The organism is Marinobacter sp., from assembly GCF_048266785.1.
In the GTDB taxonomy this organism is placed as follows: Bacteria; Pseudomonadota; Gammaproteobacteria; order Pseudomonadales; family Oleiphilaceae; genus Marinobacter.
On the sequence record NZ_JBLWYX010000021.1, the window covers coordinates 1 to 50,584 of the forward strand.

42 protein-coding genes, 1 tRNA gene and 2 pseudogenes are annotated in these 50,584 nt (G+C 55.5%); 28 read left to right on the top strand and 17 right to left on the bottom strand.

Features of this window, described 5'->3' with window-relative positions; genetic code table 11:
* Window positions 1-50 precede the first annotated feature (50 nt).
* The 4 genes and pseudogenes from ihfA (at window position 51) to ACN0V1_RS19145 (ending at window position 1,967) form a co-directional block, all read left to right on the top strand.
* Window positions 51-353: an integration host factor subunit alpha gene (ihfA, locus tag ACN0V1_RS19130; protein ID WP_014852595.1), complete on the top strand. Its 303-nt coding sequence runs from the start codon at window positions 51-53 to the stop codon at window positions 351-353.
* On the top strand, window positions 334-690 hold the full coding sequence (locus ACN0V1_RS19135) for a MerR family transcriptional regulator (protein WP_313089617.1): 357 nt from the start codon (window positions 334-336) through the stop codon (window positions 688-690). Before ihfA ends, ACN0V1_RS19135 begins: the two co-directional genes overlap by 20 nt.
* Window positions 691-773: 83 nt before the next feature.
* Window positions 774-850: transfer RNA gene (locus tag ACN0V1_RS19140), tRNA-Pro, on the top strand.
* A 322-nt stretch (window positions 851-1,172) separates the two neighbouring features.
* A pseudogene (locus ACN0V1_RS19145) lies at window positions 1,173-1,967 on the top strand (IS5 family transposase).
* On the opposite strand, the gene ACN0V1_RS19150 reads toward ACN0V1_RS19145, so the two are convergent.
* On the bottom strand, window positions 1,938-2,837 hold the full coding sequence (locus ACN0V1_RS19150) for a hypothetical protein (RefSeq protein WP_417546528.1): 900 nt from the start codon (window positions 2,835-2,837) through the stop codon (window positions 1,938-1,940). The pseudogene ACN0V1_RS19145 and the gene ACN0V1_RS19150 sit on opposite strands and share 30 nt — an antisense overlap.
* Before the next feature lie 332 nt (window positions 2,838-3,169).
* On the opposite strand from ACN0V1_RS19150, the gene ACN0V1_RS19155 reads away from it, so the two are divergent.
* From ACN0V1_RS19155 to ACN0V1_RS19170, 4 genes are all read left to right on the top strand, one after another.
* Window positions 3,170-3,364, top strand: a complete 195-nt coding sequence (locus tag ACN0V1_RS19155; RefSeq protein ID WP_125870415.1) for a helix-turn-helix transcriptional regulator — start codon at window positions 3,170-3,172, stop codon at window positions 3,362-3,364.
* Between the two features lie 313 nt (window positions 3,365-3,677).
* Window positions 3,678-4,334 carry an inovirus Gp2 family protein gene (locus ACN0V1_RS19160; protein WP_417546529.1) on the top strand — a complete coding sequence of 219 codons (657 nt, stop codon included), beginning with the start codon at window positions 3,678-3,680 and terminating at the stop codon, window positions 4,332-4,334.
* Window positions 4,335-4,439: 105 nt separating this feature from the next.
* Window positions 4,440-4,685: a type II toxin-antitoxin system prevent-host-death family antitoxin gene (locus tag ACN0V1_RS19165; protein WP_125870417.1), complete on the top strand. Its 246-nt coding sequence runs from the start codon at window positions 4,440-4,442 to the stop codon at window positions 4,683-4,685.
* A complete protein-coding gene (locus ACN0V1_RS19170) occupies window positions 4,675-4,938 on the top strand; it encodes a type II toxin-antitoxin system RelE family toxin (protein ID WP_417546530.1) in 264 nt (87 codons plus the stop codon). Before ACN0V1_RS19165 ends, ACN0V1_RS19170 begins: the two co-directional genes overlap by 11 nt.
* A gap of 336 nt (window positions 4,939-5,274) precedes the next feature.
* On the opposite strand, the gene radC is transcribed toward ACN0V1_RS19170, so the two are convergent.
* The 3 genes from radC to ACN0V1_RS19185 all read right to left on the bottom strand — a co-directional run bounded on the left by radC (window position 5,275) and on the right by ACN0V1_RS19185 (window position 7,800).
* Window positions 5,275-5,772 (bottom strand): RadC family protein, encoded by a 498-nt coding sequence (gene radC / locus ACN0V1_RS19175; protein WP_125870461.1) that lies wholly within the window; start codon window positions 5,770-5,772, stop codon window positions 5,275-5,277.
* A 29-nt stretch (window positions 5,773-5,801) separates the two neighbouring features.
* Entirely contained in the window at window positions 5,802-6,704 is a 903-nt protein-coding gene (locus ACN0V1_RS19180; RefSeq protein ID WP_417546531.1) for a hydrolase or metal-binding protein, read from the bottom strand.
* A gap of 91 nt (window positions 6,705-6,795) precedes the next feature.
* Complete coding sequence (locus ACN0V1_RS19185) at window positions 6,796-7,800, bottom strand: YqaJ viral recombinase family protein (RefSeq protein WP_417546554.1); 1,005 nt, start codon at window positions 7,798-7,800, stop codon at window positions 6,796-6,798.
* Between the two features lie 155 nt (window positions 7,801-7,955).
* On the opposite strand from ACN0V1_RS19185, the gene vapB reads away from it, so the two are divergent.
* Both vapB and vapC read left to right on the top strand, forming a co-directional pair.
* Complete coding sequence (gene vapB, locus ACN0V1_RS19190) at window positions 7,956-8,186, top strand: type II toxin-antitoxin system VapB family antitoxin (protein ID WP_046164331.1); 231 nt, start codon at window positions 7,956-7,958, stop codon at window positions 8,184-8,186.
* Window positions 8,186-8,590 carry a type II toxin-antitoxin system tRNA(fMet)-specific endonuclease VapC gene (gene vapC, locus ACN0V1_RS19195; protein WP_417546532.1) on the top strand — a complete coding sequence of 135 codons (405 nt, stop codon included), beginning with the start codon at window positions 8,186-8,188 and terminating at the stop codon, window positions 8,588-8,590. Before vapB ends, vapC begins: the two co-directional genes overlap by 1 nt.
* 86 nt (window positions 8,591-8,676) lie before the next feature.
* Here the strand turns inward: vapC and ACN0V1_RS19200 are convergent, their stop codons facing one another.
* On the bottom strand, window positions 8,677-9,645 hold the full coding sequence (locus ACN0V1_RS19200; protein ID WP_417546533.1) for a DUF932 domain-containing protein: 969 nt from the start codon (window positions 9,643-9,645) through the stop codon (window positions 8,677-8,679).
* A 59-nt stretch (window positions 9,646-9,704) separates the two neighbouring features.
* Window positions 9,705-10,040, bottom strand: a complete 336-nt coding sequence (locus tag ACN0V1_RS19205) for a hypothetical protein (protein ID WP_417546534.1) — start codon at window positions 10,038-10,040, stop codon at window positions 9,705-9,707.
* Window positions 10,041-10,265: 225 nt separating this feature from the next.
* Here ACN0V1_RS19205 and ACN0V1_RS19210 point away from each other — a divergent pair, with 225 nt between their 5' ends.
* The 13 genes from ACN0V1_RS19210 (at window position 10,266) to ACN0V1_RS19270 (ending at window position 34,332) form a co-directional block, all read left to right on the top strand.
* The gene (locus tag ACN0V1_RS19210) at window positions 10,266-12,401 is read left to right on the top strand and encodes a nuclease-related domain-containing protein (RefSeq protein ID WP_417546535.1); all 2,136 of its coding nucleotides are present in this window, start codon (window positions 10,266-10,268) and stop codon (window positions 12,399-12,401) included.
* 78 nt (window positions 12,402-12,479) lie between these two features.
* Window positions 12,480-13,490 carry a competence protein CoiA family protein gene (locus ACN0V1_RS19215; protein WP_417546536.1) on the top strand — a complete coding sequence of 337 codons (1,011 nt, stop codon included), beginning with the start codon at window positions 12,480-12,482 and terminating at the stop codon, window positions 13,488-13,490.
* Between the two features lie 401 nt (window positions 13,491-13,891).
* A complete protein-coding gene (locus ACN0V1_RS19220; protein WP_417546537.1) occupies window positions 13,892-14,749 on the top strand; it encodes a hypothetical protein in 858 nt (285 codons plus the stop codon).
* A complete protein-coding gene (locus ACN0V1_RS19225; RefSeq protein WP_417546538.1) occupies window positions 14,742-15,287 on the top strand; it encodes a DUF1788 domain-containing protein in 546 nt (181 codons plus the stop codon). Before ACN0V1_RS19220 ends, ACN0V1_RS19225 begins: the two co-directional genes overlap by 8 nt.
* Before the next feature lie 22 nt (window positions 15,288-15,309).
* Window positions 15,310-18,774, top strand: coding sequence for a BREX system P-loop protein BrxC (gene brxC / locus ACN0V1_RS19230; protein ID WP_417546539.1), 3,465 nt, complete (start codon window positions 15,310-15,312; stop codon window positions 18,772-18,774).
* A 160-nt stretch (window positions 18,775-18,934) separates the two neighbouring features.
* Complete coding sequence (locus ACN0V1_RS19235) at window positions 18,935-22,267, top strand: Eco57I restriction-modification methylase domain-containing protein (protein ID WP_417546540.1); 3,333 nt, start codon at window positions 18,935-18,937, stop codon at window positions 22,265-22,267.
* 57 nt (window positions 22,268-22,324) lie between these two features.
* A complete protein-coding gene (locus tag ACN0V1_RS19240; RefSeq protein WP_303877717.1) occupies window positions 22,325-22,837 on the top strand; it encodes an SMI1/KNR4 family protein in 513 nt (170 codons plus the stop codon).
* Between the two features lie 8 nt (window positions 22,838-22,845).
* The gene (locus tag ACN0V1_RS19245; RefSeq protein WP_303877715.1) at window positions 22,846-24,522 is read left to right on the top strand and encodes a hypothetical protein; all 1,677 of its coding nucleotides are present in this window, start codon (window positions 22,846-22,848) and stop codon (window positions 24,520-24,522) included.
* A complete protein-coding gene (locus tag ACN0V1_RS19250; RefSeq protein ID WP_303877713.1) occupies window positions 24,519-25,490 on the top strand; it encodes a hypothetical protein in 972 nt (323 codons plus the stop codon). The genes ACN0V1_RS19245 and ACN0V1_RS19250 overlap by 4 nt, the downstream gene beginning before the upstream one ends.
* Before the next feature lie 125 nt (window positions 25,491-25,615).
* Window positions 25,616-27,937: a BREX-1 system phosphatase PglZ type B gene (gene pglZ / locus ACN0V1_RS19255; RefSeq protein WP_417546541.1), complete on the top strand. Its 2,322-nt coding sequence runs from the start codon at window positions 25,616-25,618 to the stop codon at window positions 27,935-27,937.
* On the top strand, window positions 27,934-29,985 hold the full coding sequence (gene brxL, locus ACN0V1_RS19260) for a protease Lon-related BREX system protein BrxL (RefSeq protein ID WP_221740051.1): 2,052 nt from the start codon (window positions 27,934-27,936) through the stop codon (window positions 29,983-29,985). The genes pglZ and brxL overlap by 4 nt, the downstream gene beginning before the upstream one ends.
* A 304-nt stretch (window positions 29,986-30,289) precedes the next feature.
* Window positions 30,290-32,353: an ATP-dependent nuclease gene (locus ACN0V1_RS19265; RefSeq protein WP_417546542.1), complete on the top strand. Its 2,064-nt coding sequence runs from the start codon at window positions 30,290-30,292 to the stop codon at window positions 32,351-32,353.
* Entirely contained in the window at window positions 32,350-34,332 is a 1,983-nt protein-coding gene (locus tag ACN0V1_RS19270) for a UvrD-helicase domain-containing protein (protein WP_417546543.1), read from the top strand. Before ACN0V1_RS19265 ends, ACN0V1_RS19270 begins: the two co-directional genes overlap by 4 nt.
* Window positions 34,333-34,517: 185 nt before the next feature.
* On the opposite strand, the gene ACN0V1_RS19275 is transcribed toward ACN0V1_RS19270, so the two are convergent.
* The 4 genes from ACN0V1_RS19275 to ACN0V1_RS19290 all read right to left on the bottom strand — a co-directional run bounded on the left by ACN0V1_RS19275 (window position 34,518) and on the right by ACN0V1_RS19290 (window position 39,448).
* Window positions 34,518-35,018, bottom strand: a complete 501-nt coding sequence (locus ACN0V1_RS19275; protein ID WP_417546544.1) for a Mov34/MPN/PAD-1 family protein — start codon at window positions 35,016-35,018, stop codon at window positions 34,518-34,520.
* Entirely contained in the window at window positions 35,015-36,412 is a 1,398-nt protein-coding gene (locus tag ACN0V1_RS19280; protein WP_417546555.1) for a HesA/MoeB/ThiF family protein, read from the bottom strand. The genes ACN0V1_RS19275 and ACN0V1_RS19280 overlap by 4 nt, the downstream gene beginning before the upstream one ends.
* Before the next feature lie 392 nt (window positions 36,413-36,804).
* Entirely contained in the window at window positions 36,805-37,947 is a 1,143-nt protein-coding gene (locus ACN0V1_RS19285) for an SMODS domain-containing nucleotidyltransferase (protein WP_417546545.1), read from the bottom strand.
* Between the two features lies 1 nt (window position 37,948).
* Window positions 37,949-39,448, bottom strand: a complete 1,500-nt coding sequence (locus tag ACN0V1_RS19290) for an SAVED domain-containing protein (RefSeq protein WP_417546546.1) — start codon at window positions 39,446-39,448, stop codon at window positions 37,949-37,951.
* A 437-nt stretch (window positions 39,449-39,885) separates the two neighbouring features.
* On the opposite strand from ACN0V1_RS19290, the gene ACN0V1_RS19295 reads away from it, so the two are divergent.
* The 3 genes from ACN0V1_RS19295 (at window position 39,886) to ACN0V1_RS19305 (ending at window position 42,678) form a co-directional block, all read left to right on the top strand.
* Complete coding sequence (locus tag ACN0V1_RS19295; protein ID WP_417546547.1) at window positions 39,886-41,445, top strand: SEC-C metal-binding domain-containing protein; 1,560 nt, start codon at window positions 39,886-39,888, stop codon at window positions 41,443-41,445.
* A gap of 679 nt (window positions 41,446-42,124) precedes the next feature.
* Window positions 42,125-42,397, top strand: coding sequence for a CopG family ribbon-helix-helix protein (locus tag ACN0V1_RS19300; protein WP_023127699.1), 273 nt, complete (start codon window positions 42,125-42,127; stop codon window positions 42,395-42,397).
* Window positions 42,385-42,678 (top strand): type II toxin-antitoxin system RelE/ParE family toxin, encoded by a 294-nt coding sequence (locus ACN0V1_RS19305; RefSeq protein ID WP_125870438.1) that lies wholly within the window; start codon window positions 42,385-42,387, stop codon window positions 42,676-42,678. The genes ACN0V1_RS19300 and ACN0V1_RS19305 overlap by 13 nt, the downstream gene beginning before the upstream one ends.
* Here the strand turns inward: ACN0V1_RS19305 and ACN0V1_RS19310 are convergent.
* Together ACN0V1_RS19310 and ACN0V1_RS19315 are read right to left on the bottom strand one after the other, a co-directional pair.
* Window positions 42,657-44,075, bottom strand: coding sequence for a tyrosine-type recombinase/integrase (locus ACN0V1_RS19310; protein ID WP_417546548.1), 1,419 nt, complete (start codon window positions 44,073-44,075; stop codon window positions 42,657-42,659). The two genes, ACN0V1_RS19305 and ACN0V1_RS19310, sit on opposite strands and share 22 nt — an antisense overlap.
* A gap of 326 nt (window positions 44,076-44,401) precedes the next feature.
* Window positions 44,402-44,491, bottom strand: a pseudogene (locus ACN0V1_RS19315) (integrase); the annotation flags it as partial.
* Window positions 44,492-44,691: 200 nt separating this feature from the next.
* Here ACN0V1_RS19315 and ACN0V1_RS19320 point away from each other — a divergent pair.
* Both ACN0V1_RS19320 and ACN0V1_RS19325 read left to right on the top strand, forming a co-directional pair.
* Window positions 44,692-45,087, top strand: a complete 396-nt coding sequence (locus ACN0V1_RS19320) for a VOC family protein (protein WP_312243253.1) — start codon at window positions 44,692-44,694, stop codon at window positions 45,085-45,087.
* Between the two features lie 84 nt (window positions 45,088-45,171).
* On the top strand, window positions 45,172-45,306 hold the full coding sequence (locus tag ACN0V1_RS19325) for a hypothetical protein (RefSeq protein ID WP_417546549.1): 135 nt from the start codon (window positions 45,172-45,174) through the stop codon (window positions 45,304-45,306).
* A gap of 18 nt (window positions 45,307-45,324) precedes the next feature.
* On the opposite strand, the gene ACN0V1_RS19330 is transcribed toward ACN0V1_RS19325, so the two are convergent.
* The 5 genes from ACN0V1_RS19330 to ACN0V1_RS19350 all read right to left on the bottom strand — a co-directional run.
* On the bottom strand, window positions 45,325-46,017 hold the full coding sequence (locus ACN0V1_RS19330) for an RES family NAD+ phosphorylase (RefSeq protein ID WP_312256542.1): 693 nt from the start codon (window positions 46,015-46,017) through the stop codon (window positions 45,325-45,327).
* Complete coding sequence (locus ACN0V1_RS19335; RefSeq protein ID WP_417546550.1) at window positions 46,011-46,415, bottom strand: hypothetical protein; 405 nt, start codon at window positions 46,413-46,415, stop codon at window positions 46,011-46,013. The genes ACN0V1_RS19330 and ACN0V1_RS19335 overlap by 7 nt, the downstream gene beginning before the upstream one ends.
* A 286-nt stretch (window positions 46,416-46,701) precedes the next feature.
* Window positions 46,702-47,286 carry a cysteine dioxygenase gene (locus tag ACN0V1_RS19340; RefSeq protein ID WP_417546551.1) on the bottom strand — a complete coding sequence of 195 codons (585 nt, stop codon included), beginning with the start codon at window positions 47,284-47,286 and terminating at the stop codon, window positions 46,702-46,704.
* Window positions 47,283-49,667 carry an FdhF/YdeP family oxidoreductase gene (locus ACN0V1_RS19345; RefSeq protein WP_417546552.1) on the bottom strand — a complete coding sequence of 795 codons (2,385 nt, stop codon included), beginning with the start codon at window positions 49,665-49,667 and terminating at the stop codon, window positions 47,283-47,285. Before ACN0V1_RS19345 ends, ACN0V1_RS19340 begins: the two co-directional genes overlap by 4 nt.
* Before the next feature lie 116 nt (window positions 49,668-49,783).
* The coding region (locus ACN0V1_RS19350) for a fatty acid hydroxylase family protein (RefSeq protein ID WP_417546553.1) at window positions 49,784-50,584 on the bottom strand (801 nt) is incomplete at its 5' end.

The following is a 50,584-nucleotide window of genomic DNA, read 5'->3' on the forward strand; positions in this document are numbered from 1 at the left end:
TCCTCAGTATTCTGGAAGAAAGGTTCAACGCCACGTTAAGGAAATAGCGTATGGGGGCTCTGACGAAAGCTGAAATGGCCGAACGTCTTCATGAAGAGCTAGGCTTGAATAAGCGTGAAGCCAAGGAGCTGGTCGAGCTGTTTTTCGAGGAAATCCGGCAAGCGCTGGAGCATAACGAGCAGGTCAAGTTGTCCGGTTTCGGAAATTTCGACCTGCGCGACAAGCGCCAGCGCCCCGGGCGCAACCCGAAGACCGGCGAAGAAATCCCGATTACGGCACGGCGCGTCGTGACGTTCCGTCCCGGTCAGAAGCTCAAAGCCAGAGTCGAAGCCTATGCTGGAACCAAGCCATAACGACGAGCTTCCGACGATCCCGGGCAAGCGCTACTTCACTATTGGCGAAGTCAGCGAGCTCTGTGCCGTCAAGCCCCATGTGCTGCGTTATTGGGAACAGGAGTTTCCCCAGCTCAGCCCGATCAAACGCCGCGGCAACCGCCGCTATTATCAGCGCCAGGACGTCCTGATGATCCGGCAGATACGGGCCTTGCTGTACGAACAAGGCTTCACCATCGGCGGCGCGCGCCAGCGTCTCTCCGGCGACGAAGCCCGCGACGATATCACTCAGTACAAGCAACTCATCCGCCAGACCATCACCGAGCTCGAAGAGGTTCTGCTGGTCCTTCGAAAATAACTTCAACACCAGCAAAAATGTTTCACATTTCAGTCAGTTAATGTATAGTTCGATCCGCTTTCAGCAGTGCTGAAAGCAACAGTCGGGGCGTAGCGCAGCCTGGTAGCGCACTTGCATGGGGTGCAAGGGGTCGAGTGTTCGAATCACTCCGTCCCGACCAAAAAACCTCAAGAAATCCAGTCACTTAGCGGTGACTGGATTTTTTTATGTCTAATAGTTTTTGAGTGGCTGCTGTTTTTACCCCACTTTTTACCCCACCGGTAATTCTTCAACTTGTTGCGGGGATTAGCACTCGCAGAGCAGCTTTGCTGGACGTGCTGTCCGGGGTACAGGTCTCCCATCACAATTCACTGCCTACTGGTAGCGCGCTGACCTATGCTTGACAAAGCTCTTGGGTTCTGTACAAGGATCTAGAATCAGCGTCATGACGGCTGGAGGCCCGCATGGCGAAGCGTTACGAACTCTCTGATGCTGCTTGAGAACTGATCAGGATTTGGTTCCCCTGAACTGGAGATGGGGCCGCCTCGCAGTGATGACCGCCTGACGCTCAATAGCATCCTCTGGGTTGCGCTCAGATGCCGCCTGGCGCGATCTAGCGGAGCGCTTCGGCCCATGGTCGACCGTGTATCAGCGCTTTCTTGATTGGCGGGATGACGGCACATTCAAGCAAGTGCTTGAGCGTCTGCGCATTTGCCCGAATCAGAAGGGCTGACCGATCTGGCCTCCTTGATGATCGACTCCACGGCGGTACCAATCTGAGCCGCTTCTGGCGCGGGGGCCCGGAGAACCGTCAGAACATGCATTGGGGCGCGGCCGAGGTGGCCGGACCACCAAAATCCATGTGGTTTGCGATGCCAGCGGCGTGCCTCTGCGTGTTTTGCTGTCGCCGGGCCAGGCTAGCGACATCTCGAATGCTCAAGTGCTCCTGGATCAGATCCGCATCCTCGGCAAACAAGGCCGGCCTCGAAAGCGCTGCCGCTGGTTGCTGGCAGACAAGAGCTAAGATGCCGAACACTTGAGCCTACTGCGACCGTTACTGAATGCAGCCTGTTGATTCCGCTGTGAACCATGAAGCGCAACTCCAAGCCGGGGCTACCTCTACTGCCGATTGCCCAAATAATCGGCAGCTGAACATCATCGAGCGGATATTCAACTGGCTGAAGAGAGCCGCAGGATCGGCACTCGTTACGACAAGCTTGAAAATAAGTTTTGCCGCCATGGTTATGCTGGCCTGCACGCTGCGACGCCTACCGCAATACTTTTCGTACAGAACCTAATGCTTCTGGGATAAAAGTATTTGTTTCGTACTCTTTATTCAAGAGAATTTCAATAACTGCTGCTTGTGATAACTGGTGCTTGGCAGATAGTTTTTTTAGCTTGTTAACCGTGCTGGGCGATATTTCCACATTGCACTGCACTTTCTCGCCTTTATACTTCTCTTTGTTTTTGAGTTGACTGCATCGTTTTTTTGCGCTTGATAGAAAAAATAGTCTGTCAATCGTAGGTACATGGTTGCTGTCGAAAACGTAGAGGAGCTCTTGGTAGCTGTTGAATTCTGTATGGTTTTGCGCAAGATTTGGAAATTGCTTTTTAAAAATATGCCACCCAGCTTTTAGCTTCATTGGCTCTTTCTTATCATTAAACCAGTCTAAAGCTTTTCTTTCCTGGCTGTACTTTTCCCACTCGTTCTTTATCCTGTACGCTAGTTCTTTCTTTGCGTGGATAGATTTTATTATGTGATCATTTATCTGTCTCGAATCCATGTTTATCATTGTTGTCGAGTTTAATAAATCTAGCAGGCCTATTACGTAATCCCGGTCATTTTGCGTGGAGTATATAATTGGGGCTGTCGCTTTTGTAGCAATTATTAAGTTTTCAGTCAACCACGCTAGTTGCTCTATGTCATCTTTTACCCAGGCATAAAATGATTCTTCTAGAATGTTTGCCTGGTATTGCTGTTCAATTATCGTTGGATTTATTTCGTTTAGAGCATTTCGGATGTTTTCAAGCATTCCTGGCATGCCGTATGAGCCAATAAAAGAATTAGGAAAATGTTTGCTTATAAACATCCATAACCACATTAGAGTTCTTTTATCGGTCTTTTCAGTAACTAATCTGAGAGTCTTTTTTGCTTGATTGATTGGCATGATGTGAAGTCTTGTTTATTGAATGATGCTTGGAGTATATCAGTATCCTAAGGATTCTACATTAGGTGATTCCTAGGCATTAATATAGAGTATTCCTAGGTTACATTCATGCTGCCAGGCCCATAAAAACGCGGTTTCAGCCACGTTGTATGCGGGAAAACTAGGAGCGGTAAGTCGTCTAGCGCAAACTGCATACTTTTGGCTTGGGAGGAGTCAATCGGTGCTACGAATGTTTTGATGGGATGGTTTCCCGTAGCTGGTGATTTTGTTTGCGCGATAAGTTAATTGTTACCGGTGAGCCCTATTCCTTGAATGGATATGAGGACTCATCAATGAAATTGATTCGACTGCAGCAGGTAATGGCGCTTACTGGCTTGGGCCGCTCGACTATTTATAAGCATATCTCGGACGGTTGGTTCCCTAGGTCAGTACCTCTGGGTGGGCGGAGTGTTGGGTGGGTGGAGAGTGAGGTCCATGAGTGGATTTTAGCTCGGATAGAAGAGCGCGATACGCAGGCTGGTTATTAATTTTTGTGGGCTTGGTTACTTTGAAGAGATCATCAAGGCCGCCAGTCGGTCTTGATGGTTTTTTCTCAGAGTTGATTTTTCGCTTAATTGCGATTTTCGTTCGGGTTTCTGTGTGCTTTTCTGTGTATTGTTAAATGTGCTCGTCTCGGTATTGGTAGTATGCTATCTACAGATAATAAAATATCCATTGTTTTCCATAGAGTCACCACATGCTAAGTCAGGTATCCCTTAGATACCTGACTTATGGATATTATTTCAGTGAATAAATACATGATGCTCCTAGGTTATGCACTTAAGCATTGGAGTATTTAACATGTTACGTCATAGTCAAAATAGTAATCTTGTTATCCATAATGAGCTTGGCTATCGTGGCTTGCCTATTCAGATAGATAAAGGGCCTTTCATACGTCAGTATCTGGAAAGGCTGCATGCTACGATTGACCGTGCTCTTCAACAGCATTCTCGTGTCTTTGCATTTAGAGTTGATCTTAGGTTTCCAGCAGCGTTTGTATATGGCAGAGGCGATTATACAAATCAAGTATTTGAAAGGTTTGTAGAATCATTTAAGGCAAGAATACGCCACAATCGTTGTATTGCGCGTAGGGAAAATAAACATGCGCATCAGAGCGGTGTGCGATACGTTTGGGCTAGAGAAGTTGGGCAACATGGGAGGCCGCATTACCATGTTGCATTCTTTCTCAATTACGATGCATTCAATGCTTTAGGTAAGTTTGAGTCAGGAAGGGATAACATGTTCAACCGTCTCCAAGAGGCGTGGGCAAGTGCTCTGGGCTCGTCAGTTGACGAGGCCAAGGGGTTGGTTGAGATACCAAGCAATCCAACCTATTGCCTCCGTCGTGATGAGCCGCAGGGAGTGGTCGACTTCTTCTATCGGGCAAGCTACCTCTGCAAGGCGGCCACGAAAGTCTACGGGAGTGGTCAGCATGGATTTGGATCCAGTCGGGTTTGATCCGAACTGGAGCCGCTTGGTGATGAGGCTCGGGCAATCTAAAGCTAGGGCTTGCTCGGGCTGAATAAAAAGACCAAAATAAAGACCGAAAATGAGGGCTTGAATATGCAGAGTGTTTTGGCCGAGGTTGCCGTTAGCGTTTCTGAGCTGAAGAAGAATCCATCTGGAGTCATGGCCGGAGCTGGCGGTTTGCCGGTGGCGGTTCTCAACCACAATCGCGTGATGGGTTACATGGTGCCTGCTGACCTGTACGAGCAGATGATGGAGCGACTTGACGATCTTGAACTGGTCGAAATTGCGAAGGCTCGTTCCGCTGAAAAGGGCATCCCGGTGAGCCTGGATGACCTATAAGCTTGAGTTTCTTCCTACAGCGCTCAAGGAATGGGAGAAGCTTGGCCATACGGTGCGTGAGCAGATCAAGAAGAAGCTTAGAGAGCGCCTGGAAGCGCCTCGGGTGCAGGCTGATGCTTTGCGGGACATGCCGGGACACTTCAAAATCAAGCTGCGCACTTCCGGGTATCGCCTGGTCTATCGGGTCGAGGAGGAACGAGTGGTTGTAATTGTAGTTTCCGTGGGCAAACGCGAGCGTGGAGCAGCGTACTAGTCGGCCAAGAAGCGTTAGCTACAGGCAGGATCTGATGCTCAGGGGGATCATCAAGCTTTCGTTGCTTACCTCTGATGGAATTGGCAATTGAGCAAAAAAGAAAAGTGGTACAGCAGCCGGAGTGGACAGCCTTTCGGCTGCCCCTCCTGTATCGCTCATTGACTGGATGAATTGTGCCGCTTTGCCATTTCCCGAGCATCCCGCATGCCAGCACCGCAGCGAGGCGGAAAGCACAGAATCAGAATCACCAGCAGTAGTACCGCCATGCAGCCGGCGAGGATGCCGGCGTACATAAAACGGCGGCAAAGATCGGTAGCAGCTGTTTCATCCGTCTCTTCACAGGTAACCCTGTTCCGCCAGCGAAACGCAGCCTTCGTGGCCTACAACGATGTGATCGAGCGTTCTCACACCGACCAGATCCAGCGCATCCTTCAACTTGTGGGTTAGCGTGCGATCCGCTTGGCTGGGTTCGGGATCGCCGGATGGATGGTTGTGCACCAAAATCATGGCGGCAGCGTTGTGCTCCAGAGCGATCTTCACGACCTCCCTTGGGTAGACGCTCGCGCCATCCAGGGTGCCCCGGAACAGCTCGTGAAACGCAATGACCCGGTGCTTACAGTCCAGCATCAGCAGGGCAAAGACTTCGTACTCATAGGCCTCCAGTAGCGTCTGCAGGTGGCTGAATACGTCCTGTGGCGCTGTAAGTTGCCGTCCCCGACGCAAGCGCTGGCTGGCCAGCTGTTTGGCCATCAACAGGATGTCGGCTTCAGTGACTGGTGACTCGATCAGGTAGGTGCCAGCGGTCTCACCGGCCTTGATTTTGTGCAATCGCATATTCAGCTCCATGGGCCGGGTGGCCAGTCTTAGGCATTCTGGGTTTGGTGCTTGGCTTCCAGCTTTTCAGCCAGGCTGGGTTTGCCCGACGAGTGCGATATGGCTTTGGAGAGCGGCTGTTCGTCGGCGCTCTCGATGGGGAAGAATTCTTCGACGATGGCACCGACGTCTTCTTCGCTATCCTCGAAGGCACCGTTGCCGAAGCCGCGCTTTGCCGCTTCGTCTAGTGCGTTCTGATCGAAGCCCGCCGCTTGCCGCTGTTCATCGAGCTCACTGGCAGCTTCGAGCGCCTCGGTCATGTCGATGCCGCTGCGCACGGTGAGGTCGACGTAGAAGATCGGCGTGCCATGGCTCTGCCGAGTCGACTTGCCACGCAGCCTTAGCTCCAGCGGCAGGCAGGCCAGGCGGTTCCCGGAGATGGCCTGGAAGTAATGAAGCCGTGCGGCCAGGGTGCGGATGCTGTTGAAGCCTGTGGTGCGGAACACAAAGCTGCCCAGCGGATCTTCATCACCAATCACCACATTCAGCCGGCCGTAGGGCTTGCAGGCTCCACCCTTAGCCAGTGAGCAAGCATCCGGTGAAGGGCAGGGCAGTGACTGCATGCCGTCTTGGGTAACCCGCTTACAGGTTTCGCCATTGCCTACGCAAACGGGGCGCCCGGTTTGCCGGTCGAACAGCGTGTAGTCTGCGCGAAAATTCAATTCCGGCTCGTTGAACAACAGGCGTACCGGAATGCTGCGCAGCTTGTCGTCCTTGCCTTGGCGCAGCTCATCATTGAGGGGATGCACTAACCAGCCGTCGCGGCTCTGTACCTGGGAAGTAATAGTGAACTGGTCATCTTTCTCTGGCAGGCGCTTGCCGTTTTTCTCGATGACCTTGCCAATGGAAATCCGCCCGAGCACCGGCGGAGTAATAGCCAGACCTTTGAGCATGGTGGTTCTCCTGGAAATGAAAAAAGGCCAGCCACACAGCGCGAACTGCATGGGCTGGCCAAGGGGAGGGAGTGATGGGAAGAGGTTGGAATCAGCCGACCAGGAAGCGCCGTGCGCCGGGTTTGATCAGCGAGTATTTAGCTTTCAAGTGCGGTCTTTCCTGGAGTAGCCGGGCCACGTCGAAGCCGACGCTGTCTTTGGCTTTACGCCAGCTGATGTACCCGTTGGTGAACTCAGCCCGACTGGCCTCGCCCATGGCCTGTTGCAGCATCTGCTTGAGCTGGGCCTCACGCTTTTCCTTATCGGCAATCGATTGGCGCAGTGCTTTGAGCTCAATGTAGGCCGCTGACAATCCAGCATGACCGCTGAAATCCACGGTCTCGCCTGAATCCGTTGGGAACAGGCAACGCAGGGCGGTCTCGGCGGAAGCTGTGCCGTCGGCGGGTGGTGGTGTATCGGTTTCCACGTACTGCCAGAAACGCCGTTCGAGCTCGATCAGGCGAGTAATCATTTGCTCATCGCGCTCAATCCGATGGATCTCCAGATGCTGACCGCCGAGCACAACCGCGACATCTGCTGCCTGCTTGCCGGTGACGGCCAGCTGGTGCATTACCTGCAGCTGCACATACTCGGGCACGCCTTCTTTCCAGAGGCGCGCCCCGTTAATACCGGCTGTCTTGCATTCAAGGATCTGCACATCGTCGGCACCGATCACCTCTCGGTCGATGTTGGCCAGCATCCAGGACAGGTCAGGATCCGGATGCTGCAGCACTGCATTGACGCGACGAACCTTGTTCTTGGTGCGCTTGCTGTAGTGCCAGGCGACGATCGGCTCCAAGACGTTGCCCCAGTACATCGGGCTGTCCTCGTCATCAGGATCGGTTTTCGGCAATCCGGTATCGCGCCCGGTCTTTTCCAGCCATAGCTCCAGCTGCGACTTGTAGGGGTTGAGGCCGACGGCTGCAGCTGCATCGGAACTGCCGATGCCTTGCTTGCGGATCTGCAGCCAATCTTCGCGAGGCAATTCCTTGGTGCTGATCAGGCGTAGAGCGGGACGTGGTTTGCTGGGGCTGAGGTTCAATGAAGTGGCTTTCATCATGTTTCTCCTGCAGACATAAAAACGCCCAGCCAGCACAAGGCTGACCGGGCGTTACGGTGGTAAATCAGACAAATAGCCGGGATATGCCATTGACATATCCCGCGTCGCTGGCAGACTGGTATATACGTAAGGCATATCCCAAGGAGGTTTCCATGGAACAAGGTGCAGTTTTTCAGAGCAATCGCAGTCAGGCGGTCCGTTTGCCCAAAGCGGTAGCGCTGCCTGAGGACGTGAAGCGGGTGGATGTAGTGGTAATTGGTCGGGCGCGAATCATCACACCGGCAGGCGAGGCCTGGGATAACTGGTTCGATGGCGAAGGTGTGACCGCTGACTTTATGGCGGATCGGGAACAGCCTGCAGATCAAGAGCGCGAGGCGCTCTGATGTTGAAGTTCATGCTCGATACCAACATCTGCATTTTCACGATCAAGAATCGCCCCGAGGAGGTGCGTGAAGCCTTCAAGCGCCATTCGGGGCAGTTAAGTATCAGTACCGTCACCCTGATGGAGCTTATTTACGGCGCAGAGAAGTCCGCTAATCCCGAGCGTAATCTGGCTGACGTTGAAGGTTTCGCTGCGCGCCTGGAAGTCCTGCCCTACGACACGCAGGCAGCGGCTCACTCTGGACAATTGCGAGCTGAGCTGGCTCGTATAGGAAAGCCTATTGGCCCGTATGATCAGATTATTGCTGGACACGCACGCGCCCAGGGACTGATTCTGGTGACGAATAATCTTCGTGAATTCGATCGAGTTCCAGGGTTGCGTGTCGAGGATTGGGTGAGCGCCTGAGTAATGGCGATCATTTAATGCAGAACCGTTGAACAACCCCTGATCTGCCTTATGGCGATCAGGGGTTGTGTTTATGCAGCAGCCTTTTAAGCGGCGAGCTGCAGCGCTGCATCCAGGGCGCGTTGCTTGATCTGTGCGCCTTGGCCGAACCAAGCAGAATCAAGCCGGTACTCGGTGCTGCGTGCACGCCGTTCGTGATCTACGTATTCGGTCACGGCATTGAGCAGGCCCCAGGCGGTGCCCCTTGCCGATTCCAGCTGACTGCCCCGGCCACGGCCTTCGTACAGCTCCTGTACCTTGCGCAGGGCGCGTTCATTGGGCAGTTGTTCGGGTAGCTGGCCGGTTGGGTTGACCTCGCACATAACGTTCAGGAAGAAGCCCATTGCCTCATGCCACTGCACCTTGCGTTCAGCCAGATGGCGCATGCGATACATGAAGTCGTCCCATTGCGAGACGGCGATACCGAGCTGATTCTTCACTACGTTCGGATCGAAGCGAGTGTTGTGCGGCACCTTGATGGCTCGACTTGTACCGTCCAAGGCGATGGTCAGGGTGTTATTACAGACCACGCGCACCGTAGTCGGCGTTGCAGTGGTGGCCAGGGTGCCGTCACACGACGTAGCCAACAGCAGGTAGCCGTTGACCTGGTCGTTACCCTTGATCGCCGTGCCTTGCCCGGTGCGCGCCAATGCCCAGAACTTGCGACCACCCTTGAGCACGCCAGCGGTTTCCAGCTCATATCCCGAGACCTCGGTGAGATCCCGGTAAAACTCCAAAACCTCCCGAGGCTGCACGGTGTGATAACGCTTGGAGACAACAGACAGCGGTGCCTTGGTATCCGAGCGATAGAGCACCTTCTGTTCCGGGTAGGAATGAATTGCGCCTAGATGGCCGATGCTGTCCGATTTGAAATGAACGGGGCTTTCCAGGATCTGCCAATCCATACCGGCTTCACGCTGCCAGACCTCGATAGGTTGCTTCTGCGGCAGGTTGTTGCCCAGGCCATGCCAAGGGGTAGCGCCAGCGTAGGCCATTGTTTCAACGAGATGAGCCATTGCAATACTCCTTCTACGTGTTTATACGTAATAACGTTTCATTTGCCGGCAAGACGAATTCATCGCTCGTTTTGTGTAAAAGCAGTACCGCAGTGATGACATTCATAGTTGTCGAGTACGTGAGAATCGAACTCTTCACCCATCTTGGCGCCGGCCAGCCCCCCGGCTGTTCCACCTGCCAGGCCGCCCAGAATCGCGCCAGCCAGGCTACCCAGCGTAATACCCACGGGGCCAGCGAAAGCCCCTATAAGCGCGCCGCTTTTTGCACCAGCCATAGCGCCTGCTGCTCCGCTCGCCGTGCCGCCAACGGCGCCAATAGCGCCACCGACTTTGCGACCATGATTGCGAACAACAACGCGAAGAGAACCGCAGGAAGGACAGCAAATACTCATCATTCAGACTCCTGTTCAAGAGAAAATACCCCGAGGTAGAGACGAGCTTTTTGTGCCCGGCTTCCAGTAGGTAATACAGGGCTGAAAATTTTTTGAATCCTGTAGCGTGACAGCGGCCTTGATGTTAGAGCTGTATGCTCGAATCGGTAATGGCACATGATGTTCGTGAGATAACGTGAGCCATCCAAAAGGACATAGGCCCTTCCTGGGGCAGGCAGGGATAAGCACGTGCGTGACTCTGATAAACGTTGCCAGCAGTACTACCAAGACCAATTCGCCAAATATTTGCAGTGCTATACCCCTGGCGAAGCACTCAATGAGTGCCTGCACGATTTTTTGGATCAGCGACCAAGCGGGAAGTACAGTTCACGTAGCCGTGCAGCTGGCTTGGCGTCCGCACAGTTTTGGTGGGCGTCAGCTGCAGTAACCGAGGCCGACCAGGCCAGTCTGGCACTGGCACGGGTGCTCCACTTTGATGACGTGATCGATATCGATTTGCTGAGTCATCTGGCCACGCACAACGCAGATCAGCTGCGATGGGCCGTCCGCTATTCAAAGTTGTTTACGCGCAGGGATTCGCCACTCTGGGTCCACCTGCGCAAGAGTTGCGTGGGCCTGCAATGGCAGACGTTCATAGATGTCTGTGACCGCCTGATGATGCGGCTTGAGCCATTCGATCAGGCAACCCTAGATGCCGAGAGGCGCCTCAAGTCCCTGTCGCTGCTGGAGTTGCTGTCCTATCTCAGCGTGCTAGCTTATTTCCGACTGGCAGACGCAAGGGGTGATCCTGCCGGAATGGAGTGGGTGGCCTATGAGCGAATCATCCAGCGCAAGTTGAGAACCTGTACCGAATCGGATTTCCGGCTTTCTACGGATGTGCTTGGCCGATCGCTGAAACGGCATCTGTCACCCATGCTCTTTCCACAGCGGGGCGAGGGTGCGGAATGCGCTGCCAATCTGGATGTCGTCAGCGAGATGGTTGTAGCAGTGCGTGAGCTCATCGAATGTGAACGGTCCATAGACCAGTTCTGCTTTGACAGTCAATGCGATTACCAGCTCAGTTCAGGGAGCCCGGTCATCGTCAACAGATCGAATGAGGGTGCATTGCGTTGGCAGCGCACCGAACAGAAAAGCCAGCTGTTGTGGTGCTACTGGATGCGCCGCGCGATTGAGACCTTTGCCGCTTCTGAGCTTACCGGAAAGCTGATCGGCAGTGCCGACAACCATGAGGCTAACCAGCTCGCCTACATCAAGACCATACGCAGTCAGCTTTATCTGCAAGTGGTTTTCGGGCTTGGAGAGCGGGTAAGGTTGAACAACGGAGCTGAAGTGAAGTTGTTCCACGCAATGTTGGCGAGTGAGCTGACCAGAGCGTTTTTCGAACAAGCCTACCTGCAGCCTTATCAGCGTTACTTGGATGAGTCGGGCGAGCCCATAACCGCGCTTGGGCGTTTGGCCTTTGAGGGTCTGCTACAGGGCGAGAATCGTTTTCCCATGACCTGGTCGGAGCAGCCAGAAAAAATTCAGCGGATCCTCGCATGGACAGTGAGTGATGATCACCCCGATGGGGATCCTGAAGCAGCGAAGGCGATCTTGCAGTTTTGGACTAGTGATCTCCAGACACTATCCGAGCAAGTGAAGCAACCCCCGAATTTGCCAACGCCAAGGCTATCGGAGAAGCCGTTTTACAAGATAGGTCGTTACAGCTTTCAGTTCCCTTGGGTGGCTGGCCGGCAAAACTCCCTGTCGGCTGCTGTAAACAATCTCCGGCGAGTCGAGCAGCGTCGGTCAGAGCTGCGCAGCGAAACAGAACGGATTGAGCATAACCTCGCCCATTCTCTTCGGCAACGCGGGTTCCACGTCGTTGTGGGCTACGAGCCTCGACGGGTAGACGCGCAGGATGCTGGAGAGATTGATCTGTTGGCGTGCCTGGCTGGTGTAATTCTTTTGCTTGAAGTGAAGTCAGGATTTATTCGCTCCACCCCACAGGAGGTCTGGTTACACCGCACAAATACGCTACGCAAGGCTGCCAGGCAGTTAAGGCGTAAAAGTGTGGCGGTGCGGCAAGCACTGCAACATGACCTAGTCTTACGTGCGGCGTTGGGGCTTGCTGCGCCCGATCCGCTGCCCACCTTGCATGGTTGGGTAGTTGATACTTCGATCGAATTTGATGGCGAGGTGGTTGATGGCTTTCGTATCGTTTCGCGCGAAGTTATTGAAGTAGCTCTTCGTGACGAGCTTCATTACCTGAAGGCGCTAGATAAACAGGGCGCGAATGAGGTGGCCACGCTTTATCCGGAAGGGTTCAGTGCGTCGGCATTTGCACGGATAATCGAGCAAAGTGAAGTGTGGAAAGAACTATAGGTGCCTGCGTTATGCAGCGGCTTACTTCTTCTGCTTCGGATCTATAATTGCTACTTATATCTTTGATCGGGTTCATGGATGATAAAATACCGCTACGCATTAAATGAAAATGGCCAGACCATATGTGCAGACGACATCGCCGGAAAGGTCATAAGTGAAAAGTTCACCTGTCTAGGTTGTCAAAACCCGCTGGTCGCAAGGGTTAACGGAGAGAAGGTGCGTCCGCACTTTGCTCATAAAACGCAGGTGGAGTGCAGCGGCGAAACATACTTGCATAAGCTCGGTAAAGCGACGTTTGTTGATGTATACACGAGATGTCTGGAGGCTGGTGAGCCATTTGTAATTAAGCTGGCGGCTACGAAGGTATGCCGCAAATTTCACCCAGCGATAATGACTGCTTGTGATCTGGGTTGTGTTGAGAAGGAATATGACCTGACGGAATACTTTCACAACATTCAGGTTGAAAAGCGGGATGGTCAATTTGTTCCAGATGTGTTGATTTCTAGCGAATCCAGGCCTTCTGAAAAAATATACATTGAAATAGCTCATACTCATTTCATGTCGGAGCGAAAAGAAAGCTCTGGAAATCGAGTAATTGAGATACCTATAGAGACAGAAGAAGATATCAATAAAATTAGAAAATCGAGTTTGTCGGCAAGTGACGCTCTTTTTATTGGTTTTAATCATGCAACAGAAGCTATCACTGACTCCGAGTGTAAGTGCGCAGCTAGGAAGTGTTACGCTTTTTTTGTGTACGAAAGTGGCAGAGCCAATCTGGAGTTTAACGAGCTGAGAGTGGTGCATTCAAAAGCGCGTAAATCAGATAAGCTTATTTATAGTAATTTATTTTTCTCCAATGCGGGAGCAAAGGCTCCTTTTGAGAACCAGGCGGAGGGTGGCCGTTTATTTATCGAACAGGTTGAGCTCGCTGCAAACCGGAACGTACCAATTAAGAACTGCTATCTCTGCCGCTATCACGCGGAAAGTTACGATGCCCTAAAAGGCCTTCCAATTTTCTGCAAGACGTTTAAAAAGGCTTGTGGGTCTAACGAGGCGGCCGATTGCGAGCGGTATCGGAGAGCTGTTTAGATCTTGATAGGCACAGCGTTCACCTTCGCCACAATCTGCGACTCGCTTCCGGCAACCTGCCTGAAAACTCGACCTGTATGAAAGTACAACATTGGTATGACTAGTTCGGCGACATATCCTGCGTCATGCCCACTGTATGGGCGGGATAGAGCCACTGGAATGGATGCCTACTCAAACAGGATGGGTTGTCATAGCGCAGGGGAAGAGCAATCGGGTGCCTTCCACCGGCTTGTCGAAGCTCCAGTTCACCACCACAGGCGTCGGCGGCAACACGAAGCAGCTTGAACGGTTGAAGATGACAATTACTGCCTGATTAGGCAGGATGCGGTCTGATGTCGAACTGATATCAAGCTTGACGATTAACGGATTGACGCAAGACCAACCTTGGATAGTCAGAGATAATGGCAGCTTTGCAGATCATTCCGTCCCTCAACGCCCGCTCAGCGGGTGCTGTGAGCTGGGAACCCACAAGTGATGCCATGACCAATCAGCAGTCTCTGATCAATTTCGGCTTCAAGTTCGGCAGAAGCGGAGCGCATGACTCCCGCACCATGATGTTGCCGGAGCTGCGTCGCCTTTTCTCCAGCACGCAATTTACCGATAGTCGCCCGCTGTATCGTGAGCAAATCACGGGGTTGAACTGCCTAGACAAGCCCACTAGCCGAGCGCGCAAGCTCACGGTCGGGCATCTGGTCGATCTCTACGGTCTGTCACCTGATATCCCACTGTTTCGCATTTTTCGCCAGCTTTGGGATGTGCGCATTGAGGCGCAGCCATTGCTCGCGCTGCAACTAGCGGTGGCTCGTGATCCACTGTTACGTGTGTCTGTTCCGCTGATGTTGGAGCTCAAGCCCGGTGAGCCTCTGCAGCGTGAGCAAACTGAGGCGGTATTGGCTGCTCAAGATCCCAATCGTTTCAGTCCTGCGTCGCTCAAGTCCTATGCCCAAAACATCAACGGCAGCTGGACTCAGGCCGGATTTCTGAGTGGGCGCATCAAAAAGAGTAGGGCGCAGCCGCAGGTAACCGAGGTGAACGTCGCCTATGCCCTGTTTCAGGCCTACCTCAACGGTTTGAGCGGGCAGCGCCTGTTTTCCAGCGAGTGGTGCAAGCTGCTGGATTGTCGATTTGAACGCCTGACAGAGCTTGCACGTACGGCATCCTTGCGGGGGCTGATCACATTCAAACAATCGGGTGAAGTCATTGAGGTCGGTTTCCCTGACTTCCTCACTCAAACCGAAAAGGCCTGGCTCCATGAGTAGTCGCCTCAATAAGCTCATCAAAAACTACGCTCGCCATATCAGCCTGCCTTGGCAAGCGGGCCTGGCAGATGAGCAGCGCGTTCTGTTTGCCGTTTATCACAAGGAAGACGAGCTTAAGCTGCGTGCGCGAATGGAAGAATTCAAAGTGGCCACGGAAGGCGCAGGCCACCCCTGGCTGGCGCTGGATATCACCAACGCATTTCCCGAGTGGATGGCCGCAGAAGAGTACCGGGATGCCTATTTCACTGACCCCAGTGACCTGATCGGTAACTACCCCGATTTCATCCAGGACCTCCTGGATCGACTGGAACAGCAGCTGGGTGACCAAGCCGACGAGGGCACCCTCGTAGCGCTGATTGGCAGCGGTGCCTTGTTTGGTTTCGGCTCAGTCGCGGGCTTCGTCAAAGCGCTCTCTGCACATGTGCCCGGTAGGCTGCTGGTGCTCTTCCCTGGCGAGTACATCGACAACACCTATCGCTTATTGGACGCCCGTGACGGCTGGGGCTACCACGCTACGCCGTTGACGGCTGACAACTGACTGTTTTGCTTAAGGGACTGAAATGCTTAACCGCGAAATCTACCTGAACGATCCGCTGGAAAACCGCCTGGCCAACAACGGTGTTGCCGAAGTGAAGGACGATCTGTCCGAGCAGGCGCTCAACACCCTTCGTTATGAGCTCAAGACTTTCGTCTGTGAAGGTGAGTACCAGGCCGGTATGGACAAGATCCTGTCCACCTACCTGCGCAACCTGGGCAGCAATCATGAGCAGCCGGGTGTATGGATCAGCGGCTTCTTCGGTTCGGGTAAGTCGCACATGGCCAAAATGCTGCGCACCCTGTGGGTCGACCAGGCTTTCCCGGACGGCCTTACCGCGCGCCATATTGCCAACCTGCCGCAGAACGTTGCAGACGCATTCAAAGAGCTGAGCATTCAGTCGCGTCGCTATGGAGGCCTGCATGCTGCATCCGGCACGCTCGGTGCTGGTGCGAACAACAATGTGCGCCTCGCACTGTTGGGCATCATCTTCAAGTCGGCGGGCCTGCCGGAGCAGTACCACCAGGCTCGTTTTGTCCTCTGGCTGAAAGAGCAAGGCTACTTCGATGCCGTTAAACAGACAGTAGAAGATGCCGGAAAACCCTGGGAGCGTGAGCTGAGCAAGCTGTACGTCTCGCCACTAATTGCTAATGCCTTGCTCGCGGCCTACCCAGATATGGCCAATGACGCTCAGGGCGTGCATCAACTGCTCAAAGGTCAATTCCCGACAGTCACCGATGTGACCAACGATCAAATGGTTCAGGCCATTGCAGATGCTCTGGACCGTGACGGCCAGTTCCCGCTAACTCTGGTCGTGCTCGACGAAGTCCAGCAATACGTGGGTAACGATGTAGACCGTGCACACATGATCCAGGAGGTCGTTGAGACCTGCTGTAAACACTCTGCTTTCGGTAATCGTCTGTTGTTCATTGCGACCGGCCAGAATGCGCTGTCCGGTATGCCAAATTTGATGCGCCTGATGGGCCGTTTCCAGATTCCTATCATGCTTAGCGACACCGATGTGGAGTCGGTCATTCGTAAGGTCATTCTGCAGAAGGTCGAGACCGCTCGTGCCGGGCTGCAGGCGCTTCTGACCAAGCACCTGGGCGAAATTTCTCGTCATCTGCGGGGCACCAAGGTGGAGTATCACCAGGATGACGAGAAGGTCATGCTGGCCGACTACCCGCTGTTGCCTGTGCGCCGCCGCTTCTGGGAGAAGGTACTGCGTATTGTCGATACCACCGGCACTGTTTCGCAGCTGCGTAACCAGCTCAAAGTCATCCATGAGGCCGCCAAGGCCACGGCCGAAAAAGAGTTGGGCAATATCGTCCCCGGCGACTTTATCTACCAGCAGATCGCGCCCAATCTGTTGCAGACCGGCGTCATCTCTAAGGAGGACTACGAGCGCATTGCCGAGCTGTCCGCTGGTAATGACGACCAGCAACTGCAGTCGCGTCTGCTCTCGCTGATTCTGCTGATTGGCAAGCTGCCGACAGACTCAATTTCCGACTGTGGTGTACGCGCCACCGCCGACATGCTGGCTGACCTTCTGGTAGATAACCTCAACCAGGGCAAAGACGAACTGCGCGCGCGCATCCCGGTTCAGCTGGAGGCCATGGCTAAGAATGGTCAACTGATGGCCATGGAGACCAGTGCTGGTGTCGAGTACCGTCTGCAAACCCAAGAAAGCGCCCAGTGGTACGACACTTTCCGCCAGCAGGAAGCCGACCTGCGCGGCAATATGCAACGTGTCGAGAACTTCCGGATCGACCTGCTGCACAAGCAAATTAAGTCCGAATTGGCCAAGGTTCGTGTCACCCAGGGGGCGTGCAAAGAGAACCGCCAGGTTATCGCCTGCTTCGATGCAGAAGTCCCCAAAGATGCTAACCAGAAAATCTACCTCTGGGTTCAGGACGGTTGGAGCCTGAACGAATCATCCTTCCTGGCAGAGGCGCGTAAAGCCAACCCGGATCTGCCGACGCTTTATCTCTATATCCCGGCGCGAAACCGTTCCGAGCTGAACAACGTCATCATCCATCAGGAAGCTGCCGATGCGACCCTGAGCTTGCGCGGCATGCCCAATACCGAAGCGGGCAATGATGCTCGTAAGGCCATGGAAACCCGTCAGCGCGATGCGCAGAAGCAGGTCGACCAGCTCCTCAAGGAAATTCTCTCGGGCGTGCAAGTACTGCAGGCCGGTGGTGCGGAAGTCGACGGCAACAGCATTGCCGAGCGCATTCAAACAGCCGCTCAAGCGTCTGTGGTACGCCTATACCGCGAATTCGATATGGCCGACAGCCCGCATTGGGCCAAGGTCTACGACCGTGCCCGCAAGGATGGCGGTCAGAATGCCCTGGAAGCTGTGGGCTTCAGTGGCGATACCGAAAAACACCCAGTCTGTGCCACGATACTGCGCTACATCGGCGCCTCCAAGAAAGGTAACGAGATCCGCGATCAGTTTGCTGCAGCCCCCTACGGTTGGCAGCAGGACACAATTGATGGCGCACTGTTCGCCCTGGTTGCTGCGGGTGTATTGCGTGCCACCGATGCCAGCGGCAATGCGCTGACGGCACAAAGCCTGGAGCGGCAGAAACTCACCCAGAGCACCTTCCGTCCTGAGACTGTGACGATCCGTCCGGTGGATCTGATCAAGATCCGTGGCCTGATCAGCTCGTTGGGTATCGACTGTCCGCCAGGTGAAGAGCAGGCCCGCTTGCCAGCGCTGGTCACCCTGGCCCGCGAGCTGCACCATGCGGCAGGCGGTGAGGCGCCGGCGCCTGCGCGTCCGGACGCCAGCTTGATTGATGAGATCGCCAAAGAGAGTGGCAATACCCAGCTCAAGTTGGTGCTGGACAACAAGGATGCCATTAAACCGCTGCTTGACACCTGGCGCAGCCTGGGCGAGCAGCTGCGTTCTCGCCGCAGTGATTGGGACCTGCTGCAAACTCTATTGCGGCTCAGCAAGGGGCTGGCCTTCGGTGAGAAGCTCAGTGGCGAAGTGGATGCCATCAAGAGCAATCGCAGCCTGTTGGCCGAGCCCAATCCGCTCGAGAGCCTGATCAGCACCACCGTCAGCCAGCTGCGTGAGGCGATCAACCACCACTTCCGCGCCTTCCAAACCGAATACCAAAAGCGCCAGGCTGAGCTGATAGTAGACAGCCACTGGCAGCAGCTCTCTGCCGCTCAGCAGAATGAGCTGCTGGCTCGTCGCGGCCTGGCTGAGCCTGAAGCGCTGAGCCTCGGTAGTCGCGAAGAGGTCATCGACAGCCTGGAAACCACCAGTCTGGAGCAGTGGACCGATCGTAAAGACAGCCTGGCTGCCAAGTTTGAAAGCGCCCGCCAAGAAGCGGTCAAGCTGCTGCAACCCAAGGTTCAGCATGTCAGCTTGCCTAAGCGCACCTTCGAAAACGAAGCGCAGCTGCGCCAATGGTTGGCGGAAATCGAGGCTCAGCTGCTGGCCAAGCTGGCGGAAGGCCCCGTGATGGTCTGATGGCACCCGTAGCATAGTGGCCCATTGGTGGCTTGGCCGCGGCGCGGCGTAACCCACCTAAGCGGCGCCCAAAAAATCGAATAAATGATTACGTGGCTTGCCGGTTGATAGGGCAGGCCGACTGAATACCTACAGCACTGGCTGTGGCAAGGACGTACCCATGCGCGAGTTCCTCGACAAAAAGCTTCGCAAGCAACTGGAAACCACCGTCATCAAGGCGCGAGATATTGCCGAGCAAGCCGCGCAAGAAGCACTCACCCGGCTCAGTGTTGGCGACGCCAGCGCGGCTAGTTACCTGGATGACGAGCAGCGTGCATTGCGCAACCGCTTGCGTGCCCATGGTCGTCAGCTCGGGGATCTGCGTGATACCCGTACCGGCCAGCAGGAAACTCAGCGCCTTTGTGTGGAGATTGCCTATGAGCATTGGCACCGTATGCTCTTTGCGCGCTTCCTCGAGCAGAACCACCTGCTGATGTACGACCCGCATACCGCGCTTACCCTGGAAGAGTGCCAGGAGCTGGCAGCGGATGAAGGCTGTGCCAATGGCTGGGAGCTGGCGGGCAAGCTGGCCTCACGCATGCTGCCCCAAGTGTTTCGTGCCGACTCACCCGCTTTGGCGGTGCCCCTGGCCTTTAACCACGTACGTGCGTTGGAAAAGCTGATTGCTGACCTGGACAAGGCCACCTTCGAGGCGGCCGATAGCTTGGGCTGGGTTTACCAATACTGGCAGGCCAAGAAAAAGGATGAAGTGAACGCTTCGGGCGTGAAGATTGGAGCGGACGAACTGTCGCCGGTGACCCAACTCTTCACTGAACCCTACATGGTGCAGTTCCTGCTGGATAATAGCCTGGGCGCCTGGTGGGTGACCCACTACCCGCAGCATCGTGATTTGCTGCCACTCACCTACCTGCGCACGGTGCCGGCATCTGCCGAAGTTGATTCGACCGAAAATACCCAGGTGCCCGCCGCAGGCACTTTCGACGGTTGGCCGCAAAATCTGGCGCAGTTCAAGATGCTGGATCCGTGTTGCGGCTCGGGGCACTTCCTGGTCGCCACCCTGTTGATGCTGGTGCCGATGCGTATGGCGGCCGAAGGCCTGTCAGCAGATCAAGCCGTTGATGCGGTGATCAGCCAGAACCTCCACGGCCTGGAGCTGGATCAGCGGTGCGTCGAGCTGGCTGCTTTTGCCGTTGCTCTTGAAGCCTGGCGTTATCCCGGTGCCGGTGGTTATCGCAACTTGCCGACGCTCAATATTGCTTGTGTGGGGCAACGGATTCAGACGCCGCGTGAGCAGTGGTTGGCGCTGGCTGGCGATAACCCTGAACTCAAAGCCGGCATGGCTCGGCTGTATGACACCTTCCGTGATGCGCCGATTCTGGGCTCGCTAATTGATCCGGCCCGCAGTCTAAAAGGCGATTTGCTTACGGCTGATTGGAGCCAGGTACAGCCTCTTTTAAGCAAGGCGCTTACAGTCGGAGACGCAGGTGAGGACGACCTGCAGGAGGCGGCTATTACAGCTCAAGGGTTAGCTAGAGCTGCGGAGTTACTCGGGCATCGCTATCAGTTAGTGATTACCAACGTACCCTATTTAGCACGTGGCAAGCAGTGCGAAACTCTCAGGAGTTTCTGTGAAAGCAACTACGAGCTCGCCAAGAACGATTTGGCTAACGTATTTCTGGACCGCTGTCTGGAATTAACCACGGCCGAAGGAACCGTGCAGTTTGTCATGCCCCAGAACTGGCTATTCATGACCAGCTACAGGAAGCTTCGCGAATACCTGCTCAAGAAGGTGAGCTGGAATCTTTTGGCGCGCTTGGGCTCAGGGGCTTTTGATACGATCAGTGGCGAGGTCGTAAACGTTATTCTTTTGACTCAAACGCAAACTATGCCTGCGGAAGATTTTCTGTTGCACGGTATAGATGCGAGTAATTTTAAGTATGCGCAGGAAAAAGCGGAAACTCTGCGTAGTGAGGAGCTGGTAGCTGTTGGGCAGAAGACACAGCTGGCTAACCCGGATGCTCGGATTGCTCTTGGGGATGTGCAGCTTGGTTCTTTGCTGTCCGAGCATGCGAGTTCCTTCCTTGGGCTTGGTACCGGCGACTTTGAAAAGTTCGGACGCAATTTTTGGGAACTGGCTGGAAATGCTCCCTCGGGGTGGAGTTATTTACAGTGTTCGCCAGTTGAGCATGGCCCATTTCAAGGGCTATCGCATTTAGTTGCTTGGGACTCTTCTCAGATGCGTGTTCGTGGAATGGACTCGCTTCATCGTGAGCGTATTCATAACCAAGATCAAAGTGGTCAGCAGGCGTGGGGGAAGCGGGGTGTTTCGGTTTCAGTGATGCGTGATCTAAAAGCATCGCTTTTCCAAGGTCAAAGGTACGATAAGTCTCTGGCAGTTCTTGTTCCAAAGAGCGAATGCCACCTTGCAGCTATCTGGTCGTTCTGTTCTAGCCCTGAATTCAACTCGGCAGTGAGGCAGCTTGAACAGGCTGTCATCGTTGCAAATGGTGCACTCGTAAAAGTGCCGTTTGATTTGACTTATTGGCAGCAAGTCGCCGCCGAGCGTTACCCCGACGGCTTGCCAGAACCATACTCAGACGATCCCACCCAGTGGATTTTTCATGGTAATCCGCAGCCCGCTAGCGAGCCGCTGCAGGTCGCAGTCGCACGCTTACTTGGCTACCACTGGCCGGCAGAATCGGACGCCGAGATGGAGCTATCCGATGAGGCACGAGTCTGGATCGATCGTAGCGCTAGGCTGAATACCTTGGCCGACGACGACGGTATCGTTTGCCTTTCGCCACTGCGCGCTGAAAAAGCGGCTGATGTTCGGCTGGACGGCTTGTTGGAAGCGGCCTTCGGTGGGGATTGGACGCCGCAGCGTCGTAATCAGTTATTGGACCAGGTCGGTGCCAAAAGTCTCGACGCCTGGCTGCGAGACAAGTTCTTCGAACAGCACTGCAAGCTATTCCACCACCGCCCCTTTATCTGGCAGATCTGGGACGGCCTTAAGGATGGCTTTAGTGCTTTGGTCAATTATCACAAGCTCGACCGCAACAACCTGGAGCGGCTGATTTACACCTACCTGGATACTTGGATCAGCGACCAGCAGCGTGCTGTGAGTAAGGGTGTGGAAGGTGCAGATGTCCGCGTGGCCGCCGCCCAGAATCTGAAAGACCGTCTGGTTCGCATCCTCGAAGGCGAAGCCCCCTACGACATCTTCGTACGCTGGAAGCCAATGGAGCAGCAGCCCATTGGCTGGAACCCGGACCTCAACGACGGTGTGCGCCTCAACATCCGTCCCTTTATGACGGCTGAAGTCCTGCGCCACAACAAAAAGCCCAAGCTCAACATCGAGTGGAAAAAGGATCGCGGCAACGACGTCCCCAGTGCCCCCTGGTACACCCTGGGCCTTGAGTACGGCGAAAAAGAAGGCGCCCGCATCAACGACCACCACCTGACTTTGGCCAAGAAAAAAGACGCACAAAAATAAAACTGCAGCCCTGCCAGCTTTGTGCTGGCAGGGCTTATGCACCGCAGGAGGCGAGACATGAAGCAGCTCTGGCAGCAACTGGAAAACCACCTAAGCGCTCACAATCCCGAGCTGATTGCCGACCTAAACCCCCCGGCTACCGATGCCCAGATTCGCGAGCTCGAAAAGACCATAGGCGCGCAACTGCCTGCCGTTTTTGTCGCCTGCCTGAAAATTCATAATGGGCAAAAGGGCAAAGCTGACTGGTTGTTCGAGGGGCACGAGTTTCTCTCAATTGAGAAAATTCTGATGGACTGGGCGACCTTGAATCGGCTGCTTAAAGGTGGCGATTTCGACGGAGAAGCCGCAAAGCCGGATCCTGAAGTGATTGCTGAGTGGTGGAGCCCAAGCTGGGTGCCGTTTACTTCCAGTGGTGGTGGCGACCATCTCTGCCTGGATCTTGCGCCTTCCTCAAAGGGCACACCTGGCCAAGTCATCAAGTATTCAGGTGAGTTGCCCTCCAGGCGTTTGAAGGCATCGAGTTTCTCCAAGTGGTTTGAGTCGTTTGTGAAAGCCAAAGTCGGCTGCTGAGGTGCGATATGGAAAAAACGCTTACCGAGCTGCGCGAGGAGCGCCTGCAGAAATTATTTGCTGACTGTCAGCAGCAAGTGCTTGGGCAGATCATTGGCCCCTTTGGCCTGTCCATGGCCATGTTCGAAGACAAGAACGGGGGCAACGTTACGACGCTACGTAATTTCTCGCGCGATGACGACACCTATGTCGCGACGGAATCAGATAAGACACTTCATGCGCACTCAAAAATTGAGTATGACGAAGATGTGAGGTCACTCTACGAGGTAGACACACAAAAAAAAGCCAAGAATGCGGGTGGCAAGACTTGGGAACAAAAGCGCGCTGATAAAATAAAGTTAGGTGTGGATGAGTACACTGGCGCAGCTGTTTCATCAGATGGGAAAACTAAAGTTAAAAGCGGTGAAGTGGTAAATGCTGAGCTCGACCATGTTGTGTCGATTGGCGAAACCCACAGTACTGCGAAGAATCATCTTGCTCTAGGTAAGGTTGTTACCGATCCCGCAACAGGTGAGCAGGTGGTTGATACTTCTCGCATTCGAGAAATGGTGAATCACGATGACAATCTAGCTCTGACGAATAAGCCAGCTAACGGCTCTAAGAAAGCTCATGATCTCAAGGAGTGGGCTGGTAGGGAGAGGGCTGATGGTACGACTAACGCAGAAGAGTTTGGGTTAGACGATAAGCTGGTTAATGAGGCCTATTCGAAAGCTAGGGCTCATGCCGAGAACACGGCAAATAGCGCTCTTCTAAAGAAACAAGCAACAGAACTGCTACAAACTGGTGGCAAGCAGGCTGCTCTAATGGGCCTCAGGCAATCGCTTGGGTTGCTGTTGACTGAACTGGTCAATGGCCTTTTCAACGAATTTAAAGTACTGATCAAGGCTGGCGTTGAGGCAGGCAAGACGCTCTTCGAGGAGATCAAAGAGCGTCTTCAGCGCGTGATAGCCTCTGTGGTCAAGAAAATCCCCGCAGCTGCTTCCCAAGCCTTTCAGGGTGGGGTCAGTGGCTTTATGAGCAACCTGATCACCTTCTTGATCAACAACTTTCTCTCTACGGCCAAGCGCTTCGTTACCATCATCCGCGAGGGGCTGCTGGGTCTGGTCAAGGCTTTCAAGATGATCATGTTCCCACCTAAAGGCATGACATCCAGTGAGGCACTGCAGGAAGGATTGAAGGTCCTGACCGCCGTTGTGGTGACCAGTGTGGGCTTTCTGCTGCAGGAGAGTGTGGCGACCTTTCTAAAGACCGTGCCATTTCTCATTCCTGTCGCGGATGCGGTCTCCGGGGTATTGATTGGCATCATGACGGGGCTGCTTTCCGCATTTCTGGCGTATCAGCTGGATAACGTGTTCGCGCGTTACCGGTACGCTTATGACGAAAAACTCCTCGATGCTATAGCTACCGATGCCAAGCTCACCGAGAAAATGGCGAGTGACTTGGTGGTAGCTTCCGAAGCGTCACTCTCGTCTATCGCGAAATACGGTGAGTCGATAAAAAGCTACGAAAAAACTGGTGAGCTGTTGGGCGCGGCTGGGCGCGCATCACAAGCGGTGGCGTCCAGCCTTGCGCAAGCTGTCGAAAGTGCGAAGACGCAAGTGGTCGAGACGAAGGAGATGATTTCCTACCTCGACGAAACCAATGCATTGTTAGACGATTTTTTTGGTAAGAAGGCAACGGAATGAGCAGTTTGACTGGTAAAGAAGTCCAAATCGTTACCGCGCTATCAACAGCGGATCTGCCGGAAGCACTGATTGGTAATAGTTGCGTTAAGGAACTAGTTGGGGCTGTTGTTGGCGCACAGCAACAGACTAAAGCCGCCAACGATAAGTTGCAGGCTGCTCGCAGTGAAAAAGATTCGCAGAACGCAGTGTCAAGGTGGTGGAATAATACAGAAGATAAGATTAAAGACGCTCAGCTTGATCTTACTACGACAATTTCTAATCTAAATCGCCATTCATCTCAGTTGTTAATTTTCAACACCGCTATTTCTAAAGTCCTATGTGATCAGCAGGATATATTGCTTCGCCAGCAAAAAATTCTCGAAGAACAGGCCGCTCAGCTTAAGCAACAGAACCTGGAAATTCTCGATCAGCAGAAGGCGCTTGAGATCCAACAGGGCGAGATTAAAAAGGCGAATCAAGGGCTGATGGAGGCCAAGGGTGTTACTGCCGAACAAGCGCGCAACCTGGTCGGTTGTGTGCAAAGGGTCGAGGCGGCAGAGGAGCGGATTTCGGAGGTCAACCGCCAGCTCCTGGTAGCGATCGAGGAGCATCTCAACCAGGTTCGTAAAGATCTTGGTGCATCCCAGTCTTCGGCGGTGGCTGCCCTCGAGTCACGTGGTGACGAGCTAGTTCGGTTAATCGAAGGACATGAGCATCAGCTTGCGAGCCACTCAGCGCTGCAGCAAGAGCTTCAGGGGCGCTTGGCTCGCTTCGAGGAAGCGATGCCGCAGCAGATAGAAAAATCGATCAGCCAGCTTGTCGCTCCTGTCTTCCACCGAGTGGGGGTGCTTGAGCAGCGCAATGGCGAGCTGGCCCTACAGCAATCAAAATTGGCGAAGTGGGTGGTGGCAAGCTCCAGCTTGGCTGGAGTTGCGCTGGCAGGTCTGGCACTCGCCATGCTCCTCTTAAGGCAGAATGGGGTGTTTTAAGCGCGGTACGGAATTGCCGGCAGATGGTTTTCCGGCAGTTCCGGAAGCCGCAACCGGCAGTGCTTCATGTGATTCCGCTGAGCATCTGCGCGGCTACGGCAATCCCGAGATTTGAGTGAGAAGCGATGACCGTAATTGAGGCTTTGGCTGCGAGTCTACGTGCAGCAGCGCAGTACAACGCCAGTTCCCAGGTTGCACCTACAGCGATCCTTTGGCCTGACAAGGATCGAGAGTGGTTGCCTGTACTTGGTCAACTCCAAAGTGCGCTTCCAGAGCTTTTCTCGCTCGGAAGCTACAAGCCCGATCACCGGCAAGGCCCGGCCATATGGCTGAAGTGTGTAATCGCAGATGCGTTGCCTGAGATTTCCCTTCCGGTTGGCCAGACCCCGATCATCTATTTGCCGGGTGTGAGCCGGCAGGATTTGCGGGCGATCACTGCATGCCCTGTGGAACTGCAGCCCTTGGCCGAGTTGCAGTATCGGGGCGTGCTGTGGAGCCAGGTGAACGCCAAAGACTGGACGACCAATGCATTCTTAATTTCCCGCGCTGGTGGCCTAGGACTGGATGTAGCACAGGACGCGAAGACCCAAACTGCGATGCTACGCGCGCTCGAGCCATTGCTCGATACCGACGTCTCGCAACTCCAAGGGCGTCGACTGGAAGCCAGTGACTTCAACCAGCTTCTAAGCACAGACAGCGTCCGGGATGTGCTGACCTGGCTGTGTGATAGCAAGGGTGTGCAGGCAAGTTGGGCGGGAGCGCGTTGGGAAGCTTTTGTCGGCATCTGTCATGGCGAGTTTCTGGTCCATCCTGAGAAAGATGGGGATCTGGTCGCGGCGGAGAAGCTGTGTGCCCGGTTGGGCCCTTGGGCTCGTGTCTGGGAGCGGTTCACGGAAAACACGGCTGCCTTTTCACGGTTGCCCAATGTGTTGATGCGCTGTCAGCCTGATCTGGCAGCAGATGTCTCGACCTATCCGAGCTATAACCAGCAGCAGGAAAACGATCTGTTGGCGCAGCTGCGTTCGCTTTCCACTTGCGGTAGCAACGAGCTGCGTAAGGGGCTGATTGATCTTGATGTCCACCATGGCGTTCGTCGGTCATGGGTGTGGGCGGAAATGGGTTCGGCTCCTATCGCCCAGTTGCTCGAACCGCTGGTACTGATTGCTAAAACAGTTGGAGATAGTGGTCTTTCCGGTACCTCTCCCGAGGAAATGGCCGAGCATTATCGGAGCCATTTTTGGGTCGTTGACGATGCTCAACTCCGGGCCTTGGCGATGGCCCGAGAACCGTCAATGCAATTGTTGGTGAGGGATATCCTCAACAGCCTGTATACGCCCTGGCTGCACGAGACGGCGCTAAACTTCCAGCAGCTGGTGAGAGCGAAAGGCTATCCGGGGAGCGACGGCGTGAATGAAGCTGTTGCCACCTATCAAACCTCCAGTGAGGTCGTTTTCTTTGTCGATGGACTGCGCTATGACGTAGCGCAGCGTTTGGCAGTCCGTCTGCAAAGCTTGGGTGAGGTTAGGCAGCGGACAAATTGGGCTGCGCTGCCTTCGGTGACGGCCACGGCTAAAGCTGCCGTGATGCCGATTCATCATCAGGTAACGGGGCGTACAACCGATACTGACTTCCAGCCCAGCTTGAAGGCTGAGGACAAGCCGCTGAGCGCTCATTACTTCCGCAAGTTAATGGAAGAGGGCGGTTGGCAAGTCCTGGGGGCTGAGGAGAATGGTGATCCTCAAGGATTGGCCTGGGTGCAGACCGGCAATATCGATGAAGCCGGCCACACAGACAATCTGCGTCTGGCAGGCCGGATTGATGCTCTGCTGCAGGACGTATACCTGCGTGTTGAGGAGCTACTGCAGGCCGGCTGGCGAAAAATCCGTATCGTCACAGATCACGGTTGGCTTTTGACACCACAGCCGATGACTAAAGTCGATCTACCCAAACACCTTGCAGAGGTGCGCTGGGCTCGCTGTGCTGAAATCAAAGGCACCGTCCAAACCGTTCTGCCCACCGTCAATTGGCGCTGGAATCCAGAGCAAACGATTGCCGTTGCACCAGGGGCCAGTGCCTTCCTTGCTGGGCGTCATTACGATCATGGAGGCTTGAGCCTGCAGGAGTGTTTGACGCCAATCATCGAGGTGCTCAGCACAGCGGCGCCGTCGTTGAGGCTCAGTGCCGCCGCTATCACAAAGGTGCAGTGGTTGGGCCTGACGTGTCGCGTAGAAGTACAAAGTACAGCTGCTGATCTGAGTGTCGATTTGCGCAGCAGCCCTGCAGATCCGACGACCTCGCTTGTGCGTACTAAAAACCTCAAGGGGGGCAAGTGCAGCCTGCCGGTGGAGGACGATGATCGGGAGGGAGATGCGGTTGTGGTAGTAGTGCTGGACAGCGCTGGGAACGTGCTCGCTAAGCAGGCGACCTTGGTTGGAGATGAAGCGTGATCGAATTGGATACTCTTGACTCGAAAGCTGCGGCAGCCTTTGAGGGATATATCGTCCGCAAGGATCTGGTCAGAACCTTTGCCAGGCAATTCCCTGTGCCAACCTATGTTGTCGAGTTTTTGTTGGGTCGATACTGCGCCAGCACCGATCCCGATGAGATCGAAGAGGGTATCGAGATCGTAGAACGTCAGCTTTCCTCCCGGACCGTCAAGGCCGGCGAGGAGGAGCTGTTCAAGGCACGTGCATACAAGAACGGCACGGTGAAGTTGATTGATCTTGTAAGTGCGCGCTTTAGCCAGAAAGACAACGGTTATCTCGCAAGCCTGCCCAGCGTGCAGCTCACAAACGTTCGTATCGCAGATAAGTTAGTGGACGATAACGAGCGCCTGCTCACTGGTGGTTTCTATGCGGAAATCACGTTGGAGTACGATCCCGCGATAGCGGAGGAGCGCGGTAATCCTTTTGGCGTGCAGGATCTGCGGCCCATTCAGCTTTCGAAGCGCGACGTGCTCGACACCCTTGGCGAGGCGCGAAAAACATTCAGCAGTGAGGAGTGGAAGGACTTTCTGCTGAGGTCCATCGGCCTTGAACCTGAGAGGTTAGATGCCCGAGCCAAAGATGCGCTCCTGCTTCGTATGGTTCCGTTCGTTGAGCGGAACTACAACCTGGTTGAGCTGGGTCCCCGCGGTACGGGTAAAAGCCATCTGTTTCAGCAGGTCTCCCCCTATGCGCATCTGATCTCTGGCGGCAAGGCCACCATTGCCAAGATGTTCGTCAATAACGCCAGCGGCCAGAGAGGTCTGGTGTGCCAATACGACGTGGTCTGCTTTGACGAGATCAGCGGCATTTCCTTCGACTCGAAGGAAGGCATCAACATCATGAAAGGGTATATGGAGTCTGGCGAATTCAGTCGCGGCAAGGAGAGTATCCGTGCCGATGGTTCGCTGGTTTTCGTGGGAAATTTCGATGTAGACGTTGAGCACCAGCAGCGAGTGGGCCATCTGTTTGGGCCGCTGCCTCAGGAAATGCGTGATGACACCGCCTGGATGGATCGGATTCACTGCTTCCTACCTGGCTGGGATGTGCCCAAGATGAATCGAGAGCTGACCACCGATCATTTCGGGCTAGTGAGTGATTTTTTCTCGGAGTGCCTGAGCCGTCTCCGCTATGAGAGCAGGGTCAGTGCGCTGCAGAACCGAGTCCATCTGGGCGGCGCTTTGAGCGGCCGAGATACCAATGCGGTGAACAAGACGGTGTCCGGCCTTCTCAAGCTGCTCTATCCCGATTCATCTCAGACGATTTCAGATGAAGACCTTGAGTGGGCAACGCGCCTCGCTCTTGAGGTGCGCCGTCGGGTCAAAGAGCAGCAGAAGCGTATCGGTTCTGCTGAGTTTCGAAACACCCACTTCAGTTACTTCATTGGTGATGACGGCGTCGAGAAGTTCGTTGCGACCCCTGAGTTGCGGGCGGATAACGAGATCGGGGATGACCCCCTAGAGCCTGGCCAGATCTGGACAATCAGTGAGGGCGGGGCAGAAATTGATGATAACGCGGGCCTGTACCGGATTGAGGTCAACGAAGGGCCAGGTTCTGGAGTGAAGATCCTCAACAATCCAGTGCCACCAGCCTTCAAGGAGTCGGTGCGTTACGCCGAGCAAAATCTCTACGCTCGTGCCTCCCAGCTGATTGGTGATCGGGATCCTCGCGCACATGAGTTCACTGTCCAGCTGCGCGCTTTCGACGCCGCCAAGCGCGGCTCCAAGCTCGGTGTCGCCGCTCTGATTGCGATGTGTAGCAGTCTGCTGAAGAAGTCTGTTCGGGGCGGCTTGATTGTGGTGGGCGAGATCAACCTGGGTGGGTCTATCGAGCCGGTGCTTAACCCGGTGAGCATCGCCGAATTGGCGGTGGAGAAGGGGGCTAGTGCGCTGCTGATGCCGGTAACATGCCGGCGCCAGCTCTATGACCTGTCTGATGACATGGCGACGAAGATCGACATTCAGTTTTATCAGGATGCTAGGGACGCGTTTTTAAAGGCGATTGTTGAGTAGATTAAATTCTAACTGTAACCCACTCTTGGAGCCGCCGTAATCGGCTATTCCAGTGCCCTGCCTCCCCGAATTCCTGCAATGGCTTGTTGAGCTCTGAAGAACCAGCCAGTGGAGAAAAGGAACTGAGTTATTTCCGGCAGCATCCGTCCGCATTCCGGCCAGAAGCGGACAGTCATCCCAAGAGGTTGGTTTCGCCCGGCAGATCATGTCATAAAGCTACCAGTCATCAGGGATTAGCACTGCGTTGGCAGAAATGGCCAAGATAGGCGTCCCTGCCTCGTCATGAGTAACAGGGAGCGTCGCTGTGTACCTATCTGTTTTGAAACTAGAAAATTTCCGCCAGTTTGGCCAGGCCAACCACGGCTTGGAGGTCACCTTCAACCCAGGTGTCACCGCGCTGGTTGGGGAAAATGATGCAGGTAAAACGGCAGTCATCGATGCGATCCGGTATGTACTGCAAACCCGTGATGCCGAATACCTGAAGCTGCAACTAGAAGACTTCCATATCAATGACAGCGGAGCTCAGGCCAGCACCATTACGCTGAGGTGCACATTAGATGGTTTGAGTAAGGCCGAACTGGGTGCGTTCGCTGAGTATGTTACCTACAAGAACAGCGTAGGTCGGCTGCACATCCATTGGTCAGCCACGCGCGTCCAAGGCTCAACGCTCACACGCAGATGGGTAGATATTTCAGTGCGTTCCGGAGAGAACGGGGAAGGGCCGTCCCTGGATGCAGGGGCCCGTCTTCTGCTCGCCACTGCGTACTTGAAACCATTACGTGATGCAGAGCGCGAGATGTCGCCAGGCCGCAATTCTCGGCTCTCTCAGGTCTTGAGCAGCTTCCCAAGCATCGATGTCGGAAACGCTTTCGATACCGCGATCCCGCCTGCTAGCCCCGTTGATGCAGAAGCGTTGAGCATTGCTGGTATGGGCGACTACATGCGGTATCTGGTGAACAAGCACAGCGCTATCGTCAGCGCTGAACATGCCATCAACCAAAACTACCTAGCCCCGCTTTCTCTTACGGGACAGCCCCTGACAAGCCGTGTCAGTTTCGGCGAGGGGGGTACCGAGGATGCGAGGCTGAAACAGATCCTTGAGCGCCTAGAGCTCGGACTGCTTAATCACGCTTCGGGGGAGTCTCGGGGCGTGTATGGCCTGGGCTCGAACAACGTACTGTTTATGGCCTGCGAGCTCCTCTTGCTTGGAAAAGAGCCGGACGGCCTGCCGCTGCTATTGGTTGAAGAGCCTGAGGCTCATCTGCACCCGCAGCGGCAACTGCAGCTTATGGAGTTTCTTGAGAAGGCCGCGAAACCTGCGGATGGTTTGAGACCAGTACAGGTGGTTCTGACCACACACAGCCCGAATCTGAGCTCAAAGATTCCGATCCAGAATCTTGTGCTCATGCATCGAGGGCACGCGTTCTCCTTGGCTGAAGATCAGACCTGCTTGGGCGCAGATGACTATCGGTTCCTGAGTCGATTCCTAGATGTCACGAAAGCAGGATTGTTCTTCGCCAAAGGGCTGTTGGTGGTGGAGGGCGATGCTGAAGCGATCCTTCTGCCAGCCCTTGCGCGTAGGCTTGGAAAAGACCTGACCAAACATGGTGTGTCGGTGATCAATGTGGGCGGCGTAGGGTTACGACGCTACTCCAAGATCATGCAGCGTCGAGATACGAGCAAGGGTGAAATCTCCATTCCTACGGCGTGTATTACAGACATGGATGTCATGCCTGACTGCGCGCCTGAGATTCACGAATTGGTAACGGGGCCGACTGATCCCAAGTGGAGCAGTACTACCCGCCGCTGGAAGGCTGTGCGTGATTTCGGCGCGAATACTGCAGAGCAAGAAGCCGGTATGGCTGAGCACCGCCAGAAGCGGATGGTGAGCGACGGACAGTGCGTTCGAACCTTCGTAGCAGACCACTGGACACTCGAATATGACCTGGCCTTCTCCGGTCTTGCGCGTGAAGTGCACGCGGCAGCTTACCTAGCGATCAACGAGGAAAAGGTTGATCAGGGGAAGGTGACTAGAGCAGCTCTTTTGGTTGAGGCTGAAACCGCATTCAAGGCGATTGAGGCAGCCCACTCCACCAAGGAGGCCAGGTGTTCGGCTGTCTACAAGCTGGTCAAGAAGGCCTCCAAAACCATTACTGCCCAGCACCTGATCGACCTGATAGAAGAGCGTTTCGAAGCTAAGACGCTGGATGCGGCAACTCTGCGTGGCTCGCTATCAAAGTCTGTGATTCACGCGATCGAATACGCCACCAGTGGCTCAGCAGTACCGCCGACGGGGTCTACGGTCACGCCGGTTGCCATGGGCACTGTAGCCGACACTTCAGCGGCTGTTGAGGAGAGCGAGGAATGAACCTGACCCAGCTCATTGATCCGATAACCGATGACGATGTGGAGTGGGTCACCAACCTCATGAAATTGGAGGCATTGGACGAGCCTAGGCGCAGCTTCCTGAAGTCCATGAGCTCACTGGACGTCTCCGCTTGCCCAGGCAGCGGCAAGACCACATTGGTGGTGGCCAAGCTGGCGATCCTCGCTCGCCATTGGAAGAGTCGAACTCAGGGTATCTGCGTCCTTTCACATACCAACGCAGCGCGGGAGGAAATTGAGCATCGCTTGGGAGGCTCGGAGATTGGGCAACGTCTGCTTCGCTACCCACATTACATCGACACTATCCATGGATTCACTGGGCGATTCCTTGCTTCAGCATGGCTGCGATCGGAAGGCATTGCCCTCACGGCCATCGACGATGAACTCACGCATGCTGCTCGTAGGAAAGCACTGAAGCCCTGGGAATACGCGGGCATCAAGACAGCTTTTGAATCGGCGCACCTCAAACTCGAAAAGTTGCGCTTGCGCACTGTCGATTTCGACAACCCGCTCACAGGTTCCAGTTTCAAATTCGGGGCCCACACAGACACCTACAAAAGGGTCTGCAAAGCGATGACTCATGCAGCGAAGACAGGGTATTTTTGCTTCGATGAAGTGTTCGTGTTGGCTGATGCGCTGCTGGCTCAAGAGCCTGCGGTAGCGAGCGCTTTGCGAGCGCGTTTTCCCTGCGTTCTGGTCGATGAGATGCAAGATACGCGGTACGAGCAGGCCGACATTCTGAGCAAGGTTTTTCCGCGCCAGGATCCAGATGTTTGTGTCATCAGGGTTGGGGATCCCAACCAGGAAATTTTTGAAGAGAGGGTGGAGCTACCGGAGCCGTTTCCCGATCAGTCGCGCACCATGGAGATCGCCAGTAGCTTCCGTTTCAATCAGTCGATCGCCTCAATCGCCAATCCCTTTGCTTACCTGCCGATCACAGGTGGTTTGGTAGGGTTGAGGCAGAGTGGTGCCAGCCTGCCTGCTCCTAATACCATCATCGTCTTCCCTGATGGCGATGTGAGCAATGTGCTGGATACCTATGGGCAGCTATTGATCCAGCACCTACCTGCAGGTGTGCGGAGGTCAGGTGTCTATGCGGTTGGAGCGGTACATCGGCTGGACAATGACAAGCCAGAGCATTACCCCAAAGCGGTTGAGCATTACTGGGCACCGTATCAGTCAGAGGTTAATAAGCCTTCCTTCAAGCCACGTACATTTGCAGAGGGGGTGCACATCGCTCGTCGATATGTTGCTAAGGATGCAACTGCGGCTTTAGGCGTGGAACTGATTGCGTCCTGCTTGTTGACCCTGGTGCGCCTGGCGTTTCCCAGTGACGCGATTGTGGCGAGGTCTCGCAGTCATCAATGCGTCGAACAGCATCTTTCCGGGCGTCCTGGTGTGGCCGCTGCATATCGTAAATGGCTCGAACGGCTGTTGTTTAGCCCCGCTGGTTTTACCCAGGCGGAATGGGATGCAACAGTTGCCTCAGACTTAATGGATCTTGCGGCGGAATTGGTGTTTTCTGATCAACTGATGGCAGCAACGGATGCTGAAGCCTACCTTGCCTGGTCAACTGCTCCTCAAGTAGAAGACCCAGGCGATAACGTTGGTGCGCTGCTCAACACGTACAGGTTTGAGACCGGTTCTGAGAACGTGAACATCCGGTTGTCTTCGATTCACGCCGAGAAGGGTAAAACGCATGCTGCCACCCTGATTCTGGAAACGTACAACCGCACTCACTTCGTCAACAAGCTCTTGCCGTGGCTTGAAGGCAAAGCCTCAGCTGCGAAGCGTCCGAACGAGGCGGCAAAGAAGAGCATGATGCTCATGTACGTGGGGATGACCAGGCCGACTCATATGCTCTGTCTGGCCATGCGCAAAAGCTCGATGGGTGAGGGTAAAGCCGAGACCAAGAGGAGGACAGCACTGCAGCAGGCAGGCTGGGCAATTATCGACATTTGATACGAACACGTAATTCGCCGTTTAGATCAGTGAATCGCCCCTAGTTTCCTAAACACTCAACGACCGCTTCTGGCCGGGAGGTGCCTGTCGTAGCAGGCTGAAACCGGCCATAAGCGGCAGTCTGTTGAGCTAACCATCTTTGGACGGCATTTAGGCTGAACAGCCCGCAGGAAAGATGGCGCGTGTCAGCTATAGGAGAATGGATTTAATCTCACGCTTGGCCTATTGGCCGGAAAAACTGTTGCACTGAGCTTTACTTCTCGTGGAGGGCGTCCACCTAAGATGATCAGAATCGGTTCTCGACACGAGTATTTGGAGTTTGTCGCGATGGATCGCATGGTATGCATATCGGGGCCGCTTGGTTCCGGTGCTCCGCCAGGATGATAGTGCCACTCACCGACATAGTGAAAACCTTCATCCCAACGCGCGGCGAGCAATTCTCTCAGCCCAATTGTTCCGCGTTGGAAGGTGACTGAGCTGCTGATTGAGTCCTTGGGGTGTGATGTAATTTCCGAGATAAGGGCAACGCTCCCGTCGCTACTGTACTTCCCTATCAAAATGCCGCCCGTTTCGTGCGTTCCTGCCCGGACACAGTCACTTACCATCTTACTTAAGGCTGCAGCCTCTAAGGTCACAGTGTATGGGGCACCGGGGCTCGAGAATGAGAGCGGGACAGAGTTTTTCATTTTGCATGCTCGACTGTGCCGTCCGGCATTTGCCGGAAATACTCGTAGTGCCTTCCTGGACTCAATACGGCCCTACGTATGAATTTGCTACCAATCGCTCCCCATAGCTGAACATCATCGGCGGTCGCAGGGAATACGGCATGCCAGCATCCGATACCTTCGATCTTTGCGTCTAAGTCGTCGAAGGTAGGGGTGGGAGAGGCTGAGAATTGGGCCTTGGCATCTATAGCTGGAAAGCTCGATTCGGATGCGGCATACGCGAAAAGGCCTTCCGCTCGCCACGTCATAGCTAGGCTCACAAAGAGCTTTTCATTCTGCCAATCGAACGAAGCCAGAGCATCCAATACTTCATCGTCGCCCGTGCAGTCGACAATCACATCATAGCTTCTGACTGCTTGTTTGAGCTGTTCGCTATGGGGCGGAAACACGGTATCAAACGCCCTGACCTTTGCATCGGGCATGCATCCGTTGAGGTGCGCAGCAAGAGCCTTGGCTTTCTTGTGCCCCACCGCCTGCATGGAGAGCGTATGGCGGCTGAGATTGCCCATCATCACCCAGTCGTAATCCAGAATACCCAGTTCGCAAACGCCCATACGGAGGAGGTTCTCTGCGACTGAGCTTCCGAGGGAACCTGCGCCTATCAATACAATTCGACGCCCGCACATCTCACTCTCGGCCGCTCCCCTCGTTCTCAATTGGTCCGAGGCCCAGTTGGCTGTGCGCTGCCACTTCAGGGGTTCCTTGGATATAGCAATTTCAGCATCCCATTGGCGATGGTTGCGCTCACAGGACCTGAATCCATTTCGCCGCGCTGTCTTGTTGGCGAGTGGGGGGGATTTAATCGCAAGCCAGTGAAATCGGGATGGTGCTAACCCAACTCGTTCCGCGATCGGGAATCCCAGAAGTAGTACCCAGGGCGGCGCTCTCCGAGGACTTCGCCTAACCGCGCGCCCCATGTCAACGAGTATTTTTTCAAGATCGACGTGGTTAGCTGCTAGGCGTTCGTTTAGTTCCAGCCAAGACTTAGGCGCTTGCCAGGGAGGCGCTACTGGCATCTCAGGCAAGACAAGCCACAGGGCATCTGATGTACGTTCTTTGCTCAGCATCGAAGGCGACCATTCAGTGGTCCTGAAGATCTCGCCGTCGGCCAGTTGATATGCCGTTATGACCCGAGTGCCATCGGCCCCTTTCAACGGGCTTGTGCTTGCGTAGCCCCAACTCCCTTGGCGAGGCATCCACTGCGAAAGGCCGCCGGTGATTTCTCGAAACCCCAACAGTGGAAAGAGTGTTTGTCCGGGTAGGGGCGGAAGCTCAAGTGGGTCTCCCTCAACGCTAAGGGAATCGCTTGCCGCCGCGTCAATCCAGTTCAATAAGCGCTGCAGCAACCAGGACATGCGTTCGGCCAGGTTGCGAGGTTCGTTCGACCAGCTAGTGCGATTGAAAACTCCGATAGGTTTTTCCAAGCAAGGTTTGCCGAGCCTCCAATGACGCGGTGGATACGCTTCGCCGTTGTAATCCTGGTGAGGGAATGTGGCGGTGATGCCGTGAGTAGCATCTGGATAAACGTGAGCTGTTTCACCGCTATGGGTTGTCCAGACCACTAGCTGCCAGATCGATTCGCTTGGCACAAAGTCAGTCGGCGGTACGGAAAGACGCGCTACGAACCGGAGCGACCATTCTCCTTCCGGATGCAGCACCCAGCTACTGTCTGTATGGGTGCGTGCACCGCTGTTGATGGCATCAACAACCGACAACAGAATGCGGGGCGTTATCACTTGACAAACAGTCAAGCGAACCGCTCAGTCTTGTCAGGCTGGGCAGAGTGGTTCGGTGCGGTAAAGCCGCCATTCGACCTGTCACCACCTTGCGGGCCGGGCAGTGGGAACTTGCGCCCCAACAAGTCTTGCCACAACTGACCGCTCTCCTGGGCATCGGTGCTGTCGAGCGCTTTCCTGGCCAGCTTGGCCGCTTCGCATACTGCCGCGTAAAAGGCCTTGAAGTCTTCTACCGACAAGCGTGCGAGAACGTTGTGCTCTGGGACACCGTGGTCGGCAAGTGTTGGGACTGAATTGAGCAGGTCATAATAGGACCAGGTATCCCTGAAACTCTCCAAGGCCTGAACCAGGCCCGTCGCCATGGAGGTGGTACCGTCGACCAGGACATGCCCGATCATGTGCTCCAGTGGGTAGCCTTTCGGGTATTTAGGAAGACTTTCTGCATTCTCCTGGCGCCACCACTTCATTGCTCGCACTAGGTTCACGTAGTGGCCATTGCACGCTCGATTCTTTGCCGCCGTCCATTGAATCTGCGCGAGTGGGTGAGTGCGCCCCCACTTGCCGGCATCCCGATCCGGAAGAAACAATGGATGGGGCTTCCACTCTTCCTGAGGCGCGTCCTGAAGAGGTATCGCGTTGCCGAGCAGACCGCTAGGTGGTGTCCAACTGCGGTTCAATCGCCAGCTGGTCTCTTCTTCGAGCGAGTTAGTGGTCAACACTGACTGCGACCGGTAGAGCTGTTCTAGGAGACTGCGACGCGGGCCGTCGGTGGGCAGAGCCGTAATTACCAGGTCGAGATCCACATAGGAAAGCTCAATCCCGAATGAGCGCCCCTGGGGGCGCCATTTCCCCTTGTAGTAACGCTCCAGAAATGGCTCGAAGAGATCCATAGCCTCCTTCGGTGTCAGTCGGTTGTAATCCAGATTCGTCACCACCACGACATCGACGTCTGGACGTTTCTCACCCAGGGGGCGGACGGCTGTTGACCTGCGAACGCTGCCTTGCAGGAAGGTGGCTACGACGATGCCCTTGAGTTTCTCATCGGACTCGAGCCGGCTTCGCAAGGTCTTCGACCCGACTTTCCAATCTTCCTGCTGCGAAGGCGTTGGCCGAATTCCCGCTAGGAACTCCGCGAATTGAGGTTTGAGTTCCATGTCATTGAACCTTGAAGGTGGGGTGGTAGCTACCGTCGACGCGGCGGTTGAAATCGAACTCGTAGAAAACGCATGGGCCCATAGCTTCGACGTGTTGACCCACAAAGAAATTGACCGCATTCGGTGCCGCGCTAAATACGTGGATTTGAGCGCCGAATGGAACCCGAGCCTTGGCCACTGCCTTGGCAACGTCGTCCGCCAGGCGGGCGGCATGGGCCCCTCCCGCTACAGCGTTTTGGCCTGGCCCCTCTGTAGGCGTGATGTGCAAAATCTTGCCTATCGTCGGCTGCTTGGCGACGTAGTCCCGCACATCGTCCACAGCATCTCGAGATATGCTCAACACAAGCGCAATGTCTGGACCAGCATGGAGTTGTTCAACAGTGACATCGGTTGCGCTCTTATCTTTGCCGTCATCTGCCCGCCAAACAGATGTCCCTGAGCGCCCCTTCTGAACGAGCTCAACCTCCATGCCGGATTTCAGTCCGAGGCATCGTCCTGCCAGGAATGCGATTGAGGTATGAACGTCCAGAAACAATCGAATACGGCGTTCCGATTGCTTTATTCGCGCTAGGAACGACTCAACCGCGGGTTGAACTACAGATGCCCAATCCTCGCCTGGTCTGAGGTGACGGCCGTCAAAGTGCTGCAATAGTGAAAGAGTGTTTTCCGGTAGCGCGTCTATACGGTCGGTTGGACCATCTGCAAACGAGCGAAGGGCTACGTTGAGGAGATTCTCAGGAGGATCGGAACGAACCCAACCTTCCTCTTGGCAGAGGGTTTCGAACTGCTGACGCGTAAACTGGTACAGGCCTTTGCTCTTGAGGGACCTTGCAGCAGCGTCGAAACGGAATTCGGAACTGTCATGGCAACTGATCAGGCCAACTACTCGGAAGCGAAGGTTCACTTCTTCGCGCAGCTGAGTCAGAGACCGCTGGGCGGTTGCAATATGAAGTCCCTCCAGCACCTTCTTCAGTTCGTCGTCCGATGCGAGCTTGAGATGTTCGCGCCACAGCTTGCGAACCTTGCCCATTTTACTGGTGTCCGTTTTGCCAACCGATAGCTTGTCAAGGCGCAGGGAATAGTCCACGGCTGAAATGATCTCACCCAGTGGATCGCCATCTTTAACGCTGTCAATCGTAACAAGGTGATAAGCAGAGTTCTGAGGTGCGCTCTTTTTTGCCTGCTTCAATCTTTCCAGGAGAGACACCGATTCGGCGCCGATGAAGGCTGGATCGATGAGATCTGCGTAGCCGAATCGACCTGCGCCAGTGACATGAAACTTGATCTGGTGGTAGTCAACCGAGATGCGCACCGGCCCAGTGCTCGCCCGCGGCGGCTCATAGCGAATAATTACGTCGTCGAACGCTTTAGGACCGTCAGCCTCGTAGGAGACCTCAATGACATGTGACTGATCTGGGTCCCTTAATGCAGATGCATGAATCCAGAAAAATCGGGCTTGATAATCATGCCCGTGCCATCCGGCCGAAACCGCGTTTGCCATGCTCAATTCCTTATGCAGCGTTATGGCGAAACGCTATCGTCTCTTCAATCTGGATTCAAGCCGAAACGCTGGTTACGTGATCTCTCGATCGGCAGGCGGGAAGATGCGAAACAATCAGGGGGCTACGAAATAATGTTGGCGCGAGAAATATAGCCTCGTTCGGTTGGCTGTAACTGACTGCTTTGGCCGTTCCCTGCCTGCCAGGGGCATGAAGCATGCCGGTCAGATTCGCTGCTAATAACTGGTAAGGTTGATGAGTGCAAATGGGTGGTCAAGTCTAAGCAATTATCGACGCACGCAATCGCTCCCGCCGCATGAAGCCCTAACCAGCGCCGATGCTGGCGCCCTTCTCAAAGTCTGTGACTGACCGGTTGAGTCCCAGTATCTTGTGCCAAACATCTATCCACTCTCGCCTCACTCACGCCTTCTGGCCAACTATGAACGACATCGATTTTGCAAAGAGCGTCAGCCCCGACCTGGCCGTGCATTACGAGCAGGCTAAAGACCTGGCCTTCGTTACCCCAGCGTACGCCCTAACCCACTTGCGTAGCTTTGCAGCTGTGTTTTGCGATGAGATAGCGCCGTCGGCAAGGTTTGAGTTCAATATCGCCAGCAAGATCGAAAAGGTGCACAACGCGGCGGGCTCATCTGGGAAGATACTGTCAGCCTTGGACACCTTGCGCGACAGTGGGAATAGAGCTGCCCACCCGGAAGAATATGCGCCGGGCACCCTCGACTTCCCTTCGATGGTGGCTAAGGGGCTGCAGCTCGCTCGTGAGCTCTTGGAGCATTTGAACTGGCTGAGAACCGGCAGATCGGCAACGCCTAAATATGAAGTCATCGAGCCCACCCTGCACATCCAGCGAGACCTCAGCTACAAAGCCATATTCGAAGAGGATGCGCAGTCTCGATATACGCTAGGCGTCTACTTCAAAGAGAAAGCCGATCGAGAGAAGTCCGATTATGGGTTGCATCGTTTTGATGACGGCTATGGGGCGGCCGGTATGCTCTCGCGTGAGGCCATCGATCAGGCCATGCACTGGTTCAAATGTGCCGCCGAGAGCGATCATCCAGGTGCACAATATGAATATGGCGCGTACCTGTTTCGACTCAAGGACAACCCTGACGGGTCTATAAGTCGTCGCTACGATCGTGGGCGCGGTGAACACTATGTCTGGTGGGCATGCCAGGCGGGTCATGCGGACGCCCAAGCCATGATGGGCGACTTCTTCTTTAATGGCACTGAGCACCTTGACAGCGATTATGAGTGCGCAAGAGAGCACTATCAGAAAGCCGCTGAGCAGTCGCACCCGCGGGCATTGGCTCAACTGGGCAGAATGCATGAGCTGGGGCTTGGCGGACCGAAGAACCTCAAGAAAGCCTTCGAGTGCTCACTGAAAGCCGCAGAGTCCGGTTTCCCGCAAGCTCAATATCACCTGCACGCGCTGCATCGACAGGGGGACGCATTTGTCGGGGATCACTCTACCGCCCTCCACTGGCTAACCGCAGCCGCAGACCAACGCCATCCTGATGCCATGATGGTGTTGGCGGGGCTGATAGCGGATAAGAAAGTAGCGAATCGCAGCTTTGCAGATGCACGGCATCTTTATGAGCAGTGCTTCAACATCCCGCACCTTCGGATTCGGGCCCTGTACGCGTATGCCAATCTAGTGGCGATACACTCTGAGGATCTTCTAGAGCTGGAATCAGCACGCAATTGCATTTTGCAATGCGCGGAAGAAATCCAAGCCAATCCTGACTACCATCACTCGCTGCCGGGGTGCAACAGGATCCATAGTGTTCTCCTGAACAAGCAGGAAGCTGCCATGTCCCGTGAATTCCCTCATGTGCGGTTCCAATTTGGAGCCGCGGAGCCTGCACAGGGGGCATTGGCTTACACAGGTCCGAAAGTCGGCAGGAATGACCCATGTCCCTGTGGCAAGGGCTCTAAATATAAGCATTGCTGTATGAGATTAGAGAAGCGCTGGCAGCCCTAAGCGGCCTGCTGGAAGTTACTCAATCGAATCTAGTTCTGCGAGCCGAATACTCATCAAACCACATGCGTTCCCCGCTCTGGCCTGTACAGAATTTTGTATAGATGGTGCGGAGCTCCACGCACAAAGCTGCACCTTAACGCAACCTGAGGCCTACGGCTTTGGGTGACTGCTTCTGGCCGATTCTGTTGAAAAAGCCCCTCTGCAATGTTTGCATTCGAAAGTAGGCCTCTGACATCTGAAGCAGTTCCGCTCCCGATCAGCTTCAGATTTCGCGCAGCAACGTCAAAATCGTGCGTATCTTGAACGCTCGAAAGGTGGCTCCAGCATAGACCGCCTTTTTCAACAGAATCGGCCGGAAACGCCAGTCACGAGATTGTGAGGATCTGCTTTATAACCGGTCTGGTTTAACTAGCTGTCCGCAGTTCTGAGATGGAGAACAATCATATCCACCCTGACCCGTGCATCAGGCATGCCTGTCACCGCCTGCAGATGATGGAGCACCTAGACGATTGCAAGCCGCAGATTGTAAAAGCACACGCGAGTGAGGACCCATTTCGGTGTGAGTGAATCTTACCTAGCCTCCATCATCGTAATCTGTTTGTGAGCATCGAATGGACAGCTTTATACGTCTGCTGCTACCTTATTCAGAGGTAATACCTATAGATAAAGAGGGCTAACCATGGCCACATCCATCAAAATTGATGACGAGCTAAAAGGCCGCATCCAGCAGTTGGCGAGCCAACGCCAGCGCTCGTCTCACTGGATCATGCGCGAGGCGATCACCCAGTACGTCGAGCGCGAGGAGGCCCGAGAGAGCTTTAAGCAGGAAGCGTTGGCCTCGTGGGCGGCGTATCAGGAAACCGGACGGCATTTGACCAGCCAAGAAGCTCGGACCTGGCTCGGTAGCTGGGGTACAGATACTGAGGTAGAGCTTCCCAAGTGCCACGATTGATTGTTACTGAAGGCGCGGCGAAGGGCTTGGAGCGTTGCCGACGATTCCTTGCCGATAAAGATCCGCTGGTTGCGCGGCGCGCTGCGCAGGCGATTGAGCGCCAGTTGGCTCGCTTGGAAGAAAATCCGGAAGTAGGGCGCCCGTTTCCAGATCTACCGCAGCTGCGTGAGCTGATTATAGAGTTTGGTGACTCAGGGTACGTGGCTCTCTACCGCTATGAGCGCATAGACGATACTGCGTATGTCTTGGCCTTTCGCCATCAAAAGGAAGCGGGCCACTGAGTTTGAGCTACTGCACCTTCAGCAAGAATCGACTCCAGCTTCTCTCCCAATAACCGCCATGCTTCGGTCTTTTCCTTGGCGTAATCGTGGTGCAGGTAATGCCGGCGTACCTTGGAGCCGCCCAGCAGGTGGTTCTGGCAGCGGTCGATGATTTCCAGTGTCACACCCAGCTCCTGCATCATGGTAGCGCCTGTGCGGCGCAGATCATGCGGCGTCCATTCACCTCTAGTTCCTTTGCTCAGTACCAGTGAGTCGTCATGATGTCGGCCGGCCAGGGGCTTGCTGCGGTTCTTGAAGCGGCACTGCCGATCGCCGATGAGCTTGCTGACCGTCTTGGTATCAACATGGCTTTGGCTGTCCTTGCTGGGAAAGCAGAACTGCGTATGGCCGGTTTCTTTTTGCAAACACTTGAACTGCTCTATGGCGAAAGCTGATAGGAACACATGGTGATCCTGGCGTTTGCCTTTATGGCCTTTGGTAGTCTCGGCGGGGATGAACCAGGTGCCTTTCTTCAGGTCCAGGTAGCGCCACTCGGCCTTAAGCAGCTCGCCGATACGACAGAGGGTGCTCAGGCAGATCCACAGAGCGCACTGGACTCGAGTGTTGACCGGGCGAATGCCGGAATACTTCTGGCCAGCGGGAAGCTCTTCGTAGTCTTTCTCCTGGCGTTCGAGGATGTCACGCAGCTCGCGAATCTCGTCGGGGGAGAGTAGGCGGTCTCGTTGTTCTTCATAATCGTGATCGAGCAGCTTGCTGACATCTATAAGGTCGGCTGGATTGCCATCAGTCATCAGGCCTCGCCAGGGTTTGCGTTTCTCACCCCAGCGCAGCATCTGGCCAATGTCGTTGTTGCGGATAACGACGGTGCGGTTCAGGCCTCGGGCTTTGACTGAGCGCAGCACCGCGAGCAGATCCTTTTCGGTCAGGTTGCGCAGTGGCTTCTTGCCAACCAGCGGTAGGACATCTTTCTTGAAGCTGCGGATCAGTTCGGCATTGCCATCCTGGCGGGATACGCCGTCGCGAATCCATTCATCAAACAGGTCGGCCACCGTCTTGTTTTCGGCAGCTTGGCGTTCAGCTTCGGCAATGGTCGCTGCGACTGCAGCTTGAGCTTCGATCTTGGCAGCTTTGCGGGCAGCGGTTGGATCGATGCCTTTTGCAGCCGTCGCTCTAACCTCATCACGTTCGGCACGAATCTGAGCAAGAGACTTCTTTGGCCAGCTGCCCAGACTTTGATCGCGTTTCAGTCCGTCTTGTTTGAATTCGTAGCGAAACTGCACCGTTACACCACGGACGCCTGCGCGAACCCTGGCAACCAGGCCGCCGTCCTCCCGAAGGATTCTGCCGTCATCGGAAGAAGTAAGGGCCTCTAGCTGCTTCGCCGTTAACTTTGCCACTCTCTACCCCTTGCCTGATTCGGTTGCCTTAGAATTTTACCCCACTTTTACCCCACCGAATCGCTTGGCTGGTGGTGGACATCACTGGACGCTATGGGACGACAGAATAGCCTGTAAGCACCGTATTTGCTAGGATTCCTGGGTCCATGAGAGTCCATGTTGATCTACAGTGATCCACCAAAAAAGCGCATGGGGTGCAAGGGGTAGAGTTTTCAAATCACTCCGTCCCGACCAATTAGATTGATGACTTAGCCACCTTCGGGTGGCTTTGCTGTTTTTGCCTTAGTAACTTTCCGAGTAGCTATGGCATTTTTCTTATCCCAGCTCCTCTTCAGGATAGTTAGCGCGGGTGCGCGTGAGTCGGTCGCTGAGATCTTATTGGCGGCTTCGGTCAGCCGGTTCAGTTCTGCGGCCGTTAGTGACTGTAATGCTGCCGTCTTGAGATAGCCGCAGCCAATCTAGTGATCCAGTCCATGTCGAGCCGTTGCCACTTAACAGTTCTCGGCACGAAAGATGATGGAAGAAGGCGGTGGATGGGGGCGGACTCGACGGCTCGGTACATCTAAGCTGAAAGGATGCTCCTAGATACAGTCCTGCTTCCAACGGGAGGTCTTTCGTGATCGACCATATCGTCATCCATGTCTCGAATCTTGCAGCCAGCCGAGCGTTCTATTCGGCTGTGCTGAAACCACTTGGAATGCACGTGCGCAAGGAACTCGACGATGACGGCGTGCTGTTTGGTGGGGTAGAGCCTGTTCCGGGTGAAGACCCTGCTGGAGAGTTCTGCCTGTTGCAGGCCGAGGTGCCGCGCGAGCGCTGCCATCTTGCTTTCCGGGCGCGGACGCGTGAGCAGGTCGATGCTTTTTATCAGGCTGCGCTTGCTGCGGGCGGTATCGATAACGGCGCGCCTGGCCTCCGTCCGCAATACCATGGCAACTACTATGCTGCCTTCGTACATGACCTGGACGGCTACAACATCGAGGCGGTGTGCCATTGGCCTGCCTCTGATTGATGCTCCAAGATGGCGGGCGATGGCCACTGTTTGCCGGGATGACCTGCCGATCATTCTTCCCAATCTGGATCCGCATTTGCCGCAATGAAGAATCGGAAACAGCTAGGCGTCGGCTTGTTCACAGGCATGATCATCGGAATCATCGTCGACAACCTTGTCATGGGGATTGGGATAGGTCTGGCGATCGGTATCGCCATGTCGTTCGAATCGACCGCCTAGAGTAGTCGGCGCCTGTATTCAAACCGCACGAATGGCGCTGACGCTGGAAATGCAGCCGTTCCAGATCATTTCGTAGTGGGCGGTCTGGATGATGGAGGTTACTGGCCTTGGGGTCATGAGTGCCCAGCAATCCTGGCCTGCGTTACGCACCGAACGGTAGCGCAAGCCAGGGTGCCTGGCTTCTTTCACCCGTCGGCCGAGGCGATTGGCCTGGGAGTAGTCGTCGGAGTCATAGATCGGATCCGTCATCGGGATGACTGTCGCGTCGAGCATACCGACCTCGTTGAACTGGCATGACAGGCCACGAAAGACGAACCGCTCGTAGCTCAGGCCTTCGACATTGGACCAGTAGCGGTCCTGGTGGTAGCGGACTTCAGCGAGTGCCGTATCCATGCTGCTGGCCAGGTACAGCACACCGTAGCTTCCGTCGCTGAAGCGCGAACCGGCCGGGTTGACATGGGTGAAGGGCGCCGTGGCGTACGAGCAGCCGGGAATGCCGAAAGGTATTTCCGCGCGGGGTATCAGCTCGAGGCGTCCGGTTTCATTCTGCAGCCTGGGGTTGGTCAGGGCCTGCAGTTGATACAGCGTTTCGAATTCGCCGACGTCTGCCACATCGTCGAACAGGGCGATGGGGGGGAACTTGGAATTGACCAGTCGGTAGGCCCGCAGATGGGCTTCGGCCAGAAGAGGGAGTTGGTCCGGGTCTACCACTGCGCGCCTCGCAGGCTGTCGATGCGCCGAAACGATTCGTACAAGGAAATCATGTCGCCCTGGGCCATGACCTCCAGTGGGGATCGCCCGTTGAAGAACTCGTTGTGGTTGGCCATCGAAGGAAAGCCGTACACGTTCTCCGGATTGTCGAAAAGCAGGCGCAGGGCCGCGTGGATGTTGAGGATGAAACTGATGCGCTGCATCTGGTCAGCGTCGAGGCTCACCGACCATGCATCGTTGGACAGCTTGGCCCGCACATGGGTGCTGCGCGAAATGCGAAGAATGTTGCAGGACTGCTCGGTAGTCGCCTGCCATTTTTCGAGGATATTCACTGCCGCTCGCAAACCGGCTGTGCATTGATCCTTGGTAAAGGCCTGTGCCTGGATAACTGCCGCCATGACTGATAGCACCTGCTTTGTTTCTGTGGATACAATATAGCGCAGTATGTATCTATAGACAAAACTCAGGTGGTTGTATCTAAGAATATGAGGTAGCGCTGCCTGCTGTATCAGATTCGGTCTCGTTCGCTCACTTCGCTAAACCGGAGTCGATAACCACAGCAGCCAATCGATGTCGGCCCTGGCTGTTATTCATCAAGTCACGGCTCGCGTCTTCGAATCAGCCGCCGCAGCGCCCAGCCAACCAGCCAAACGGCAGGAAAAGCTGCTTGGCTGGGATCGTCGGTCAACTCCAGATATTAGGCAGCAGGCTGTTGCTGTAGCTGGAAATGAACAGCTTCTCGCTGCCATCCGCCTGATAAACGGCACGCTTCACTGCGCCGATATTGCCGCCGTAGACGTGGATGCTGATCGAGACACGGTCATCAAAGGCATTGCTGACCTGATGGATGTCACCAATGGCGGGCGACACGCATTCGACCTCACCGCGCTCGAGCCGTAGCGGTTCGCCTGCTGGGCGCAAGGTACCGTCGGGCTGGCGCTCGAAGCGTTGCCCCAGTTCGGCGCCCCGCAGCATGCCGATCATTCCCCAGACCCGGTGGTCGTGTACGGGCGTTCGCTGCCCCGGTCCCCAGACGAAGCTGACCACGGAGAAGCGCTGCAGCGAGTCGGCATGCAACAGGTATTGCAGATAATGTTCAGGATGCGGCACGGCGAATTGTTCGGGCAGCCAGTCATCGTGTTCGACCAGTCGCCGCAACAGTTCCTGACCCTGCTCGAGAATTGCCGATTCCTCCGGCTGCCGCTCCAGCAGAGCGGCCAGCTCGATGACGAACCCGCGAAGTCGGTCCAGGCGTAATGGCTCGCTCATATCGATCCCTCCGAGTGGTTGTGTTCTGTTGTGCTTGAGAGTTGATGCAGGTTCAAGCCATCACCGGGATCAGTAGTCCTTTCCAGGCGAATGGCGATGAATTTCGAAGTGGGCGTGTGGCTCCCCTCGCCATGGCTTTCCAGGGGTACCAGGGGGTTGGTCTCCGGGTAATAGGCTGCCGCCTGGCCCGATGGCGTGTCGTAGGGCAGCAGGGTCATGCCGGTGATGCGGCGCTCGATGCCGTCATTCCAGAGGGAAATCACATCGACTTTCTGTCCGGGCTCGTAACCCAGTCGCTGGATGTCCTGCGGATTGACGAAGATCACGTCGCGCATGCCCTTCACGCCCCGGTAACGATCCTCCAGGCCGTAGATGGTGGTGTTGTACTGGTCATGCGAGCGCAGGCTCTGCAGGATCAGGTCCGGCGTGACGCCCAGGCTGCGAATCTGCTGTGGCAGCAGTTCATCGGGCAAGGCGTGGGCGCTGAAGGCCGCCTTGCCTTCAGGCGTATTCCATTGTCGGCGGGAGGCGGCGTTGCCCAGGTAGAAGCCTCCCGAGCGCTGCAGTTTGGTTTCGAAGTCGGCGAAGCCCGGGATGGTTGCGGCAATCAGCTGGCGAATGCGTGCGTAATCCTCGACCAGCCAGGCCCAGTCGACCGGCTGAGGGCCGAGCGTCGCGGCGGCGATACCGGCAATGATCGCCGGTTCCGAACGCATCAGGGGCGACAGCGGTTCCAGCTGGCCGTGGGAGGCATGGACCATGCTGAACGAGTCCTCGACCGTTACCGCCTGCGGCCCGCATGCCTGCCGGTCGATGTCGGTGCGGCCCAGGCAGGGCAGTATCAGCGCCTCGCGCCCGCAGGTCAGATGGCTGCGGTTGAGCTTGGTGCTGATCTGCACGGTGAGTTCGCAGTTCTGCAGCGCCTGGTGAGTACGGACGGTATCGGGCGTGGCTTGGGCGAAATTACCGCCCAGGCCGATGAAGACTTGAGCCTGGCCGGTGAGCATGGCACCGATCGCGGCGACCGCGTTGTGCCCTGGCTGGCGCGGCGCGACGAAGTCGAAGTGCTTTTCCAGGGTATTGAGGAACGCCTGCGTTGGCCGCTCGTTAATGCCCATGGTGCGGTCGCCCTGCACGTTGCTGTGACCGCGCACGGGGCACAGGCCCGCGCCGGGCTTGCCGATGTTGCCGCGCAACAGCGCGAGGTTGGTGATTTCCTGGATGGTTGCCACCGAATGCTGATGCTGGGTGATGCCCATCGCCCAGCAGATGATCACCCGTTCGGCTTCGGCATACAGGCGTGCAGCCTGCTCGATCTCGCTGCGAGCAAGCCCGGACTGGGTTTCGATCTGCTCCCAGGGCGTTGCCTCGACGAGCGCCAGGTAGGCGTCGAGCCCCTGGGTGTGCTGGGCGATGAACGCGTGATCGAACAGCCCAGGCTGTTGCTTGGCCTGCGCCTCGCGTTCCCATTGCCAGAGGTATTTGACCATGCCGCGTACGAGCGCCATGTCGCCACCGAGATTCGGTCGGAAATAGGCGGTGCTGGTCGCACGGTCCCGATTGGAGAGCATCTCCAGCGCCTTCTGCGGATGCTGGAAGCGCTCCAGCCCACGCTCTTTCAGCGGGTTGAACACCACCACGCGGGCGCCTCGCTGGACGGCCTCGCGCAGCGGTTCGAGCATCCGCGGGTGGTTGGTGCCCGGGTTCTGGCCGAGCACGAAGATTGCGTCGGCATGCTCGAAATCCTCGAAGCTTACGGTGCCTTTGCCCACGCCGATGCTCTGGCCCAGGGCCACGCCACTGGCTTCGTGGCACAGGTTCGAGCAATCGGGGAAATTGTTGCTACCAAAGGCCCGGACGAACAGCTGATAGAGGTAGGCCGCCTCGTTACTGGCGCGCCCGGAGGTGTAGAACTCGGCCTGGTTCGGATCGTCCAGGCGCTTGAGATGACCGGCGATCAGGGAGAAGGCTTCGTCCCAGCCGATGGGACGGTAGCGGTCGCTGGCGCGGTCGTAGCGCAGCGGTTCGGTCAGGCGCCCCTGATATTCGAGCCAGTAATCGCTCTGCTCGCGCAATTGGCTGACGCTGTGGCGGGCGAAAAAGGAGGCGTCGACGCGGCGCTTGGTGGCTTCCCAGTTCACCGCCTTGGCGCCGTTTTCGCAGAATTTGATCGGCCCGCTCTCGGCGGATTCGCCCCAGGCGCAGCCGGGGCAATCGAAACCGCCGTGCTGATTGGTCTTGAGCAGGGCGCGGATGTTCTTCAGCGCATTGTCGCTACCGAGCCAGTGCCCGGTAACGCTGCGCAGTGCACCCCAGCCGCCGGCTGCGCCGGTATAAGGCTGATAGCGGCTGGCAGGCTTGAAACGGTCGTGACGGGACATGCGATGCCTCGCGAACAATAAGCTGAAGGGTCATTGAGCCAGTCCGGGGGACAATAACCGATTGATGCGACGCAGGATGAGCAAGGTGCGCGCCCATCCTGCGTTTCAGCATGCGCTTAGCGAGCCGTCATCGCGCCCAGCTCGTTCTCGTCCAGTTCCGGGCCATCGAGCGTTACGTGCTTTTCGCCCTTGCGGAACTTCGCGATGACCGGCTTCAGCTCTTCCTTGACGTGCTTTTCACTGTAGCCGTTGAACAGGTGGCCGAGCAGCCCGCGGCGCAGGTCCGTGGTGCCCATGAACCAGTCGGCGATGGGGAAGGTGAGGTTCATGTTGTACTTCATCATGATCCCCCAGTTGTGGTGGGCAGTATGATGGCGGCGGATGGTGTTGATGAATGGCACGTTGCGCACGAACCAGTTCTCATGCACGTGGCAGCAGTAATGGAAGGTCTCGTAGATCAGGTATTGCAGGACCATCGTCAGGAACACGATGAAACCCGCGTTGGCGTTGAATACCAGATACGTCAGATAGCCGAGCGTCGTGCCTGCCACGCCCAGGGTAGCCAGCACCCGCCAGGGGAAGAAGACGATGCGAAATTCCCTGAAGGAATCGATGGTCGGTTCCACGTCGGTGAAATACTGATGGTGCTGACGGGTGTGGCGTTCATAGATGGCGCGCAGGGCCCAGACATCGATGCGCTTGTGCATGACGTAGCGATGCATGAACCATTCGACGAAATTCCCGGCGATGAACACCGGCACCATCAACAACCATTCCCACGTGGCGCCCTGTATCTGCGAAAGGCAGTACCAGGCCGCTGTGAGGCCCACTCCATACATCACCGCGACGTGTAGCAGCCCGTTGTAATGGGGGCTGATGTCGGCTTTGTACTCTTCACGGAATTTCCGCTGGCGTTC

What these genes read in the sequence shown, in the direction of transcription:
- ACN0V1_RS19300 (WP_023127699.1), top strand. Translation starts at nt 42,125, where the DNA reads ATGGCCACATCCATCAAAATTGATGACGAGCTAAAAGGCCGCATCCAG.
- ACN0V1_RS19165 (WP_125870417.1), top strand. Translation starts at nt 4,440, where the DNA reads ATGCAGAGTGTTTTGGCCGAGGTTGCCGTTAGCGTTTCTGAGCTGAAG.
- ACN0V1_RS19285 (WP_417546545.1), bottom strand. Translation starts at nt 37,947, where the DNA reads ATGGAACTCAAACCTCAATTCGCGGAGTTCCTAGCGGGAATTCGGCCA.
- ACN0V1_RS19180 (WP_417546531.1), bottom strand. Translation starts at nt 6,704, where the DNA reads ATGCTCAAAGGTCTGGCTATTACTCCGCCGGTGCTCGGGCGGATTTCC.
- vapB (WP_046164331.1), top strand. Translation starts at nt 7,956, where the DNA reads ATGGAACAAGGTGCAGTTTTTCAGAGCAATCGCAGTCAGGCGGTCCGT.
- ACN0V1_RS19245 (WP_303877715.1), top strand. Translation starts at nt 22,846, where the DNA reads ATGGAAAAAACGCTTACCGAGCTGCGCGAGGAGCGCCTGCAGAAATTA.
- ACN0V1_RS19220 (WP_417546537.1), top strand. Translation starts at nt 13,892, where the DNA reads ATGGCAGCTTTGCAGATCATTCCGTCCCTCAACGCCCGCTCAGCGGGT.
- ACN0V1_RS19135 (WP_313089617.1), top strand. Translation starts at nt 334, where the DNA reads ATGCTGGAACCAAGCCATAACGACGAGCTTCCGACGATCCCGGGCAAG.
- ACN0V1_RS19325 (WP_417546549.1), top strand. Translation starts at nt 45,172, where the DNA reads ATGAAGAATCGGAAACAGCTAGGCGTCGGCTTGTTCACAGGCATGATC.
- ihfA (WP_014852595.1), top strand. Translation starts at nt 51, where the DNA reads ATGGGGGCTCTGACGAAAGCTGAAATGGCCGAACGTCTTCATGAAGAG.
- ACN0V1_RS19225 (WP_417546538.1), top strand. Translation starts at nt 14,742, where the DNA reads ATGAGTAGTCGCCTCAATAAGCTCATCAAAAACTACGCTCGCCATATC.
- ACN0V1_RS19160 (WP_417546529.1), top strand. Translation starts at nt 3,678, where the DNA reads ATGTTACGTCATAGTCAAAATAGTAATCTTGTTATCCATAATGAGCTT.
- brxC (WP_417546539.1), top strand. Translation starts at nt 15,310, where the DNA reads ATGCTTAACCGCGAAATCTACCTGAACGATCCGCTGGAAAACCGCCTG.
- radC (WP_125870461.1), bottom strand. Translation starts at nt 5,772, where the DNA reads ATGCGATTGCACAAAATCAAGGCCGGTGAGACCGCTGGCACCTACCTG.
- ACN0V1_RS19345 (WP_417546552.1), bottom strand. Translation starts at nt 49,667, where the DNA reads ATGTCCCGTCACGACCGTTTCAAGCCTGCCAGCCGCTATCAGCCTTAT.
- ACN0V1_RS19240 (WP_303877717.1), top strand. Translation starts at nt 22,325, where the DNA reads ATGAAGCAGCTCTGGCAGCAACTGGAAAACCACCTAAGCGCTCACAAT.
- ACN0V1_RS19250 (WP_303877713.1), top strand. Translation starts at nt 24,519, where the DNA reads ATGAGCAGTTTGACTGGTAAAGAAGTCCAAATCGTTACCGCGCTATCA.
- vapC (WP_417546532.1), top strand. Translation starts at nt 8,186, where the DNA reads ATGTTGAAGTTCATGCTCGATACCAACATCTGCATTTTCACGATCAAG.
- ACN0V1_RS19150 (WP_417546528.1), bottom strand. Translation starts at nt 2,837, where the DNA reads ATGCCAATCAATCAAGCAAAAAAGACTCTCAGATTAGTTACTGAAAAG.
- ACN0V1_RS19155 (WP_125870415.1), top strand. Translation starts at nt 3,170, where the DNA reads ATGAAATTGATTCGACTGCAGCAGGTAATGGCGCTTACTGGCTTGGGC.
- ACN0V1_RS19275 (WP_417546544.1), bottom strand. Translation starts at nt 35,018, where the DNA reads ATGAAAAACTCTGTCCCGCTCTCATTCTCGAGCCCCGGTGCCCCATAC.
- ACN0V1_RS19290 (WP_417546546.1), bottom strand. Translation starts at nt 39,448, where the DNA reads ATGGCAAACGCGGTTTCGGCCGGATGGCACGGGCATGATTATCAAGCC.
- ACN0V1_RS19205 (WP_417546534.1), bottom strand. Translation starts at nt 10,040, where the DNA reads ATGATGAGTATTTGCTGTCCTTCCTGCGGTTCTCTTCGCGTTGTTGTT.
- ACN0V1_RS19215 (WP_417546536.1), top strand. Translation starts at nt 12,480, where the DNA reads ATGATAAAATACCGCTACGCATTAAATGAAAATGGCCAGACCATATGT.
- ACN0V1_RS19280 (WP_417546555.1), bottom strand. Translation starts at nt 36,412, where the DNA reads ATGTCCTGGTTGCTGCAGCGCTTATTGAACTGGATTGACGCGGCGGCA.
- pglZ (WP_417546541.1), top strand. Translation starts at nt 25,616, where the DNA reads ATGACCGTAATTGAGGCTTTGGCTGCGAGTCTACGTGCAGCAGCGCAG.
- ACN0V1_RS19335 (WP_417546550.1), bottom strand. Translation starts at nt 46,415, where the DNA reads ATGGCGGCAGTTATCCAGGCACAGGCCTTTACCAAGGATCAATGCACA.
- ACN0V1_RS19170 (WP_417546530.1), top strand. Translation starts at nt 4,675, where the DNA reads ATGACCTATAAGCTTGAGTTTCTTCCTACAGCGCTCAAGGAATGGGAG.
- ACN0V1_RS19295 (WP_417546547.1), top strand. Translation starts at nt 39,886, where the DNA reads ATGAACGACATCGATTTTGCAAAGAGCGTCAGCCCCGACCTGGCCGTG.
- ACN0V1_RS19340 (WP_417546551.1), bottom strand. Translation starts at nt 47,286, where the DNA reads ATGAGCGAGCCATTACGCCTGGACCGACTTCGCGGGTTCGTCATCGAG.
- ACN0V1_RS19185 (WP_417546554.1), bottom strand. Translation starts at nt 7,800, where the DNA reads ATGAAAGCCACTTCATTGAACCTCAGCCCCAGCAAACCACGTCCCGCT.
- ACN0V1_RS19270 (WP_417546543.1), top strand. Translation starts at nt 32,350, where the DNA reads ATGAACCTGACCCAGCTCATTGATCCGATAACCGATGACGATGTGGAG.
- ACN0V1_RS19200 (WP_417546533.1), bottom strand. Translation starts at nt 9,645, where the DNA reads ATGGCTCATCTCGTTGAAACAATGGCCTACGCTGGCGCTACCCCTTGG.
- ACN0V1_RS19235 (WP_417546540.1), top strand. Translation starts at nt 18,935, where the DNA reads ATGCGCGAGTTCCTCGACAAAAAGCTTCGCAAGCAACTGGAAACCACC.